General features: G+C 69.6%; 53 protein-coding genes and 1 pseudogene (1 of these 54 only partly in view). 48 read left to right on the top strand and 6 right to left on the bottom strand.

Translation table 11 applies throughout. The features are described from left to right. Window positions 1–743, top strand: partial view of an amidohydrolase family protein gene (locus tag B5M43_RS11235; RefSeq protein WP_055987590.1) — the 3' portion only. 268 nt of this gene lie to the left of the window's left edge; 743 of the gene's 1,011 nt are visible here — the last part of the coding sequence; its start codon lies off the left edge, out of view; it ends in the stop codon at window positions 741–743. After that, window positions 740–1,741 (top strand): ABC transporter substrate-binding protein, encoded by a 1,002-nt coding sequence (locus B5M43_RS11230; protein WP_134745455.1) that lies wholly within the window; start codon window positions 740–742, stop codon window positions 1,739–1,741. The genes B5M43_RS11235 and B5M43_RS11230 overlap by 4 nt, the downstream gene beginning before the upstream one ends. A gap of 74 nt (window positions 1,742–1,815) precedes the next feature. On the opposite strand, the gene B5M43_RS11225 is transcribed toward B5M43_RS11230, so the two are convergent. Then, window positions 1,816–3,087: an NAD(P)/FAD-dependent oxidoreductase gene (locus B5M43_RS11225; protein ID WP_200941022.1), complete on the bottom strand. Its 1,272-nt coding sequence runs from the start codon at window positions 3,085–3,087 to the stop codon at window positions 1,816–1,818. Between the two features lie 135 nt (window positions 3,088–3,222). Then, complete coding sequence (locus B5M43_RS15180; protein WP_134745456.1) at window positions 3,223–3,966, bottom strand: FadR/GntR family transcriptional regulator; 744 nt, start codon at window positions 3,964–3,966, stop codon at window positions 3,223–3,225. Between the two features lie 160 nt (window positions 3,967–4,126). Here B5M43_RS15180 and B5M43_RS11210 point away from each other — a divergent pair, with 160 nt between their 5' ends. The 9 genes from B5M43_RS11210 to B5M43_RS11170 all read left to right on the top strand — a co-directional run bounded on the left by B5M43_RS11210 (window position 4,127) and on the right by B5M43_RS11170 (window position 11,683). Further along, a complete protein-coding gene (locus tag B5M43_RS11210) occupies window positions 4,127–5,023 on the top strand; it encodes a LysR family transcriptional regulator (RefSeq protein WP_134745457.1) in 897 nt (298 codons plus the stop codon). A 230-nt stretch (window positions 5,024–5,253) separates the two neighbouring features. After that, window positions 5,254–6,339, top strand: coding sequence for an ABC transporter substrate-binding protein (locus tag B5M43_RS11205; RefSeq protein ID WP_134745458.1), 1,086 nt, complete (start codon window positions 5,254–5,256; stop codon window positions 6,337–6,339). Between the two features lie 57 nt (window positions 6,340–6,396). Continuing rightward, entirely contained in the window at window positions 6,397–7,854 is a 1,458-nt protein-coding gene (locus B5M43_RS11200; protein WP_134745459.1) for an aldehyde dehydrogenase family protein, read from the top strand. 21 nt (window positions 7,855–7,875) lie between these two features. Beyond that, a complete protein-coding gene (locus B5M43_RS11195; protein WP_205829469.1) occupies window positions 7,876–8,424 on the top strand; it encodes an SDR family NAD(P)-dependent oxidoreductase in 549 nt (182 codons plus the stop codon). Window positions 8,425–8,431: 7 nt separating this feature from the next. Beyond that, window positions 8,432–8,650, top strand: coding sequence for an SDR family oxidoreductase (locus B5M43_RS11190; RefSeq protein ID WP_230667988.1), 219 nt, complete (start codon window positions 8,432–8,434; stop codon window positions 8,648–8,650). Beyond that, window positions 8,650–9,549: a DUF6282 family protein gene (locus tag B5M43_RS11185; protein WP_134745460.1), complete on the top strand. Its 900-nt coding sequence runs from the start codon at window positions 8,650–8,652 to the stop codon at window positions 9,547–9,549. Before B5M43_RS11190 ends, B5M43_RS11185 begins: the two co-directional genes overlap by 1 nt. Before the next feature lie 30 nt (window positions 9,550–9,579). After that, window positions 9,580–10,689, top strand: coding sequence for an ABC transporter substrate-binding protein (locus tag B5M43_RS11180; RefSeq protein WP_082542859.1), 1,110 nt, complete (start codon window positions 9,580–9,582; stop codon window positions 10,687–10,689). 198 nt (window positions 10,690–10,887) lie between these two features. Continuing rightward, a complete protein-coding gene (locus B5M43_RS11175; RefSeq protein ID WP_134745461.1) occupies window positions 10,888–11,364 on the top strand; it encodes a hypothetical protein in 477 nt (158 codons plus the stop codon). A gap of 13 nt (window positions 11,365–11,377) precedes the next feature. Then, window positions 11,378–11,683, top strand: coding sequence for a hypothetical protein (locus B5M43_RS11170; RefSeq protein WP_134745462.1), 306 nt, complete (start codon window positions 11,378–11,380; stop codon window positions 11,681–11,683). 156 nt (window positions 11,684–11,839) lie between these two features. Here B5M43_RS11170 and B5M43_RS11165 read toward each other — a convergent pair whose 3' ends face one another. After that, window positions 11,840–12,334 carry a LysR family substrate-binding domain-containing protein gene (locus B5M43_RS11165; RefSeq protein ID WP_082542860.1) on the bottom strand — a complete coding sequence of 165 codons (495 nt, stop codon included), beginning with the start codon at window positions 12,332–12,334 and terminating at the stop codon, window positions 11,840–11,842. 236 nt (window positions 12,335–12,570) lie between these two features. Beyond that, a pseudogene (locus B5M43_RS15450) lies at window positions 12,571–12,741 on the bottom strand (LysR family transcriptional regulator); the annotation flags it as partial. Between the two features lie 232 nt (window positions 12,742–12,973). Here B5M43_RS15450 and B5M43_RS11160 point away from each other — a divergent pair. The 5 genes from B5M43_RS11160 to B5M43_RS11140 all read left to right on the top strand — a co-directional run bounded on the left by B5M43_RS11160 (window position 12,974) and on the right by B5M43_RS11140 (window position 17,978). Continuing rightward, a complete protein-coding gene (locus B5M43_RS11160; protein ID WP_055987610.1) occupies window positions 12,974–14,584 on the top strand; it encodes an ABC transporter substrate-binding protein in 1,611 nt (536 codons plus the stop codon). An 85-nt stretch (window positions 14,585–14,669) separates the two neighbouring features. Continuing rightward, window positions 14,670–15,653, top strand: coding sequence for an ABC transporter permease (locus tag B5M43_RS11155; RefSeq protein ID WP_200941023.1), 984 nt, complete (start codon window positions 14,670–14,672; stop codon window positions 15,651–15,653). A gap of 2 nt (window positions 15,654–15,655) precedes the next feature. Further along, the gene (locus B5M43_RS11150) at window positions 15,656–16,519 is read left to right on the top strand and encodes an ABC transporter permease (RefSeq protein ID WP_055988164.1); all 864 of its coding nucleotides are present in this window, start codon (window positions 15,656–15,658) and stop codon (window positions 16,517–16,519) included. Beyond that, window positions 16,516–17,367: an ATP-binding cassette domain-containing protein gene (locus tag B5M43_RS11145; RefSeq protein WP_055987613.1), complete on the top strand. Its 852-nt coding sequence runs from the start codon at window positions 16,516–16,518 to the stop codon at window positions 17,365–17,367. Before B5M43_RS11150 ends, B5M43_RS11145 begins: the two co-directional genes overlap by 4 nt. Next, window positions 17,364–17,978 carry an ABC transporter ATP-binding protein gene (locus B5M43_RS11140; RefSeq protein WP_055987615.1) on the top strand — a complete coding sequence of 205 codons (615 nt, stop codon included), beginning with the start codon at window positions 17,364–17,366 and terminating at the stop codon, window positions 17,976–17,978. Before B5M43_RS11145 ends, B5M43_RS11140 begins: the two co-directional genes overlap by 4 nt. Before the next feature lie 124 nt (window positions 17,979–18,102). Here the strand turns inward: B5M43_RS11140 and B5M43_RS11135 are convergent, their stop codons facing one another. Further along, window positions 18,103–18,603 (bottom strand): Fur family transcriptional regulator, encoded by a 501-nt coding sequence (locus B5M43_RS11135; protein ID WP_055987618.1) that lies wholly within the window; start codon window positions 18,601–18,603, stop codon window positions 18,103–18,105. Between the two features lie 271 nt (window positions 18,604–18,874). On the opposite strand from B5M43_RS11135, the gene B5M43_RS11130 reads away from it, so the two are divergent. The 23 genes from B5M43_RS11130 to B5M43_RS11020 all read left to right on the top strand — a co-directional run bounded on the left by B5M43_RS11130 (window position 18,875) and on the right by B5M43_RS11020 (window position 45,086). Further along, a complete protein-coding gene (locus B5M43_RS11130) occupies window positions 18,875–20,122 on the top strand; it encodes a cupin domain-containing protein (protein WP_134745463.1) in 1,248 nt (415 codons plus the stop codon). Continuing rightward, window positions 20,109–21,647 carry an ethanolamine ammonia-lyase reactivating factor EutA gene (locus B5M43_RS11125; protein ID WP_055987622.1) on the top strand — a complete coding sequence of 513 codons (1,539 nt, stop codon included), beginning with the start codon at window positions 20,109–20,111 and terminating at the stop codon, window positions 21,645–21,647. The genes B5M43_RS11130 and B5M43_RS11125 overlap by 14 nt, the downstream gene beginning before the upstream one ends. A gap of 70 nt (window positions 21,648–21,717) precedes the next feature. Next, window positions 21,718–22,815: an ABC transporter substrate-binding protein gene (locus tag B5M43_RS11120; RefSeq protein ID WP_134745464.1), complete on the top strand. Its 1,098-nt coding sequence runs from the start codon at window positions 21,718–21,720 to the stop codon at window positions 22,813–22,815. Window positions 22,816–22,926: 111 nt separating this feature from the next. Further along, window positions 22,927–23,796, top strand: a complete 870-nt coding sequence (locus B5M43_RS11115; protein WP_055987626.1) for a MoxR family ATPase — start codon at window positions 22,927–22,929, stop codon at window positions 23,794–23,796. 16 nt (window positions 23,797–23,812) lie between these two features. Then, window positions 23,813–25,192: a VWA domain-containing protein gene (locus tag B5M43_RS11110; protein WP_055987628.1), complete on the top strand. Its 1,380-nt coding sequence runs from the start codon at window positions 23,813–23,815 to the stop codon at window positions 25,190–25,192. A 112-nt stretch (window positions 25,193–25,304) separates the two neighbouring features. Further along, window positions 25,305–26,225, top strand: coding sequence for a hydantoinase/oxoprolinase N-terminal domain-containing protein (locus tag B5M43_RS11105; RefSeq protein WP_134745465.1), 921 nt, complete (start codon window positions 25,305–25,307; stop codon window positions 26,223–26,225). 69 nt (window positions 26,226–26,294) lie between these two features. Next, on the top strand, window positions 26,295–26,927 hold the full coding sequence (locus B5M43_RS11100) for a cysteine hydrolase family protein (RefSeq protein ID WP_055987632.1): 633 nt from the start codon (window positions 26,295–26,297) through the stop codon (window positions 26,925–26,927). Continuing rightward, window positions 26,924–27,586 carry an isochorismatase family protein gene (locus B5M43_RS11095; RefSeq protein WP_055987634.1) on the top strand — a complete coding sequence of 221 codons (663 nt, stop codon included), beginning with the start codon at window positions 26,924–26,926 and terminating at the stop codon, window positions 27,584–27,586. The genes B5M43_RS11100 and B5M43_RS11095 overlap by 4 nt, the downstream gene beginning before the upstream one ends. After that, a complete protein-coding gene (locus B5M43_RS11090) occupies window positions 27,583–28,179 on the top strand; it encodes a cysteine hydrolase family protein (protein ID WP_055987637.1) in 597 nt (198 codons plus the stop codon). The genes B5M43_RS11095 and B5M43_RS11090 overlap by 4 nt, the downstream gene beginning before the upstream one ends. Continuing rightward, window positions 28,176–29,264: an ABC transporter substrate-binding protein gene (locus tag B5M43_RS11085; RefSeq protein ID WP_134745466.1), complete on the top strand. Its 1,089-nt coding sequence runs from the start codon at window positions 28,176–28,178 to the stop codon at window positions 29,262–29,264. The genes B5M43_RS11090 and B5M43_RS11085 overlap by 4 nt, the downstream gene beginning before the upstream one ends. Before the next feature lie 121 nt (window positions 29,265–29,385). After that, on the top strand, window positions 29,386–30,384 hold the full coding sequence (locus B5M43_RS11080; protein ID WP_134745467.1) for a cupin domain-containing protein: 999 nt from the start codon (window positions 29,386–29,388) through the stop codon (window positions 30,382–30,384). Window positions 30,385–30,451: 67 nt separating this feature from the next. After that, complete coding sequence (locus B5M43_RS11075) at window positions 30,452–30,940, top strand: hypothetical protein (protein ID WP_134745468.1); 489 nt, start codon at window positions 30,452–30,454, stop codon at window positions 30,938–30,940. A gap of 98 nt (window positions 30,941–31,038) precedes the next feature. After that, window positions 31,039–32,274, top strand: a complete 1,236-nt coding sequence (locus tag B5M43_RS11070; RefSeq protein ID WP_082542862.1) for an MFS transporter — start codon at window positions 31,039–31,041, stop codon at window positions 32,272–32,274. A 135-nt stretch (window positions 32,275–32,409) separates the two neighbouring features. Beyond that, window positions 32,410–33,528: an ABC transporter substrate-binding protein gene (locus B5M43_RS11065; protein WP_134745469.1), complete on the top strand. Its 1,119-nt coding sequence runs from the start codon at window positions 32,410–32,412 to the stop codon at window positions 33,526–33,528. Continuing rightward, complete coding sequence (locus B5M43_RS11060) at window positions 33,525–35,330, top strand: iron ABC transporter permease (protein ID WP_205829470.1); 1,806 nt, start codon at window positions 33,525–33,527, stop codon at window positions 35,328–35,330. Before B5M43_RS11065 ends, B5M43_RS11060 begins: the two co-directional genes overlap by 4 nt. Window positions 35,331–35,356: 26 nt before the next feature. Continuing rightward, window positions 35,357–36,487 carry an ABC transporter ATP-binding protein gene (locus B5M43_RS11055; RefSeq protein WP_134745470.1) on the top strand — a complete coding sequence of 377 codons (1,131 nt, stop codon included), beginning with the start codon at window positions 35,357–35,359 and terminating at the stop codon, window positions 36,485–36,487. A gap of 10 nt (window positions 36,488–36,497) precedes the next feature. Beyond that, entirely contained in the window at window positions 36,498–37,724 is a 1,227-nt protein-coding gene (locus B5M43_RS11050) for an MFS transporter (RefSeq protein WP_055987654.1), read from the top strand. A gap of 44 nt (window positions 37,725–37,768) precedes the next feature. Further along, window positions 37,769–38,884 carry an ethanolamine ammonia lyase-activating protein gene (locus B5M43_RS11045; protein ID WP_055987656.1) on the top strand — a complete coding sequence of 372 codons (1,116 nt, stop codon included), beginning with the start codon at window positions 37,769–37,771 and terminating at the stop codon, window positions 38,882–38,884. An 11-nt stretch (window positions 38,885–38,895) separates the two neighbouring features. Further along, window positions 38,896–40,542 carry an ethanolamine ammonia-lyase reactivating factor EutA gene (locus B5M43_RS11040; protein WP_200941025.1) on the top strand — a complete coding sequence of 549 codons (1,647 nt, stop codon included), beginning with the start codon at window positions 38,896–38,898 and terminating at the stop codon, window positions 40,540–40,542. A gap of 7 nt (window positions 40,543–40,549) precedes the next feature. Then, on the top strand, window positions 40,550–41,707 hold the full coding sequence (locus B5M43_RS11035; protein ID WP_055987658.1) for an MFS transporter: 1,158 nt from the start codon (window positions 40,550–40,552) through the stop codon (window positions 41,705–41,707). 182 nt (window positions 41,708–41,889) lie between these two features. After that, window positions 41,890–43,425: a tripartite tricarboxylate transporter permease gene (locus B5M43_RS11030; RefSeq protein WP_134745471.1), complete on the top strand. Its 1,536-nt coding sequence runs from the start codon at window positions 41,890–41,892 to the stop codon at window positions 43,423–43,425. Further along, a complete protein-coding gene (locus B5M43_RS11025) occupies window positions 43,422–43,967 on the top strand; it encodes a tripartite tricarboxylate transporter TctB family protein (protein WP_167626761.1) in 546 nt (181 codons plus the stop codon). Before B5M43_RS11030 ends, B5M43_RS11025 begins: the two co-directional genes overlap by 4 nt. 60 nt (window positions 43,968–44,027) lie before the next feature. Next, window positions 44,028–45,086, top strand: a complete 1,059-nt coding sequence (locus tag B5M43_RS11020) for a tripartite tricarboxylate transporter substrate binding protein (RefSeq protein WP_134745473.1) — start codon at window positions 44,028–44,030, stop codon at window positions 45,084–45,086. A gap of 197 nt (window positions 45,087–45,283) precedes the next feature. On the opposite strand, the gene B5M43_RS11015 is transcribed toward B5M43_RS11020, so the two are convergent. Next, window positions 45,284–46,549: a glutamyl-tRNA reductase gene (locus B5M43_RS11015; RefSeq protein ID WP_055987664.1), complete on the bottom strand. Its 1,266-nt coding sequence runs from the start codon at window positions 46,547–46,549 to the stop codon at window positions 45,284–45,286. Window positions 46,550–46,689: 140 nt separating this feature from the next. Between B5M43_RS11015 and hemE the strand changes: the two genes are divergently transcribed. The 9 genes from hemE to B5M43_RS10970 all read left to right on the top strand — a co-directional run. Next, complete coding sequence (gene hemE, locus B5M43_RS11010; RefSeq protein ID WP_134745474.1) at window positions 46,690–47,760, top strand: uroporphyrinogen decarboxylase; 1,071 nt, start codon at window positions 46,690–46,692, stop codon at window positions 47,758–47,760. Next, entirely contained in the window at window positions 47,757–49,259 is a 1,503-nt protein-coding gene (locus B5M43_RS11005) for an NAD(P)/FAD-dependent oxidoreductase (RefSeq protein WP_134745475.1), read from the top strand. Before hemE ends, B5M43_RS11005 begins: the two co-directional genes overlap by 4 nt. A 230-nt stretch (window positions 49,260–49,489) precedes the next feature. Continuing rightward, window positions 49,490–50,701: an ROK family transcriptional regulator gene (locus B5M43_RS11000; protein ID WP_134745476.1), complete on the top strand. Its 1,212-nt coding sequence runs from the start codon at window positions 49,490–49,492 to the stop codon at window positions 50,699–50,701. Next, a complete protein-coding gene (locus B5M43_RS10995; RefSeq protein WP_205829471.1) occupies window positions 50,698–51,591 on the top strand; it encodes a carbohydrate ABC transporter permease in 894 nt (297 codons plus the stop codon). The genes B5M43_RS11000 and B5M43_RS10995 overlap by 4 nt, the downstream gene beginning before the upstream one ends. After that, window positions 51,584–52,399 (top strand): carbohydrate ABC transporter permease, encoded by an 816-nt coding sequence (locus B5M43_RS10990; protein WP_134745477.1) that lies wholly within the window; start codon window positions 51,584–51,586, stop codon window positions 52,397–52,399. The genes B5M43_RS10995 and B5M43_RS10990 overlap by 8 nt, the downstream gene beginning before the upstream one ends. Window positions 52,400–52,437: 38 nt before the next feature. Continuing rightward, entirely contained in the window at window positions 52,438–53,697 is a 1,260-nt protein-coding gene (locus B5M43_RS10985; protein ID WP_134745478.1) for a sugar ABC transporter substrate-binding protein, read from the top strand. Window positions 53,698–53,771: 74 nt separating this feature from the next. Then, window positions 53,772–54,920 carry a glycoside hydrolase family 15 protein gene (locus B5M43_RS10980; protein WP_134745479.1) on the top strand — a complete coding sequence of 383 codons (1,149 nt, stop codon included), beginning with the start codon at window positions 53,772–53,774 and terminating at the stop codon, window positions 54,918–54,920. Beyond that, window positions 54,917–57,163, top strand: a complete 2,247-nt coding sequence (locus B5M43_RS10975) for a TIM-barrel domain-containing protein (protein ID WP_134745480.1) — start codon at window positions 54,917–54,919, stop codon at window positions 57,161–57,163. Before B5M43_RS10980 ends, B5M43_RS10975 begins: the two co-directional genes overlap by 4 nt. Window positions 57,164–57,216: 53 nt before the next feature. After that, window positions 57,217–57,414, top strand: a 198-nt coding sequence (locus B5M43_RS10970; protein WP_230667981.1) for a transposase, incomplete at its 3' end; no start/stop codon positions are given.

The raw sequence follows: 57,414 nt of genomic DNA, 5'->3' as shown, positions 1-57,414 counted from the left end.
ACGACCTGATCTCGCGAGTCAGCTCGCTGTTCCCCGAGCACTTCGCGCCGGCCGCGCAGCTGCCCCAGACGCCCGAGGGCAATCTCGACGGCGCGATCGCCGAGCTGCGCCGCACGGTCACCGAGCTCGGCTTCGTCGCGGCCAACCTGAACCCGGATCCGTCGGGAACGTGGGCGGGCAAGCCGCTCACCGACGAGTCGTGGTTCCCGCTGTACGAGGCGGCCGAGGAGCTCGACGTGCCGTTCATGGTGCACGTCTCGACGGCGGACAACCCGAACTTCCACACGCTCGGCGCGCACTACCTGAACGCCGACACCAGCGTGTTCATGCAGCTGCTGCAGTCGGACCTGTTCCAGCGGTTCCCCGGTCTGCGCCTGGTGATCCCGCACGGCGGCGGGGCCGTTCCGTACCACTGGGGACGCTACCGCGGCCTGTCCGTGCGCAACGGCTGGCAGGATCCGTCCGAGCTGCTCGCGAACGTGTTCTTCGACACAGCCGTGTACCACCAGCCGGGCATCGACCTGCTGACCGAGGTCGTGCCGGCCGCGAACGTGCTGTTCGCCTCCGAGATGCTCGGCGCGGTGCGCGGAGCCGACCCCGAGACGGGCGTGGAGTGGGACGACACCCTCGTCTACCTGCGAAGCGCCGACCTGGACGAGGACGACTTCGATCGCATCACCCGCGCCAACGCGCTGCGGGTCTATCCGCGCCTTGCGGCGCGCCTGGAGGGCACGAGCGCATGAGCAGGATCCCGCTGACATTCGCGTGCGGCGACTACGACCGCACCCGGTCCATCGCGGAGGGCACGGTCCCCGTCGACGGCGTCGACCTCAACTATCTGCGCCTGCCCGTGGAGGAGACCTTCTTCCGCATGCTGCGGCACCGCGAGTTCGAGGTCGCCGAGATGTCGCTGTCGACGTACACGGCGACGCTCGACAGGGCCGGCGGCCTGGAGAACTCGCCGTTCGTGGCGATCCCGGTCTACACCTCGCGGGTCTTCCGTCACGGCGGCATCTTCATCAACACCGAGGCGGGCATCGAGCGGCCGTCCGACCTGGTCGGCAAGCGCATCGCCATGCCGGAGATGCAGCTCACGGCGGTGGTCTGGCAGCGCGGCATCCTCGCCGACCACTACGGCGTGCCGCTCGACTCGGCGACGTACTTCACGGGCGGCGAGGAGACCCCCGGCCGGATCGAGAAGGGCAAGGTCGACGTGCCCTTCGACGTCCGCCCGATCCCCGAGGACAAGACGATCTCGCGGATGCTTGCCGACGGCGAGCTCGACGCGCTGCTCGCGCCCCGCATCCCGAGCACGTTCGATCCGAAGGGCGGCACCGTCGCGCGCCTGTTCCCCGACGCGAAGGCGGCCGAGCAGGAGTACTTCGCCCAGACCGGGATCTTCCCGATCATGCACGTCGTCGTGATCCGCCGGGACGTCTACGAGCGAGCGCCGTGGGTGGCGCAGTCGCTGACGAAGGCGCTGAACATCGCCAAGAAGGAGGCGCACGCGCGCATCTACGACGCGTCGGCGCTGCAGCTGATGGACCCCTGGCTCATGGTGCACCTCGAGCAGGCGCGCACGCTGATGGGGGAGGACTTCTGGTCGTACGGGCTCGGCCCGTCCGACCGCAAGGTGCTCGAGACCTTCCTGCGCTATCACCACGAGCAGGGCCTGTCGCGCACGCTGCGCGCACCGGAGGAGATCTTCGCCCCCGAAGCGCTGGAGTCGTTCGTCATCTGACACCGCGGATCTGCCGCGCACACGCAGAGGGCCTGGAGCTTGCGCTCCAGGCCCTCTCAGCGTGAGTGCGGTGATCACGCCGGGGCGTGCGCGCTCAGGTGGGTCTTCAGCGGGATGTCGAGGTCGCCCGCGGCGTCGGCGGGGATGGTGCGGCCCATCTCGAGGACGCGGCGCACGGCCATGTAGTCGCGCGGCGAGTTCACCGCCTCGACCGAGACCAGCCGCCCGTCGCGGTAGTAGAGGGCGGAGAACTGCTCGGTGTCGGGGTCGCCGCGCAGCACGACCTGGTCGTACCCGATCGACAGGCCGGCCATCTGCAGCTTCAGGTCGGCCTGGTCGGACCAGAACCAGGGCAGCGGCGGCTCGACGGGCTCGCGGTCGAGCAGGGCCGCTGCGGCGGCCTTCGCCAGCGCGATCGCGTTGGGCACCGACTCGAGACGCACCTGGCCGTGGTCGGGGTGCGCCACGACGGCACAGTCGCCGGCAGCGACGACGCCGGGCAGGCGGGTGCGGCCCTGCTGATCGACCTCGATGCCACGGTCGGTGCCGATGCCCAGCTGCTGCGCGAGCTCGGTGTGCGGGATGAGTCCGATGCCCACGACGACGACGTCCGCATCGATGACACGACCGTCGGCCAGCTCGACGCCGCTCACGCGGCCCTCGCCGCGGAAGCCGGTCACGGCCGCGCCGGTTTCGATCTGCGTGCCGCGGCGGCGGTGCGCGGCGGCATAGAACGCCGACATCTCGGGCGCGACGACGCGGGCCATGAGCCGATCCAGCGCCTCGAGCACGGTGACCTTCTTGCCTTTGGCCGTCGAGGCCGCGGCGATCTCGAGGCCCACGAAGCCGCCGCCGACGACGACCACGTGCTCGGCCGCGTCGAGGTCGCGACGCAGGTTCGCGGCGTCGTCGACGTCGCGCAGGTAGTGGATGCCAGCGAGGTCGGATCCGGGCGCCTGCAGACGGCGCGGGTGGCCGCCTACGGTGAGGGCGAGCTTGTCGAAGGCAAGCGTCAGGCCGCTCTTCGTCCGGGCCTGGCCGGCGCCGTTGCCGCCCTCGACGAGCGTGATGGTCTCTATCCACTCGCCGCGCAGCACGTCGATGCCGTTGGCCTCGTAGAAGTCCTCCCCGCGCAGCGAGAGCTCGGTCTCGTCGGCCTTGCCGGAGAGATACGCCTTGGACAGGGGCGGGCGCTGGTAGGGGAGCCGGGGCTCGCCGCTGACGAGCGTGATCCTGCCGGCGTGATCCATCTCTCGGAGGCTGGTGGCGAGCTGCAGGCCCGCCTGGCCGGCCCCGACGATGAGGGTTCCGGCTGACAGCGGGCGCGCCGTTGCGTCGGTCATCATGGTCCTCCTTCTACGGTTAGACCATTAGACCACATTTACCGCATGCGCGCACCGGCGAAGTCTCCGCGGGGGCCGGTGGCCGCTCGCAGAGGGGCCGCGTCGGCGCCTTCGCGGCCGACGCGGCTCAGCGGACGCTCACTCGTCGCCCTCGAGCAGCCTGATGCGATCGGCTGTGCGCCCCAGGTGTTCGGTCATGATCGCGCTCGCGCGCTCGAGGTCGCGTGCCTCGACGGCGTCGATGATGTCGTCGTGCTCCTGGATGCCGCGCATGCCCATGACCGGGGCGGCCGCCTTCGCCTCCGTGAGCGAGGTGAGGATGGGGCCGTAGAAGCTGCGCATCAGCACCTCGACGGCGCCGTTGTGCGCGCACGCGGCGAGGCGTACGTGGAACGCGGCCGACATCTCCGTAGAGTACCGGCCCTCGTTCTCGAGATCCTTCGACTCGGCCACGATGGCGCGCAACGCCGCGATGTCGTCGTCGGTGGCGTACTTCATCACCAGGGGCAGGATCGCGACTTCGAAGGCCAGACGCGCCTCCGTCGCGGCCGTGCCCGTGATCGGCGAGAGTGAGAGAAGGTGCGCGAGGTTGTCGCCAACCAGCTCGGCGGAAGGGGAGGTGAGGAACGAGCCGCCCTGGGCGCCGACGCGCACCTCGACCAGGCCGTTGGCCTCGAGGATGCGCAGCGCCTCGCGCACTGTGACCCGGCTCACTCCGAACTGCTGGCACAGGTCCCGCTCGTTGGGCAGTCGATCCCCGGCCTTCAGCTCGCCATCGCGGATGAACTGCTTGATCTGATCGACGATGGCGTAGGACGTCCGCCCGACGTTGACCGGCGTGAACTTCGGTGTACTGCGGCGGTCGGGTGAGGTGGAAGACATGATCTCTTTCTGTGGCCCCACGACGCTCAGGATGTGATGGAGTGGGGTGCGCATGGGGCGGCGCTCGCGAAGTTCGCGAGACCGAGCACTTCGGCAAACATATATTATCGTTCTCTATCTCTGCGGCGCTCGTGGCGTTCCGGGTGGGGGAAATCGGCATATGGACCTGCGGCAGTTGCGGTACTTCACGGCGGTGGCGGAAACCTGCCATTTCGGGCAGGCGTCTGAACGGCTGCAGGTCTCGCAGTCGACGATCTCGCAGGCGATCCGGGCGCTCGAGGATGAGCTCGGCGCCACGCTGCTGGAGCGCACCACCCGCCTCGTCACCGTGACGACCGCCGGCGCGTTCCTCTATTCAGAGGCCGAGCAGATCTTCCGCCGGGTCGACGAGGCAGCGGTCGCGGTGAAGCGGCTCGCGGCCGGCAAGTCGGGATTCCTCCGGCTGGGGATGACGGGCATCGCCACGTACGCGTACCTCCCCCGCATCGCGCGCCTGCTGCGCGAGGAGCTGCACGGCGTGGTGCTGTCGGTGCGCGGCGACATGCTGACCCCCGACCAGTGCGACGCGCTGCGCTCCGGTGCGCTCGGGCTCGGGATCCTGCGTCCTCCGGTCGTCGGCGATGGAATAGAGACGCTGCCGTTCGTGAAGGAGCGTCTGCTGCTCGCGATGCCGGAGGCGCACCCGCTGGCGGACAAGCCGGATCTCACGCTGATCGATCTGCGTGACGAGTCGTGGGTCGCGTACGACGGCGACCACTCGCCCCTGAATGACGCCGCGAGCCACGCCTGCCTGCAGGCCGGCTTCACGCCGCGTCGGGCGCATTTCGGCCTGACGACCTCGGTGCTGCTCGGCCTCGTCGCGGCGGGCCTCGGCGTCACGCTCGTGCCCGAGGGCGCGCGCGCCCTGCCGCGTCAAGGGGTCCGCTTCCGGGAGGTGGACGGCGTCGGCGAGCTCGAGCAGGTGCTCGCCTTCCGTAAGGACGCGCGCGATCCGGTCGTCGACGCCGCGGTGTCTCTCCTGCAGGCGCGCTGGGCCGAGGAGCCGGTCGAGGCGTAGCGCCTGCCGAGCGGTGCCCGTCGCCCCCTGGGCCCGGCCCCCGGGTTCCCGCGCGCCTGCGCCTGAGTGGCTCCCGGCGTCCCCGGCGGGGACGCCGGGTTCGGCGCGTCCCTCCGCCGCCCACCCACCCTTTCATCGATATTCTGCTTGCAATAGCTTTGATTAAGTGTTAGCTGGCATCAATCGGCCCGCACTTCTCCGCGACGAAGCGGAGGGACGAGAGGGAAGTGATGATGCTTCGCAGAAACGTGACGTCGGTCTGTGCTCTGGTCCTCACCGCGTCGGCGCTCGCCGGCTGCAGCACGGCCAAGGCTGCCGAGGGGTCCGAGGAGATCGCCCTGGCATCTGGCGCCGACCGGCAGCAGATGCTCGAGGAGGGCGCCAAAGACGAGGGCAAGCTGATGTGGTACACCACCACGATCCCCGACCAGCTCGCCAACCCTCTCGCGGAGGCCTTCGAGCAGAAGTACCCCTTCGCCGACGTCGAGATCTACCGCGCCAACTCCACCGACGTCGCGTCGAAGGTCATCAAGGAGTACCAGGCCGGCAGCCACTTCGTGGACGTCGTCGACGGCACCGGCACGGCCACCATGCTCGAGAGCACCGACGCCATCCAGCCGTTCACGTCGCCGGAGCTCGATGCCTATCCCGACTCGGCGAAGGACCCCGAGGGGTTCTCGGCGCCGCAGCTGATGTACTTCATGGCCGTCGCGTACAACACCGACATGGTGTCGCCGGACGACGTGCCGCAGACCTATGAGGACCTGCTCGACCCGAAGTGGAAGGGGAGGATGTCCTGGAGCACGAGCCCGACCTCCGGCGGGCCGCTGTTCCTGGGCAACCTCATGGAGGCCTGGGGCGAGGACCGCGCGATGGACTACTTCGACGACCTCGCCGCGCAGCAGATGCAGAACGTCGACGCCTCCGGTCGCGCCGTGCTCGACCGCGTCATCAGCGGCCAGGTGCCGATCGGCGTGCAGCTGTTCAACGACCAGATCGTGGACGCGGCGTCCAAGGGCGCGCCCGTCGACTGGGCCCCGCTGAACCCCGTGACCGCGCAGTACTCCCGCGTCGCGCTGGCGAAGTACCCGCCGCACCCCCACACCGCGATGCTCTTCCTGGACTTCATCCTCTCCGAGGAAGGTCAGGAGATCATCCGCGACGGCAATGGCATTCCCGCGCATCCCGAGGTGGACGCGCTGACCCCCGAGCTCAAGCCCGAGCAGGGCGGCTTCGAAGCGCAGTTCACCGATCCGGAGCAGGTGATGAAGCAGACCAACGAGTGGGCGGACCTTTACGCGGAGAAGTTCATGTGACGTCCGCTTCGCGAATACCGCGGCACGGCAGTGAGAGCGATTCGAGCAAGGAGAGAGATGAGGATGGGTGACGACGTGAAGGTTCCCCTGCGCGGAATGCTGATCGACGGACAGCTGGTGGGGGCCTCGGACGGCGGCGTCCTGGATGCCGAGGACCCCACGACCGAGAAGGTGATCGGGCAGCTGCCCGACGCGACGGCCGATGACGTCGACCGTGCGGTCGCCGCCGCTCGCCGGGTCTCAGGGGAGTGGAGCGGCACGTCGTGGACCAAGCGCGCAGCGCTGCTGCGTCAGTTCGCCGACGTGCTGGACGCCAACCGCGACGAGCTGGCCGAGCTGGACGCGCGTGACGCGGGACTTCCGATCGCCAGTATGCGCTCCGACGTCACGAGCGCGGCGAACGAGATCCGCTACTTCGCGGGGATCGCCGGCGAGACGAAAGGCGAGACGATCCCGAGCGGTCCGGATCAGGTGACCTACACCGAGTTCGTGCCGTACCCGGTGGTCGCGCGCATCGTGCCGTTCAACCACCCGATCAAGTTCATCTCGGGCAAGGCCGCCGCCGCGCTCGCCGCGGGCGCGCCCGTGATCGCCAAGCCGGGCGAGCAGACCTCGCTGTCGGCGCTGCGGCTGGCGGAGCTCGTGAAGGACCTCTTCCCGGCCGGCGTGCTCAACATCATCACGGGGTCGGGCGGGAAGGCGGGCGCGGCTCTCTCGGCGCACCCCGACGTGCCGCGCGTCGCGTTCACCGGATCCGTCCCCACCGGGTCGCGGATCATGGAGGCCGGGTCGGCCGCGATCAAGCACATCAGCCTCGAGCTCGGCGGCAAGAACCCGATGGTGGTCTTCCCCGACGCCGACGCCGAGAAGGCGGCGGTCGCCTCGGTCGCGGCGATGAATTTCGCCCGCTCGATGGGACAGTCGTGCGGATCGACTTCCCGCGTGTTCGTGCACCGCGACATCAAGGACCGCTTCGTGGCGGCGCTCGTGAAGCGCCTGTCCGAGCTGAAGGTCGGCGACCCGATGCAGGACGACACGGACATGGGGCCGGTGGCGTTCCGCGGTCACTACGAGAAGGTGGTCCGCTACGTGCAGTCCGGCATCGATGAGGGCGCGACGCTCGCGTATGGCGGCAAGCGCCCCGAGGGGCTGGACACCGGCTACTTCATCCAGCCCACCGCGTTCACCGGCGTGACCATGGACATGACGATCGCGCAGGAGGAGATCTTCGGTCCCGTCGTGTCGGTTCTCGACTGGGACGACTACGACGAGCTGCTCGATCAGGTCAACCATTCCGAGCTGGGTCTCACCGGCAACATCTGGACGCGCGACATCTCGCAGGCGCTGCGCATGGCCCGGCACATCGACTCGGGTTACATCTCGATCAATGGCACCGGCAAGCGCCCGACCGGCGCGCCATTCGGCGGCTTCCGGCAGAGCGGCATCGGCAAGGAGAGCTCCGTCGACGAGCTGCTCAGCTACGGCCGCCAGAAGTCCGTGACCATCACCCTCTGATCCGATCCCCTAGGAGACACCATGAGCAACACCACGACCACGGAGCGCGGCGCCGTCATCATCACCGGCGCGGCGCACGGGATCGGCGCGGCGTATGCCGACCGGCTCTCGTCAGACGGCTACCCGATCGTGATCGCCGACCTCGACGAGGCCGGAGCCAAGGCGAAGGCCGAGGCCCTCATCGCCGGTGGTGGCCGCGCTCTCGCCGTGCGGGCCGACATCTCCAAGGAAGAGGACGTCCAGGCGCTCGTCGACGCTGCGGTCGCAGAGTTCGGCACTATCACGGGCCTCGTCAACAACGCCGCCGTCTTCTCGGTCGTGCCGATGTCGCGTGCGCCGTACGACGAGATCGGGCTCGACGAGTGGGACCTCATGATGCGCGTGAACCTGCGCGGCACATGGCAGATGTGCAAGGCCGTCGCCCCGCACATGGCCAAGAACGGCTACGGCAAGATCGTCAACATCTCGTCGGGCACCGCCCTGAAGGGATCGGCGAGCCGGATCCACTACGTCACGAGCAAGGCGGGGATCCTCGGCTTCACCAAGACGCTGGGCGCGCGAGGTCGGTGACGACGGCATCCGCGTCAACTGCATCGCGCCGGGGTCGACCCTCAGTGAGGAGAACGCGTCGGAGAAGGACATCGAGTACCGCAAGTCGCGCGTCGGCGACCGCGCGCTCGGCCGCGTGCAGATGCCCGAGGACCTCTCGGGCGCCGTCTCGTTCTTCATCTCGCCCGACAGCGACTTCGTCACCGGTCAGACCCTCGTGGTCGACGGCGGCTCGTGCATGCACTGATGGCTGCCGAGACCGTCTACGACCGCCTCGTGCGGGATGCCGTCGATCTGCACTGCCACATCGACGTCGAGTTCTCCCAGACGCTGTTCCGCAAGGCCGCATCGGAGTGGGAATGGCTGCCCGTGGCGGAGGACGCCGGCATGCGCGCCGTCGTGCTGAAGTCACACCTGTGGCCGACGACCACCGCGATCCCGTACATCCGGGAGCTGTACCAGGGGCCCGTCGAGGTCTACGGCAGCATCACGCTCAACAGCCACGTCGGCGGGCTCGACCCGTTCGCCGTCGAAGCGGCCGCGCACCTCGGCGCCAAGGCGGTGTTCATGCCGACCTGGAGCTCGAGGAACGACGCCGAGCGAGGCGGCTTCGGCAAGCGCCTCGGCGACGCGTTCGAGCACTTCGACCACCAGCGGCTGGGCGTGCTCAGCGTGCTCGACGAGGACGAGAGGCTCACCGACGTCGCGAGCGAGATCATTCGGCTCGTCGCTGAGAAGGACATGATGCTCAGCACGGGGCACCTGTCGTGGCGCGAGTCCCTCGCGATCGCCGAGGAGGCGCACCGGATCGGCTTCGACCGCGTGCTCTGCGGACATCCGCTGTCCGGATCCGTCGGCGCGCCGCACGATGCGGTGCGCGAGGCCGCGAAGCTCGGCGCGTACATCGAGTTCTGCTGGCCCACGATCTCGCCCGGTCGGCACGATCCGGCCGAGGTGGTCGGGCTCGTCGGTGAGATCGGCGCCGAGCGCGCCGTGTTCACGAGCGACTTCTTCGGAGGCAGCAACCCGTCGCCGTCGGCGCTGCTGCGGATGCTGCTGGGCGCGGTGTACGACGCGGGCCTCTCCGAAGACGCCGTCCGTCGGGCGGCGTCCGACAACCCCGCAGCGCTGCTGGGACTGACATAGCCGCACGGCTGCGGCATCAAAGGAGATGCGATGAAGAAGAGGATGCGGACCGGTGCAGCAGGCATGGCTGCGGCGGCGCTGCTGCTGACCGGTTGCGGCGGAGCAGGCGTGGCGGGAGTCGCCGGCGGCGAGGGCGGGGAGGAGGAGACGTCGGCCACCGCCGTGTACGACGAGATCAACGCTCTGAGCGGTCAGGAGCGCACCGACCGGCTGGTCGAGCTGGCGCAGGAGGAGGGCGAGCTCACGATCTACCACTCCAACACCGACCTCGGGGCGGTGATCGAGGCCTTCGAGGAGACCTACGACATCACCGTGGACGCCACCCGGGGCAACTCGGAGACGGTGCTGCAGAAGGTGATGAGCGAGAACAGCGCCGGCAGCCTGGGCGTCGACGTGCTGGAGAACCCGTTCAAGGAGAACGTGATCGCCAATCAGCAGGGACTGTTCTACGCCTATGAGAGCGAGTTCCGCGACGCTGTCGTCGACGAGGCCCGGATGGACGGCTGGACCGCCAACTACTTCAACGTCTTCGTCGTCGGCTGGAACGCCGACAACGTCGACGCGGAGGAGATCCCATCCGAGATCAAGGACTTCGCCGAGTCGACGTGGGACGGGCGCGTCGCGCTCGAGATGAACGACACCGACTGGTTCGCGGCCGTGTCGAAGCACTACCTCGACCAGGGCATGAGCGAGGCCGAGGTCGACGGGATGTGGGCCGGCATCGCCGAGAACGCGTCGGTCGAGAAGGGCCACAGCGCGATGGGCGACATGCTCGCGGCCGGCAAGCTGCAGATCGCCCTGTCGATCTACCAGCACACGCTCGACGGTGCCTCCGAGGAGCTCGGCGCACCTGTGCAGTGGAAGAGAGAGGGCGGCGGGCACGTCGGCCCCGTCGTGATCAGCCCGACCGGGGCTGGCGTCCTGAAGGCCGCCGAGCACCCGGCGGCGGCGATGCTGTTCATGGACTTCATGCTCGGTGAGCAGGGACAGCAGATCATGCACGACAACTTTCGTGTCGGATCCGTCCCGCGTGAGGACAGCTGGATCGCGGGAGTCGAGACGATCCCGATGCCGCTCGAGGTCGCGACCGAGGACTTCGAGTACTGGGACGACAAGTACCGCGAGCTCGTGGGCGGCTGAGCCGCGCCCCGGGGAGCGGACTGCCGCCCAGGTCGCTCATAGCCCGGCCTGAGATATCCGACGAAGGGAACAAGGAGGTCCCCATTGCTGAGACATCGTTTCGTATCCGGCGCGGCGTCGGTCGCCTTGATCGCAGCGACCGTCCTGGGTGCTCACACCCTCAGCGCGCAGAAGGCGCCGGCTCAGACCGTCGCCGGCATGGTCGCTGACGACGGCCCACCCGCGCCCACGTTCGTGCAGTTCTCGCCCAGTGCGGTGAAGGGCGCGCTCTACTACCCGGATGCGTCGGCGCACCCGGATCCTTCAGTCGCCGTCATCGCAATGCACCGCAACTCGAACTACATGTCGCACATCAGCACCGGGGAGCTGCCGGCGCGTGGCTTCGTGGTGCTGGGAATGAACCCCGTGTGCGACAACAACGAAGCAGCCTGCGCGCCGTGGGAAGACAACGCGCTGGCCGTCAAGCAGGGCATCGAGTACCTGCGTGACTTTCCTGGCATCCAGAAGGTCGTCCTTCTGGGGCACAGCGGTGGCGGACCCACCATGAAGCCGGACCGTTCGGATCCAGTTCGCGGGGACGGACATGAGCGCCCACATGTCGGTCTTCGCTCCCAGGACATACAAGAAGGGGCACCGTCACGGCCCCGGTCGCGCGATCCTGATCCCGAAGGGTGAGGGGTACTCGCTGATGTGGAAGGAGGGCGAGGAGAAGGTCGTAGTGCGCTGGCAGGAGGGGTCGATGTTCGTGCCCCCGAACCGGTGGTTCCACCAGCACTTCAACGTGGGCGCCGAACCTGCGCGGTATCTGGCCATTCACCCGCCGATTCAGCTCAATGGGTATACCGAGAAGGTCGTCAACAAAAATGATCAGGTCGAGTACGTCGACGAGGACCCGTCGATCAGAGCCATGTTCGAGAGCGAACTCGGGCAACGCGGGCTCAAGACGCTGATGCCTGACGAGGTGTACACGGATCCGGACTTCGCCTGGAGATGAGGCCGGATGATCTCTGGGAGATCGCGCGGCACCGGAGACCGCTCGCGACCCGATGGTGCTCCTTCACCTCGGTTCGCGGGTTGCCGCCACGTGGGCGGCGTGGCGGACTGACCCGGCGGTGCTCCTTCACCGCCGGGTCAGTCCCGTGAAGCCGGCTCAGGTCAGGAGCAGCTCATCTTCGCGGGCGGCGAGGTCGCTGAGCAGACGCACAGCGGGTTCGACGGCGGGGTTGGTGATGTCCGCCCGGTAGGCGAGGACGAGTTCCAGCGGGGGCGCGTCGGGGACCTCGCGGAGGGTGATGCCCCGCAGCGCGAAGGACTGTGCGCCACCGGGCACCATCGCGATCCCCATGCCGGCCGCGACCAATGCCATGATCACGGTCGTCTCCCAGCAGAGGTGCGCTCGCTTCGGCTCGAAGCCGGCGTCCCGGCACAGCCTGGTGGCGGCGGCATTGATGAGCGAATGCTTCGCTCGGTAGGCGATCCACGCCTCGTCCTTCAGGTCGCGCAATCTCAGGTTCGGCTGATGAGCCAGGGGATGAGCGGCCGGGAATGCCAGGAGCAGCGGCTCCTTGGCGAACGGGACCGTCGCGAGGTCCGAACCCACGGCGGGAGGGCGCAGGAGCCCGATGTCGAGCGCGCCCGTGCGCAGTGCTCACACTGCTGTGGCGTGAGCATCTCCACTCGGAATGACAGGTCGACCCCCGTGAGCGCCGTCCTGAGTGTCTGGGCCATCCGTGGGAGGTAGGCGAAGCCCGACGTCCCGGTGAACCCGAGACCCAGCTTGCCGGCCGCGCCCGTGGAGAATCGCCGGATCGCCAGCGTGGCCCCATGCAGCCTGCTCAGGATCTGCGCAGCCTCCTCCTGCAGCCAGAGTCCCGCCGGGGTCAGTGTGACCCGTCGAGTCGTGCGGTGGAAGAGCACCACGTTGAGCTCGGCCTCCAATTGGCGCATGGCCTGAGACAGCGCGGAGGGCGTCACGTGCAATGTCTGGGCGGCGTGCCCGAAGTGGCAGGTCTCTGCCAAGACCGAAAAATAGCGAAGCTGTCGTGAATCCATGCATTCTCCCCATCGCGACGCTGCGATCGACCTGGATCTCCGTTGGGTCCCGCTCCGGGTGCCCGGCCCTGGGCACGTGCCCTGGCGTAGATTCTGGCACGCGTGGCCCTGTTTTGGTCTGATGTTTAGTTTTTCGCTTGTCTTGCGACTGAATCGCGTCTAGCCTTCAGGAAGGCTCGAGCGAGACCCGTGCGCCCGCGGCCGATTCCATCCCGTCGTCGTGAGGAAATCCATGCGCAGACCAGCCCTCGCCGCGCTCGCGGTCACCGCCCTGATGGTCCTCGGCGTCACCGGTTGCGCCTCGGGCTCCGGGGGCGGCGCCACGGCCGAGCACGCGGGATCTGAGCTGCGCCTCGCCATCGGGGGCGAGCCTGAAGATGGCTTCGACCCCACGCTCGGCTGGGGCCGGTACGGATCTCCGCTGTTCCAGTCGACGCTGCTGAAGCTCGATGCCGGCATGAACATCGTGAGCGACCTCGCCACCGACTATGAGGTGAGCGAGGACGGGCTCACGTGGACGCTGCACCTGCGCGACGACGCCCACTTCTCCGACGGGACGCCGGTCACCGCCGACGACGTCGCCTACACCTTCCTCACCGCGAAGGAGAGTCCCGGCCTGACCTCCGTGGCGGGCCTCGCCGACGCCCAGGCCGTCGACGATCAGACGGTCGTGATGACGCTCGAGAAGCCGCAGAGCACCTTCGTCTACCGCCTCACGTCGCTCGGGATCGTGCCGAAGACCGCGCACGAGGCAGACGGCTACGCGCAGCACCCGATCGGATCGGGCCCGTTCACGCTCGTGCAATGGGACCAGGGTCAGCAGCTCATCGTGGAGCGCAACGAGAACTACTACGGCACCAAACCCGAGTTCGAGCGGATCGTGTTCGTCTTCACCGACGAGGACGGCACCCTCGCCTCGGCGCGCGCCGGCGAGCTCGACATGGCAGGCGTGTCCTCGTCGCTCGTCACCGGCGACATCGCGGGCATGAAGCTCGTGGACGTGCCCTCCATCGACAACCGCGGAGTGAGCCTGCCGACCGTGCCGGACGAGGGTAAGACGACCGACGCCGGTGCGCCGATCGGCAACGACGTCACCTCCGACCTCGCCGTGCGACGCGCCCTCAACATCGGTGCCGACCGCCAGAGCCTGGTCGACGGAGTGCTGAACGGATACGGATCGCCCGCGAGCGGCCCTGTGGACGGCGCGCCCTGGCACAACCCCGACTCGGCGATCGAGGACAACCGCCCGGACGAGGCCAGGGCCATGCTCGAGGAGGCCGGCTGGATCGATTCGGATGACGACGGGATCCGCGAGAAGGGCGGCATCACCGCGCGATTCGAGCTCCTCTACCCCGCGGGCGACTCGGTGCGCGAGGGCATCGCGCTCGCGTTCGCCGACCAGATCCGCCCGCTCGGCATCGACATCGAGGTCGTGAGCGCCACGTGGGACGAGATCTACCAGCGCCAGCACGCCGACGCGGTGCTGTTCGGCTGGGGCGCGCATGACCCGACCGAGATGTACAACCTCTACAGCGCGCATCTCGCGGGCATCGAGAGCTGGAACCCCGGCTTCTACGACAACCCCGCCGTACAGGCGCACCTCGATGCGGCAATGAGCAGCACTGACCCCGAGGCCGCCAACGAGGAGTGGAAGGCCGCCCAGCTCGACAGCGCGGGCAACGGCTTCACGGCCAAGGGCGACGCGGCCTGGGCGTGGCTGGTGAATGTCGACCACACCTATTACGTCAGCGAGTGCCTCGACCTCGGCACCCCGCAGACCGAGCCACACGGGCACGGCTGGCCGATCACGGCGGGCATCGAATCGTGGAAGTGGACGTGCTGACGCACGCCCGCGGCGAGAGGGCCGTCGCGGCATGAGCCGGATGGCGGCGGCACAGAATCCGGGCGTCCGGCCTGGGCGGATGCAGATGCCCTGGTTCGCATTCGCGGGGCGTCGTCTCGTCCGACTCGTGCTGCTGCTGGGGGCGGTCGCGGTCGCCTCCTTCAGCCTGATGATGGCGTCACCCGTCGACCCGGTGCAGGCCTACATCGGGGCCGAGACGGCGAAGATCGGGCCCGAGCAGCGCGCGCAGATCGCCGAGGCATGGGGCTTCGATCGCCCGCCCGTCGAGCGGTTCTTCGCCTGGCTCGGCCACGTCGTGCAGGGCGAACTCGGCACGTCGATCGTGTTCAATCAGCCCGTCGCGCAGGTGATCGGCGACCGCTTCGCTGTGAGCCTTGTGCTGCTGGGGGCCGCGTGGCTGCTCTCGGGGGTCCTGGGCTTCGCGATGGGTGTCGCGGCGGGCCTCAACCGCGGGCGCTGGATCGACCGCGTGCTCACCTGGTGGTCGTACACGCTCGCCTCGGCGCCGACCTTCTGGGTCGGTCTGCTGCTGCTGTACGTGTTCGCCGTCTGGCTGCAGGTCGCGCCCGCGTGCTGCGCGGCGCCGGTCGGGGTGCTCGCGGGCGACGTCACCGTGCTGCAGCGCCTGCAGCACCTGATCCTGCCCGCCCTGACACTCAGCCTCGTAGGCGTCGCGCCGATCGTGATGCATACCCGGCAGGCCGTGATCGAACTGCTCGGCAGCGAACACATCGCGTTCGCCCGCGCACAGGGTGAGCGCGGCTGGGGGCTGATCCGTCACCGGATTCTGCGGGGCGCGAGCGTGCCGGCGGTGATCCTGTCGTTCGCGTCGTTCGGCGAGCTGTTCGGCGGCGCCGTGCTCGCCGAGCAGGTGTTCGCGTATCCCGGTCTGGGACAGGCCACGACCACGGCCGCGCTGCGTCAGGACGTGCCGCTGCTCCTCGGGATCGCCCTGTTCACCACCGTGTTCGTCTTCGTCGGCAACCTGCTCGGAGACATCGCGCACCGCCTGATCGACCCGCGCGTGAAGCTGGTGGAGCCGCGATGACCATGACCGACACCCAGGCCGTCGCCGTCGCGCCTTCCGGACGTGGGCTGAGGGATCGCCGCTTCCGCGTGCTGCTTCACCTCTGCGTGGGCGTCATCGTCGTCGCGGCCGTGATCATCGCCAGCGGCTTCGCGCAGCAGGCCGCCGACACCACGCACCTCGACGCGGTCAACCAGGCGCCGTCGTGGGAGCACTGGTTCGGCACCGACCGGCTCGGCCGCGACATGCTCGCGCGCACGCTCGTCGGCCTGCGGCTGAGTCTCGTCGTCGGCACGACGGCCGCGCTGATGTCGAGCATCATCGCGTTGACCCTCGCGGCTGCCGCGGTCTCTCTCGGCCGGTCGGTCGCGACCGCGGTCGACTGGCTCGTCGACTTCGTCCTGGCTCTGCCGCACCTCGTGCTGCTGATCCTCATCGCGTTCGCGATGGGCGGCGGCACCCACGCCGTCATCCTCGCCGTCGGTCTCAGCCACTGGCCGACGCTCACCCGCGTGCTGCGCACGCAGGCCAAGCAGGTGATCGCGTCGGATTTCGTCTCGGTCTCGCGCGGGCTCGGCACGCCGCGGCTGACGGTGATCCGGCGCCACCTGGCGCCCCACCTGCTGCCCCACTTCCTGGTGGGCACCGTGCTCGTCTTCCCCCACGCCATCCTGCACGAGGCCGCGCTGTCGTTCCTCGGATTCGGGATCGACGCCACGCAGCCCGCCATCGGCAACATCCTCGCCGAGTCGATGACGCTGCTGTCGGCGGGCATGTGGTGGCTGGCCGTGCTGCCCGGCGTGTGCCTGCTGGCCATCGTCAAGCTGATCGACTCCACCGGCGAGAACCTCCGTTCCGTCACCGATCCGAGGAGCTACCACCTATGAGCGCTTCCCTCACCGACACCGCCGTCCTCGACGTCGAGCACCTGCAGATCTCGTTCAGTCAGTACGGCAGGGGCCTGCGGCGGCGCACCGTCACGCCCGTCGTCGACATGTCACTCGACGTCGGGGCGGGGGAGGTCGTCGCCGTGATCGGCGCGAGCGGGGCCGGCAAGAGCCTCGTCGGCCTCGCCGTGATGGGCCTGCTGCCGCTCAACGCACACGAGTCGGGATCCGTGCGATTCCGGGGGCGGGCGGTCGACGCGGGGGAGCGCCGTGCGCTCGCCGGCCGGCGGATGGCGCTGCTGCCGCAGTCGCCCGCGCACCTGGACCCGCTCATGCGTGTGGGCGCCCAGGTGGCGCGCGCCGCCCGTCTGGCGGGCCTGCCCGATCCGGATTCCGCCGCCCGGGCCGCCCTCGAGCGCCGGGGCCTGGCCGCGCGCGTCGACCGGCTCTTCCCGCACGAGCTCTCGGGCGGAATGGCCCGCCGCGTGCTGTTCGCGATGGCGACGCTGGGTGAGCCCGAGCTGATCTTCGCCGATGAGCCCACGCCGGGACTCGACCCGGCGAGCGCCGCCGAGGTGATCGACGACATCCGCTCGCTCGCTGACGCGGGATCCGCCGTGGTGCTCGTCAGCCACGACATCTCGATCGCCCTGCCGGTCGCGGACCGCGTCGTGGTCGTGCGCCGCGGGCGCACCATCGAGTCGGCGTCGCCCGAGCAGTTCTCCGGCGACGGATCGCGGCTGGCGCACCCGTACTCGCGCGAACTGTGGCGCGCTCTGCCGCAGCAGGACTTCGCGCTTCCCGGGCGTCGCTCCCTCGCGGGTGTCAGCCTCGGGCGCGCCGCATGACGGCACCGGCCGACGAGCCGCTGCGCGGCACCGACCTGTGGTTCGGCTACGACGGCGAGCAGGTGCTGCGCGGCGCGAGCATCGCGATCGAACCGGGTGAGGTCGTCGCGCTGTGGGGGCCGAGCGGCTGCGGCAAGAGCACGCTCGGCAAGGTGCTCGCCGGCTGGCACAAGCCCGACCGCGGCGAGGTCAGCGGGCCACCCGCCACCGGACGCGCGCGCCCGACGCAGCTCGTGCTGCAGCACTCGGGGCGCGCGATGAACCCGCGATGGAAGATCCGCGAGGTGCTCGCCGAGGGCGGGTCCGACCTCGACGAGGTGCTGCGCACCCGGCTGGTGCGATCCGAATGGCTCGACGCGTTCTCGCACGAGTTGAGCGGCGGCCAGCTGCAGCGCGTGAACCTGGCGCGCGCGCTGCTGGCGAAGCCTCGCCACGTGATCGCAGACGAGATCACCGCGAGCCTCGATCCGATCACGCAGGCGCAGATCTGGCAGATCCTGCTCGACGGCGTGCGCCGCGACGGAATCGGCGTGCTGGCGATCTCGCACGACCGGGCCCTGCTGGACCGCGTAGCCGACCGGATCGTGGCGATGGACGACATCAACGCCTGACCCCGAGGTCGCCGGCGCCCGCCGTGCGTTCGGCGGCGCGCGATCCGCAGCGAGTGTGACCTCTGAACCGCATGCTGTGACTCCAGGTTCGCAGTCCGCCGCCGGCTCTGCGTTCGGCACGGCGTCATCTCGACGCGGCACACGCCGCGCAGATGCCCACCAGCACGGAGGCGCGCAGATTCACCCGGAACGCGGTCTCGTCGGCCACATGATCGCGGGCCTCACGAAACGCCTCGCGGGGGAGCGCCTCGACGCGGCCGCACTGCTGGCATCGCGCGTGGAGGTGGTCGTGTCGGGCAGCGACGACGGCCAGGTGATAGCCCGTGCCCTCGTCCATGCGCGATGCGGAGACGAGGCCCAGCGCAGCGAGCTTGTCGAGCGTGCGGAACACCGTCGCCCGGTGGACGTCGGGGAGCGCACCTCCGACCTGCTCCGCAGTGAGGTGTGCGTGTTCGGCCGCGAGCACGCGCAGCACGGCGACGCGGGGCGACGTGATCCTCTCGCCCATGCCTCGCAGCGCCTCGAGGGCCGCCGCCAGCGCGCCGTCTGCGTTCTGGCTGTGCAGTTCGGAATGGCCCACGACATCGACGGATGAGGCCTCCGCGCCGGGATAGTCCCGTGTCATGGCACCAGCCGCTCCGGGGAATCTTCGCGGGCAGGGTCCATGCGGCGCACGGGCCCGTGATCGACAGGCGGGAGCCGAGGAGGGAGGAACCGATCGCGCATCACACCACCCAGCCTTTCAGAACCTCCGACGTCTGGGACCGGCGGCGACCGGTCGCCGTATGCTTGCAAAGGGTATAACGTTCATATTGAGCGACGTTGCTCCGACAGCTTCGACTGCAGAGACGCAGCGCCACTCCATCGACGTCCCCGTGCCGCTTGGAGGCTGAATCATGTCCGACGACGAGAAGAAGATCGCCTGGCAGGAGCCGGCGGGTCAGCAGACGCGCGCCGGCTTCGGTGATTTCACCAAGAAGCCCACGCCCTACGACCTCTTCATGGAGTCCGAGGGCATCCCCGTCTTCCGTGGCCTGGGCGTGCGCACCGTCGCGGACCTGCCTCGCGAGGACTGGGCTCGCAAGGGCGGTCGCGGGAGCTACATCCAGACCTACGGAACCGAGACCAAGTGGGGTCACTTCGTGGTCGAGGTGCCGGCCGGCGGCGCGCTCAACCCCGAGAAGCACATGTTCGAGGAGATCTACCTCGTCGTGGAGGGGCGCGGCACCGTCGAGGTGTGGCAGGAGGGTGACGTCAACAAGCACACCTTCGAGTGGCAGAAGGGGTCGATGTTCTCGATCCCGATCAACGCGTGGTTCCGCATCGTCAACGCCACCTCGAAGCCGGCTCTCCTGATGGGCGGCAACACCGCGCCGAACGTGCTGAACCAGCTGAACAACGTCGAGGCCGTCTACAACAACCCGTTCGTGTTCCGCGACCGTTTCAGCGGCGCAGACGACTTCTACGCCTACAACGAGGAGATCGAGGCCGACCCGGTGCGAGGTCTCGCCATGCGCCGCACCAACTTCATCCCCGACGCGGTCAACTGCGATCTGCCGCTCGACAACCGCCGCTCGCCCGGCTACCGCCGCGTCGAGCCGTACATGACCAGGAACCAGTTCTACTTCTGGATCGGTCAGCACGAGAACGGCCGCTACTCGAAGGCGCATGCGCACACCTCGGCCGCCATCCTGATCTGCCTCAAGGGCAAGGGATACACCTACACGTGGCCCGAGCACCTCGGCCCCACCCCGTGGCTCGACGGCAACGGCGACCAGGTGCAGCGCCTCGACTACGAGCCCTTCGGCTTCATCACCGCGGCACCGGGCGGGCAGCGCTGGTACCACCAGCACTTCTCGGTCTCCAAGGACCCGTTCCGCCTCACAGCGTGGTTCGGCCCGCACAACCCGGGTCGCGACCCCGGCGCGCCGGGATCGAAGCACACGGACTACACCGCCCGCGAGCTGCACGAGGGTGGCACCGCGATCGCCTACTGGCAGGAGGATCCGCACATCCGCGCCGAGTACGAGGCGCAGCTGGCGGAGAACGGCGTCGAGTCGCGCATGAAGGACGAGTGGTTCGAGCAACCCGCCGATGTCGAGTGGGACGTGCGGAGCCGGCGGATGGCCGATGGGATTCAGTGACCCCTCGGCGCTGACGCCCCTCGACCACGAGGGGGGCAGGTTCTTCTCCGGATCCGGTTCGATGGTCGAGGAGGAGGACGAGATCCGTCTCGTCAGCGTGGGCGTGGACATCGGATCCTCCACGACGCACATGGTGCTCTCGCGGATCGTGCTCGAGCGCCGCGACAACCGCTACATCGTCACGCGACGCGAGGTGACGCACGAGTCGGAGGTGCTTCTGACGCCGTACAGCGATCCGGAGACACTGGATCGCGACGCGCTCGCGGCCTTCTTCGAGCGCCAGTACGCTGCGGCGGGCGTCACCCCCGACGAGATCGACACCGGCGCGCTGATCATGACCGGCGTGGCCGTGCGCCGCACCAACTCGCGGATCATCGCCGACGTCTTCAGCGAACTCGCCGGTCGCTTCGTGTCGGTGAGCGCCGGCGACGCCCTCGAGACGCAGCTGTCGGCCTACGGATCGGGCGCGGTGGATCGCTCGAGGGATCAGGGTCGGACGATGAACGTCGACATCGGCGGCGGCACGTCGAAGATCGCCCTCTGCGAGTCCGGCGAGGTGATCGCGCTGACTGCCATCGACGTCGGCGCGCGCATCGTGGCCTTCGACGCCGAAGGGCGCGTCGTGCGCGTCGAGGAGGCCGCACGTCGGCTGGCGGACGAGGTCGGCCTCGGGCTCGCGCTCGGCGAGGTCCCCGAGGCGGGCGGGCTCAGTCGTCTCGTCGAGCGCATGGCCGACCACGTGTTCGCAGCCATGCAGCCCGGCGTCACCGCTCCCGAGACCGCCGCCCTGCTGCGCCTCGATCCGCTGCCGGCCGGCGCCCTGCCCGACACGTTCTCGTTCTCGGGTGGCGTCGCCGAGTACGTATACGGCCGTGACAGTGTGGATCACGGTGACCTCGGCCCGCGCCTGGCGGCCGCGATCCGTGCGCGCGTCGACGGCTGGGACCCGCGGCTGGAGGCGGCGGAGCAGGGGATCCGCGCGACTGTGGTCGGCGCCTCGCAGTACACCGTGCAGGTGAGCGGCACCACGATCTTCGTGGAGCCGACATCGCTGCTGCCCGTGCGCAACGTGCCGGTGCTCATGCCGCACCTGCCGCTCGACGCCGAGGAGCTCGACGCCCTCGCCATCGCCGGAGCCGTGCGGGCCGGCCTGACGCACTTCGCCGAAATGCCCCAGGATCAGCCCATCGCGCTGTGCTACCGCTGGCGAGGACTGGCCACCTTCGGCCGCCTCGATGCGTTCTGTCGCGGCGTGGTCGCGGGCATGGCGGACCATCTCGCGGCCGGTCAGCCGCTGGTGCTCGTCGGCGACGGCGACGTGGGCGGTCTGGTCGGCATCCACATCAACGAGGAGCTCGACGCTCCGCGCCCTGTGATCTCGATCGACGGTCTCGACCTTCAGGCGTTCGACTTCATCGATGTCGGCGAGCTGCTGCCCGCCACGGGCGCTGTGCCGGTGGTGATCAAGTCACTGGTGTTCCCGACGTCGGCGGCGCTCGGCCGAGAGGCCATGGCGACCGTCTGACTCGATCATCCGACACCTGTCGGATGATCGTCCCTCTCACACTGCAATCACACTCATCAAGGGAGATGACATGCGAAAGCCCATCCTGGGTCTGGTCGGCGCGGCAGCGCTCGCCCTCGTCCTCACCGGTTGCGGAGGTGCCGGCGTCGCCGCCGGCGCGGCCGCGGGCGGTTCAGAGAAGACGGCGGCAACGGCCATCTACGACGAGATCAACGCTCTCGAAGGTCAGGAGCGTCACGACCGTCTCGTGGAACTGGCTGAGGAGGAAGGCCGGCTCAACCTCTACACGTCGAACACCGACATGGACTCGATCGTCGAGGCGTTCGAGGCGGAGTACGACATCGACGTGCAGCCGACGCGAGGCAACTCGGAGACGGTGCTGCAGAAGCTGGTCGCCGAAGGCAAGTCGGGACAGACCAGCGTCGACCTCGTCGAGACGAATTCGGGTGAGCTGAACATCCTGCACCAGCAGGGCTTCTTCTACGAGTACGAGAGCGAGTACCGCGATGCGGTACGCGAGGAGGGTCAGATGGACGGCTGGACCGCCGACCGCTTCAACGCCTTCGTCGTCGGCTGGAACACCGACTCGGTCGACCCGGCCGAGCTCCCCGCGGAGATCAAGGACTTCGCCGACCCGAAGTGGAAAGGTCTCATCACCCTCGAGATCGGCGACGTCGACTGGTACGCCGCCGTCACCCAATACTACCTCGACCAGGGGATGAGCCAGGAGGAGGTCGACGCGATGTGGGAGGGCATCGCGGCCAACGCCTCCGTCGAGAAGGGCCACAGCGCGATGGGCGACCTGCTTGCCGCCGGCAAGCTGAAGATCACGCTCTCGATCTACCAGCACACCATCGACGGCGCGGCCGCCGAGGACGGCGCCCCCGTCGCGTGGCAGGATGGCGACAAGCATGTCACCCCGGTCGTCATCCGCCCGAACGGCGCCGGCCTGATGGCCGGTGCGCAGCACCCCGCGGCCGCGATGCTGTTCATGGACTTCCTGCTGACCAAGGGCCAGGAGGCGATCGTGTCGGACTACCGCGTCGGCTCGGTCGAGTCGGCCGAGGACTCGCTCGCGGGCATCGAGACGATCTCGGTTCCGGAGGATGAGATGCTGGACAACCTCGAGTACTGGGACGAGAAGTACCGCGCGCTGGTGGGGGGCTGACCCGCGCTCAGCGTTCGCGGCCACGAACGGGCAAGACGCCGGCCGCGTGCGTCGGCCGGCGTCTCGCGGCATCCGGCTCGTCGATGAGGTCTCCGTCTGGAAGGTGCAGTTATGACACGGACGTCATGGTTCCGCTCTGCGGAGCACGTGGTCGACGCGCTGGGCGCGGCCGGCTATCTCGCCGACGAGGTGGCGGCCACCACGGTCTTCCTCGCCGATGCGCTCGGCAAGCCGGTGCTCGTCGAGGGCCCGGCGGGCGTCGGCAAGACCGAGCTCGCCAAGGCGATCGCTCGCGCCGCCGGCGCCGAGCTGATCCGCCTGCAGTGCTACGAGGGGCTCGATGAGGCCCGCGCCCTGTACGAGTGGAACTACAAGAAGCAGCTGCTGCGCATCCAGGCCGCGGGGGAGCAGTCCTGGGACGCGACGCAGGACGACATCTTCAGCGAGAGCTTCCTGCTCGAGCGTCCGCTGCTCTCGGCCATCCGACGTGAGGGCCCGACCGTGCTGCTGATCGACGAGGTCGACAAGACCGACGTCGAGGTCGAGGGCCTGCTGCTCGAGGTGCTCGGCGACTTCCAGGTCACGGTGCCCGAGCTCGGCACCATCACGGCGGTGCAGCGACCGCTCGTGGTGCTCACATCCAACGCGGCGCGCGAGCTGTCGGAGGCGCTCAAGCGCCGCTGTCTCTACCTGCACCTCGGCTACCCGGGCCCGCAGCGCGAGCGGGAGATCCTGCTGAGCCACGTTCCCGAGATCGGCGAGCGGCTGGCCGAGCAGGTGGTCGATGCGGTCGCGCGCCTGCGGCAGCTCGAGCTGCGCAAGGCTCCATCGATCGCCGAGTCGGTCGACTGGGCGCGCACGCTGATCGCCCTCGAGCTCGACACGCTCGACGAGGACGCCATCATGCAGACGCTCGGCGCGGTGCTCAAGCACGTGTCGGATCAGGATCGTGCGCGCCGCGAACTCGTGACGTCGCGCTGATGAAGCGATCGCGCTGATGGCTCTCCTCGAGCGGCACCTCGAATTCGTCGACGCATTGCGCAGGGCCGGCGTGCCGGTCTCGATGACCGAGGATCTCGACGCGATCGCGGCGCTCTCGCTCGTGTCGCTTCGCGACCGCGACACGGTACGCGAGGCCTACGCCGCGACCATCGTGAAGCGGCAGCTGCAGCGGCCGACGTTCGACGCGCTCTTCGACATCTACTTCCCGCGCCGCGTCGGCGACGGCGCTCGCGGCATGCCGACGCCGGAGGGCGAGCTCGACACGCCCGTGGGCGACAACCTCGACGTGCTCGAGACCATGCGCCGCCGCATCGAGCGGGCGCTGCGCGACTCGGACCTCGATGATCAGCTGCTGCGGCAGCTCGCGGCCGACGCGGTGGGTCGCTTCGGGAGCGACCCGAACCGTGCGGATGGGGCGCCCAGCTGGTCGATGTACGAGACGCTGCAGCGCCTCGACGTGCAGGGGGTCGTGAACCGCCTGATCGAGCGGCTGCTCAGCGAGGGCACGGACGCCTCGGTTGCCGACACGCTCGCGCAACGGCGCATGTCACGGTTCATCCAGGCGGTCAGCGACGACATCGACCGCCGCCGGAACGAGCGGCAGTCGTCCGAGCGGCGGGCGACCGAGACCGTGCGGCCGGTGCTCGACAGGCTGGCCTTCTCGGCGGCGCGTCATGCCGACCTGGTGGCGATGCGACGCGAGATCCAGCCGCTCGCGCGCCGCCTGGCGACCCGGCTCGCGCGCGAGAGACGCGCGCTCGGCGGTGGCCCGCTGCACTTCCGGCGCACGATCCGCGCCGCGATGGGGACGGGTGGCGTGCCCTTGACGACCCACCACCGGCCGAAGCGCCCGCACCGCACGGATCTCGTGGTGCTGTGCGACATCAGCGGGTCGGTCGCCGACTTCGCGCACTTCACGCTGATGTTCGTGTTCGCCCTGCGCGAGGTGTTCCATGGTCTGCGCGCTTTCACCTTCGTCGACGGGATCGCCGAGGTGACCGACCGGTTCCGCCCCGGCGCCGACGCGGCGGAGGTGATGGCCGAACTCGCCGGCAGCACCCGGGAGGCGCTGCTTGCTGGGCGCAGCGACTACGGGAAGGTGTTCGAGCGCTTCGTGGCCGAGCACGCCGACGCCCTCGGGGCGAAGACGACGCTGCTCGTGCTGGGGGACGCGCGGTCGAACTACTCGGCGCTCGGCGAGGAGGCCGTCGAAGCGATGGTCGGCAAGGTCAAGCACGCATTCTGGCTCAACCCGGAGCCGCGGCAGGACTGGGGGATCGGCGACTCGGCCGCGCATCAGTACGCGCAACTCATCGAGATGGTCGAGTGCCGCAACCTCGAGCAGCTGGGTGCGTTCGTGCACGATCTCCTGTGAAGGACTCATCTGCCTTGTCGATAGATCGTAGCAGCACGTTCGAGAAAAATACTTGACCGAGGCCTGACCATCCTATTGACTGACCACAGTCAACGATGATGGAAGGTGGCCGATGCCGAACTACCGCCTGACAGTCGATACCGGGGGCACGTTCTCCGACTTCGTGCTGTTGAACGAGGAGACCGGCGAGCACCGCGTGCTGAAGGTGCCTTCGACACCGGACGACCCAGGGCGGGCCATCCTCGACGGCTTGGACGTGCTGGCGAAGGACGGCGTGAAGGCCAGCGACATCGTCTTCTTCTGCCACGGCACGACGGTCGCGACCAACGCGCTGCTGGAGGAGAAGGGGGCGACGGTCGGCCTGGTGGTGACCAAGGGCTTCCGCGGCATCTACGAGACGCAGGAGCAGAGCCGCCCCTACGGGCCGGCGGTCTTCGACCTGAAGTACAGCAGGCCGCCCCTGCTGGCGCCGGGCCGCCGCACGGCCGAGGTGACCGAGCGCATCGGCGCGGAGTACGAGGGCATGCTCTCGATGGAGATCAACGAGGTCGACTGGTTCATGGCCCTGTACGAGCACTATCTCGAGCAGGGCATGAGCGAGGACGAGGTGATGGAGATCTTCAAGGGCATCGCCGCCAACTCGGTCATGGTCGACGGTCACGCCACGCAGATGGACCAGCTCGCGGCCGGGCAGTACGCGGTCGCGATGTCGACGTACGACTACCAGACCGCAGGCATCGCGGCGACGGGCGCTCCGCTCGATTACGAGCCGCTCGTCGAGCCCGTGGTGCAGCGGCCGAACGGCGTCGCGCTGCTGAACAGCGCGCCCCACCCCGCGGCTGCCTACCTCTTCTACATGTGGATCCTCACGGATGGACAGGAGGTGCTCCGCGAGGCGGGCCTGCGATCGTCGCTCGAGGCGGAGGCGGACGACGGCCTGCAGGGTGTCGAGACCCTGTTCGTCGACCCCAGCGAGCTCGTGGAGCAGTACGACCACTACGAGCAGCTGTACGCCGAGGTCACCGGACGGTGATCGACGCAGGACGGAGGCGGGCTCCGCGCACCGCGCGCCCGGCTCCGTCCTGAGGCAGAGAGAGAGAACATGCAACGACCCGCAGTGCCGCCCACGACCTACGACCCGCAGCGCACGGGCCTGATCGTCTTCGACATGCTCGAGGCGTACCGCGCGCCGATCGAAGCGGCCGGAACCCAGAAGACCACCGCGCGGCTGATCGCGGCCTGCCGCACGGTCGGCGTGCCCATCTTCTACGCGCGCGCCGACCACCGCATCGACGGCGCCGACTTCGCGCGCAGCATCGCCGACACCGACGCCTCCTTCCGCCCGTGGACGACGGAGCACCCGGCGAAGCATCACCCGCCGTACGACAGCGGATCAGTGCAGTACCAGGTGCTTGCCGAGCTCGCGCCGCAGCCGGGCGACTACGACGTGCCCAAGCACCGCTGGAATGCATTCCACGGCACGCACCTCGAGCTGTCGCTGCGCAGTCGCGACATCGACACGATCCTGCTCGTCGGCGGATCCACGCACGTCGGCATCGCGTCCACCGCGTACTCGGCGCGCGACAAGGACTTCCAGGTGACCGTCGTCGAGGACTGCTGCCACGGCTACGAGGAGCAGCGCGAGTTCTTCATGCGCAAGGTGTTCCCGCGCATGGTGAACGTGCGCACGCTCGACCAGGTGATCGCAGGGCTCGGCATCGAGGAGGGCTCATGAAGCGCTGGCTCGAGAACGTGCCGGAGGACGAACGCGCGAAGATGCGCGCGAGCGCGATGGAGCTCGGTGGGAAGACCGCGCTCATCGTCGTCGACGTCACGTTCGGCTTCACCGGATCGGAGGGCCTCTCGCAGGAGGAGGCGAGCAGGGAGTACTCGACCGCGGCGGGTCCGCGCGCGTGGGAGGCGATGCCGACCATCGCCCGTCTGATCGAGCTGGCCCGCAGCAAGGGGGCGCGGGTCGTCTACACGCGCTCGAGCGCGAACGACCAGCAGTTCGCCGGCAACGCGACCAAGAAGGAGCGCACGGGCACCAAGCTGACGGCGGACTTCGGCGACTTCCCCGACGCCATCGCCCCTCTCGAGAGCGAGTGGGTGCTCGAGAAGTCGAAGGCGAGCGCGTTCTTCCAGACCCCGCTGTCGGTCTACCTCGTGCGCGAGGGGATCGAGTCGGTCATCGTGTGCGGCGTGTCGACCTCCGGGTGCGTCCGCGCGACGACGGTCGACGCGTGCTCGAACGGCTACCGCACGTTCGTGGTCGACGACGCGTGCTTCGACCGATCCTGGTTCGCGCACTGCAACAACCTGTTCGACATGAGCATGAAGTACGCCGACGTGATGTCGCTCGACGACCTCGTGGAGAAGTGGAACGCGACATGAGGCCCGCCCTCCTGGTCGTCGACGTCACGTATGGCTTCACCGGGGCCGAGTCGCCCGGTGACACCGGGGTGGGCGCCTGGGAGGCGATGCCGACGATCGCCTCGGCCATCGGCCTCTTCCGCGACCGAGGGCTGCCGGTGGTGTTCACCCGCGCCGACACGGACGGTCAGCGATTCACCGGCCGCGCGAGCGCGCGGCGCGGACCCGGGCGCACCACGGTGCCGGACGACTTCGGCGACTTCCCGGCGGCGATCGCGCCGCGCGACGATGAGTGGGTGCTCGCGAAGACGCGCGCGAGCCCGTTCGTCGCCACGCCGCTGCCCGTCTACCTGACGCGGGAGCGGATCGACACCGTCGTGATCTGCGGCGGGCTCACGTCCGCGTGCATCCGCGCGACGGCCACCGACGCGACCTCGAGCGGTCGCGATGCGATCGTGATCGCGGATGCGTGCTTCGACCGTGCGCGGCCGGCGCACGACGGCACGCTTGAGACCCTCGGCGCCACGTACGCCGAGGTGCTCACGCTCGACACCCTGGCCAGCACGGTGCTGGCGCAGAAGCCTCTGCAGGCGACATCGAAGGAGACACCATGAACAAGCGGATGCCGGCGGTCGCCAGCGGCCTGGCGACCATCACGATCCTGCTCGCGGGCTGCGGCGGAGCACCCACCGTGCAGGCCGGGGCTGAGGTCGACACCGAGGCGGCCGTGTTCGACGAGATCGCGGGCCTGACGGGTCAGGAGCGCACCGACCGGCTCGTGGAGCTCGCCGAGGAGGAGGGGGCGCTGACCATCTACACCTCGAACACCGACGTGGATCCGATGATCGCGGCGTTCGAGGAGGCGTACGACATCGAGGTCGAGGCGACCCGCGCCAACTCCGAGACCGTGCTGCAGAAGATCATGTCGGAGAATGCCGCAGGCAGCCTGAACGTCGATGTCGTCGACAACAACTTCAACGAGAACAACGTGATGGCCCAGGCCGGCCTGTTCGCCGACTACGAGAGCGAGTACCGCGACGCCGTGCCCGAGGAGGGCCGCTTCGACGGCTGGACATCGACCTACGTCAACGCGTTCGTCGTGGGGTGGAACACGGACAACATCGACGGCTCGACGCTGCCGGACGATCTCGCCGGGTTCGCTGATCCGAAGTGGAAGGGCAAGATCGCGTTCGAGATCGGCGACGTCGACTGGTACGCGGCCGTGTCGCGGTACTACCTCGATCAGGGCCTGAGCGAGGCGGAGGTCGACGAGATGTGGGCCGCGCTCGCCGCGAACGGCACGTTCGAGAAGGGGCACAGCGCGATGGGCGACATGCTCGCGTCGGGCAAGATCGACATCGCCCTGTCCATCTACCAGCACAACGTCGACGGGACCGCCGCCGACCAGGGCGCCCCGGTCGCATGGAAGCACGGCGAGAAGGTCGTGGCTCCGGTCGTGACCCGTCCGAACGGGGCGGGGATCCTCGCGTCGGCAGAGCACCCCGCGGCCGCGATCCTGTTCATGGACTGGATGCTGTCGGATGGGCAGGACCTGTGGCCCGACGTGCACCGGATCGGATCCGTGCCGCGCGACGACAGCCCGATCGCCGGCATGGAGACCGTCGCGGTGCCGCTGGAGGAGATGACGGAGAACTACGAGTTCTGGGACGACAAGTACCGCGACCTCGTCGGCGGCTGATCCGTGGAGATTTCTTCGCCGCCCCCCGGGCCTTTAGGCTATTGTTTAGACCGTTCCCCCTCATAGGCGAGGTGCTGTGGCTCCTGCCAGGTGAGGTCCTCTCCCCAATTGGAGGAAATAGATGGCAAAGAAGTTGCGCACCTTCGTTCGCGGCCTGGATTCCGCAACGTACGGTCTGAATGAGTTCCGCCAGCAGCAGCTCTCGTACAACCGCGTGCGAAACGACGAGTACGTCACCGACGACGCCAAGGTCGGTCACTCCGGTGACAGTGAGAAGTCGCGGACCTGGTGGCGCATCGGGCCCGGTGACGAGGAGTTCCTGACCCAGACGATCCACGTCCACTTCGTCGAGCTGCCGCCGCAGTCCTCCAACCACGGGCATGGCCACCAGAACGAGGCGGCCTTCTACATCCTCGAGGGCAAGGGCTACGAGATCCACGACGACCAGCGCTACGACTGGAAGAAGGACGACCTCGTCTACGTGCACACCGACTCGGTGCACCGTCACTTCAACCCGTACGACGAGAAGGCCGTCGCGCTGGTCGTCAAGGCGAAGAGCACCTGGATGTTCATGGGCCTGATCCAGCAGGGTCGCTCGGGCCCCATCGACCGCCCGGAGGAGTTCGGCGAGCGCGAGGAGTGGGGCCGCATCTGGACGCCCGGCGTGCTCGACCGCAAGAAGGTCGTCGGCGTCGAGGACACGACCTGGGAGGTCACGCCACTCGGCAACCAGCGCATCATCGCCTCGAAGGAGAAGACGGACGGCCGCATCTTCTCGACCGACTCGTACGAGCTGCAGATCGACGCGGGCTCGCGCTCGGGCAAGTACTGGAAGATGGCCGACGAGGTCTTCTACGCACTCAAGGGCAGCGGTCATTTCCTGATGTGGGAGGTCGAAGCCGAGATCGCGGAGAAGTACTACGCGCGCATCGCGCTCGAGCCGAAGCGCTTCGACTTCGTCCAGGGTGACACGATCTACGTGCCCCAGAACCACGTGGTGCAGATCTTCGCCGGCGATGGTGAGGAGGTGCGTCTCTTCCAGTCGGAGAACCGCATCTTCAAGCACCTCGGCTACGACAACATCCACTTCTTCGAGGACGCCCCGAACTACAAGGGATGATCGCGTCGATCGCCACGATCTGACCCGCATGTGTCACCCCCGGTCGTCGTCTCGGCGCCGGGGGTACATGGCCCTCTCCACCTACTGGCTGGAGCAGGGGAAGACGCAGGAGGAGGTCGACGCGCTCTTCGCCGACATCGCCGACGGCGGAGTGGTGTACGACGGTCATATCGCGATGGTGGACCGGCACCAGTCGGGCGCGTTCGACCTCGCCGCGTCGAACTGCACCTATATCGTCGAGCAGCAGAAGCGGGCGGGTGCCCCGCTCGAGTACGCACCGCTGGTCGAGCCGGTCTTCGCGCGTCCCAACGGCGTCGGGCTGATCGCGCAGGCCGAGCACCCGGCGGCCGCCACGCTGTTCGCCGACTGGATGCTCGAGGAGGGGCAGGTGCTCCTGGCGGAGAAGGGCTTGACCACGGCGATCGTGCCCGATGGTGCGGACGACCCGCTGCAGCATGTCGATGTCCGGTATGTCGATGACGGCGAACTCCTCGAGAACGGCCCGGAGTGGGAGGGATCCTACGAGGAGCTCCTCAAGAACGCGGGCGCGCAGTGATCACGCGAGACAGCAGCGCCCGATGACCGGTGTCATTCCGGCTACGGCGCACGTGTGCCGGCGGTGACGTGCGCCCGCCCGTGACCGGAGGAGCCCGGATGAGACGACCGACGTGGCCGAGAGCGCTGCGCGCGATGAACCACCGCAACTACCGGCTGTTCATCACCGGCCACGCTGTCAGCACGATCGGCACCTGGATGCAGCGGGTCGCCCAGGACTGGCTGGTGCTCGAACTGAGCGGATCGGCGGTCGATGTCGGGATCGCGGCGGCCCTGCAGTTCCTGCCGGTGCTCTTCCTCGGGCTGTGGGGCGGCGCCGTCGTCGACCGCCTCGACCGGCGCAAGCTCATCATGCTGACCCAGGTCATCAGCATGATCCTCGCGGGTGGGCTCGCCGTGGTCGTGCTGGTCGGCGCCGTGCAGCTGTGGGTGGTGTTCGCCTTCTCGCTGGCGCTCGGCTTCGTCACGGTCTTCGACAACCCCGCGCGACACGCGTTCGTGGCCGAGGTGACCAGGCCGCAGGACTACGTCAACGCGCAGGCGCTCGCTTCGACGGTGCACAACGTCGGGCGGCTCGTGGGGCCGGCCATCGCCGGCGTGCTGATCGCGTTCGCCGGCAGTGGCTGGGCCTTCGCGGTCAACGCGCTGTCGTTCGTCCCCGTGCTGTGGGGGCTCGCGCTCATCCGGCTGGACGTCGTGGGGGGCGGCAAGGGCGAGCGCAAGCGCGGGAGCGTGCTCGAGGGTCTCGCCTACGTGTTCTCGCATCCCGAGCTGCGCGCGTGCATGATCCTGATCGCCGTCGTGGCGCTGTTCGGGCAGAACTTCCGGGCGGTCCTGCCCATCCTGGCGAGTGAGACCTTCCACGGCGACGCCCAGACGTACGGCTGGCTGACGTCGGCGCTCGGGGTCGGCGCCGTCATCGGCGCCCTGATCACAGCCGCCACCGAGCGCGTGACCGGCTGGCGCCTGCTGCTGGCGGGCTTCGGCTTCGCCCTGACGAACGCGATGATCGCCGTCTCGCCGTGGCTGTGGCTGGCGATGTCGACCGTGCTGCTCATGGGCGTCACGAACCTGATGTTCAATACGCTGTCCAAGACCCTGCTGCAGTTGCGCACGGAGCCGACGATGCACGGTCGGGTGATGGCGCTGCATGGTCTCGTCTTCCTCGGGACCACGCCGATCGGCATGCCTCTGCTCGGCTGGGTGTGTGATCAGTGGGGCCCGCAGGCGGGCCTGTGGGTGGCCTCGCTGACGGCACTCGTCGCCGCCGTCGCGGTGACGCCGATGCTGCATCGACTTCGGGGCGGTCATAATCCTCCGCCGCCCGGAATGTGAAGAGTTTTCGCTATGCGCATTCTCGCAACCGTCGTTATCCAAACTTCATGGACGGGGGATGCAAAAGTGTGATTACATGATGTTCTAATGGTCGGACCATCGGCCAGATCTCGTAGACCCTCAAGGAGGAGGATCATGATGAAACTGACGCGCACGGGCGCTGTCGCCATCGCCGCATTCACGACTTCGGTCGTTCTCGCGGGCTGTGGTGGCGCCGGCACGGCCTCGGCCGGCGCCGCGGGCGCCGGCGAGCCGACCGAAGCCGAAGCGTTCTACGAGGAGATGGCGGCCCTCTCCGGCACTGAGCGCCGCGAAGCCCTCGTCGAGGCGGCCGAGGAGGAGGGCCAGCTGGCCCTCTACACCTCGATGACCTCCGACATCACCGCAGCGGTCGAAGAGGAGTTCGAGAAGGCCTTCGACATCAAGATCGAGGTCTACCGCGCGGGATCGAGTGACGTGCTCACGAAGATCGCCCAGGAGGTCAAGGGCAACTCGGCCAGCGCGGACGTCGTCGAGACCAACGCGCTCGAACTGCTCGCGCTGAACCAGATGGGCGTGCTCGCCGAGTACGCCGGCGAGCGGCGCGACATGGTCGGCGAGGAGGGCCAGTACGAGACCTGGACCGCGACGCGCTACAACGTCTTCTCCCCGAGCTGGAACACCGACTTGGTGAGTGCAGACGAGGCGCCCAAGAGCTGGGAGGAGCTGGCCGATCCGAAGTGGGACGGACGCCTCGCGCTCGAGCTCGAGGACTACGACTGGTTCATGGCACTCCACCAGTACTGGGAGGAGCAGGGCAAGTCGCAGGAGGAGATCGACCAGCTGTTCGGCGACATCCGCGACGGTGCCGAGGTCCAGAAGGGCCACACGGCGATGGCCGACCAGCACCAGGCGGGAGCCTTCGATGTCGCCGCCTCGAACTACACCTACATCGTCGAGCAGAAGAAGCGCGACGGTGCGCCGCTGGACTACCTGCCGCTGGTCGACCCGGTGTTCGCCCGCGCGAACGGCTTCGGACTGCTCAAGAGCGCCGCGCACCCGGCCGCCGCGATGCTGTTCGCCGACTGGCTGCTCGAGGAGGGCCAGCAGCTCATGTTCGATCGTGGTCTGATCGTGGCCATCGTGCCGGAGGGTGCCGACGACCCGATGGCCGACGTCGAGGTGCGCTACGTCGACAACATCGAACTCGCCGAGAACAGCGACAAGTGGGATGAGGCCTATCAGGAGCTCCTCCAGGGCGGAGGTGGGCAGTGACCGCCACCCTCGAGGTGATATCACGCACGAAGAAGCGTCTGCCGCGCGGATTCAAGGCCCCGGCCACGGGACCGATCCGCAATGACGAGGAGCCCGGTACCGGCTTCGTCGCCCTCGTCGGGCGCCTGATGACGCCGAAGACCCTGATCCTCGCAGTCGTCGCGCTGGTCATCTTCTGGTTCGGCGTCGTGCCGCTGTGGTTCATGGCCAGCAGCGCGTTCAGCGACCCGCTGACCGGTGAGTTCATCGGCCTCGAGGGATTCATCGAGGCGTACGCCGACACCAAGCTGTTCCAGATGCTCGGCCACTCGCTGTGGTTCGCCGCGGCGTCGTCGGTGCTCGCGGTCGTGGTCGGCACGACACTCGCGTACCTGCTGGTACGCACGGACGTGCCGTTCAAGTCGCTCTTCTTCGCCTCGTCGATCATCCCGCTCGTGATCCCCGGCATCCTGTACACCGTCGCGTGGATCTTCCTGGCCGACAAGGAGATCGGCCTGCTGAACCACTACCTCGGTGGCGCGGGCCTGTTCGACATCAACACTGTGTGGGGCATGGCCTGGGTCGAGGGCCTGCATCTGTCACCCATCGTGTTCCTGCTGATGGTGGCGGCGTTCCGCGCCATGGACCCCTCGCTCGAGGAGTCGGCGACGATGTCGGGCGCGAGCCGCGCCACGGTCATCCGCAAGATCACCCTGCCGCTCGTGCTGCCGGCCCTGGTCGGCGCGATCGTCATCATGATCGTCCGCGCGCTGGAGAGCTTCGAGGTGCCCGCCCTGCTCGGTGTGCCGGCGAATATCTACGTGTTCACCAGCCAGATCTACTTCGAGCTCCGCGGCTGGCCGCCGGGAACCGACACCGCGTCGGCTCTCGCCTTCGGCCTCCTCGCGATCGCCCTGATCGGCGTGACGTTCTCGAATCTCATCTCGCGCAACGCGAAGAAGTTCCAGACGATCACCGGCAAGGCGTTCCGCCCGCGTCCGATCGAGCTCGGCAAGTGGCGTCCGCTCGCGGGAACGGTGATCCTCGCCTACTTCCTGGTGACGGTCATCCTGCCCATGGCGGTGCTGCTGTTCAACTCGTTCCTGCCGTACCCGCAGACGCCCTCGGCTGAGGCATTCGCGTCGATGACGTTCCAGAACTACCTCGACGTGTTCGAGATCCCGGCGGCCCCGCGCGCGCTGACCAACTCGCTGATCCTGGGCCTCAGCGCCGCGACCGCCTGCATGGCGTTCATGGCCGTCGCGTCCTGGATCACGGTGCGCACCAAGCTCCCGGGCCGTCAGCTGATCGACGCGTTCACGTTCGTGCCGATGGTGATCCCGGGCCTGATCATGGGTGTCGCACTGCTGAGCACCTACCTCTGGCTGGACGCCAATGTCGGCACCGCCTTCTACGGCACGCTGTGGCTGCTCGGCATCGCGTACTTCACCCGCTACATGCCTTACGGCATGCGGTACGCGGTGACGTCGCAACAGCAGATCGGCGCCGAGCTCGAGGAATCCGCGCTGATGAGCGGCGCTTCGTGGTGGCAGACCTTCCGCCGCGTGCTCCTGCCGCTGCTGATGCCGGGTCTGCTCTCGGGCTGGATCTACATCCTGGTGGTCTCCTTCCGCGAGCTGTCGAGCTCGATCCTGCTGTACAAGTCCGGCACCGAGGTGCTCGGTCTGCTCATCTGGGAGCAGTGGGAGAACGGCTCGTCGGTCATCGTCGCCGCCATCGGTGTGCTCATGGTGCTGGCGCTGATCGTCATGGTGTCCATCGCTTACAAGCTCGGGGCCAAAGTCGGCATCCAGCAGGACTGAAAGAAACTTCGAAAGGTAATCACCCCATGTTGGAAATCGCGAACCTCATCAAGAGCTTTCCTGGTGAGAAGCCCAAGGGGCACAAGGGTGCGCCGCCGAAGGTCCTCGCCATCAACGATGTGAACCTCCAGGTCGAGCGGGGGGAGATGTTCACGCTGCTGGGGCCCTCCGGCTGCGGCAAGACGACCACGCTGCGTTCGATCGCGGGTCTCGAGGCTCCGGACAGCGGCAAGATCACCGTCGGCGGAAGGACGTTCTTCCACGCGGGAGACGGCGTGTCGACCGTGAACGTGGCCGCCAACCAGCGCGGCCTGGGCATGGTGTTCCAGTCGTACGCGATCTGGCCGCACATGACCGTGTTCGACAACGTCGCCTTCCCGCTGCAGGTCATGCCGCGCAACACGCGACCCAGCAAGAAGGAGATCAAGGCCCGCGTCATGCGGGTGCTGGAGACCCTCGAGCTGGCGCACTACGCGGACCGTCAGGCCACCAAGCTGTCCGGCGGCCAGCAGCAGCGCCTCGCGCTGGGCCGCGGCATCATCATCGAGCCGGAACTGCTGCTGCTCGACGAGCCGCTGTCGAACCTCGATGCGAAGCTGCGCGAGTCGCTGCGCTTCGAGCTCAAGCGCCTGCAGCGCGAACTCGGCATCACGTCGATCTACGTCACGCACGACCAGGTCGAGGCGCTGTCGCTGTCGAGCAACATCGCCGTCATGAAGAACGGCGCGGTGCAGCAGGTGGGTAAGCCGCGCGACATCTACGAGCGGCCGCGCAACCACTTCGTGGCCGACTTCATCGGCACCTCGAACTTCATCGAGGCGAAGGTGATCGAGAGCTCGAACGGGGAGTACCGGCTCGAGACGGCGGCGGGCGTGCTGAAGGTCAGCAGCGGCGCGTCGGTGCCCACCGGCACGAAGGTGGTGGCCTCGATCCGGCCGGAGGCGATGGACCTGTCGACCCAGCCGATCGCCAGCGAGAACGTCTGGCAGGGACGGGTCGTGGCACGCGCCTTCCTCGGCGACGCCGTCGACCACGTCGTCGCCGTGGGTGAGACCGAGGTGCGCGTCCGCACGGCGGCCTCCGTGTCCCTGGAGCAGGGCACCGAGGTCTACGTCCACCTCAAGGCCGAGAGCATCTCGCTCGTCCCGGCCGACTGAGGACGCGAAGGTGGCACTGCCTGAGATCCTGAAGAACCGCGGCTTCACCTTCTATTGGGGCGGTGTCATCCTCTCTGAGATCGGCACCCGCGGGACCATTGCGGCCATTCTGTTCCACGTCTATGCGCTGACGGGTTCGTTTGTCCACACGGGTCTCGTGGGTGCCGCTCAGGCGGTGGCCATCCTCGTTCTCTCGCCGCTCGGAGGGGTGTACGCGGACCGGCTCGACCGTAAACGGCTGCTGCAGGCGACGCAGTTCGTGGCGATGCTGGTGGCCCTCGCGCTCACCATCGCGACCGTGGCCGGTGTCGTCACGATCTGGGCGATCTACGCCGCGGTGCTGCTCACGACGGCGGCCGCGACGTTCGACGCCCCGGTGCGCCAGGCCATCATCCCCGCGATGGTGCCGCGCGAGCAGCTGCCGCAGGCGTTCGCGCTGATCAACCCGTCGCGAGAGCTGGCGGTGCTGGTCGGTCCGGGCCTCGGCGGCGTGCTGATCGCGATCGGCGGGCCGCAGCTGATGTACGGCTTCGACGCCCTGTCGTACCTCGCCATGGTGCTGGCGCTGTTCTACATCAAGGTGCCGCACCTGCCGGGTGCGCCGAAGCACGAGTCGATCTTCCGGCAGATCCGCGAAGGCGCCTCGTACATCCGCCGGCGGGGCGTGATCTGGATGCTGATGTCGCTCGACCTGTCGGCGACCATCTTCAGCGCGTATCGCGTGCTGCTGCCCGCCATCGCGACGGACGTGCTGCACGTCGGCGGCGTCGGGTACGGGGTGCTCGCGGCGGCTCCCTCGGCGGGAGCGCTGCTGGCGTCGTACACGATCTTCCGGCTCGTCACGCGCAGCAGGAAGCTCGGCAGGATCCTGCTCGCGACGACCATGCTGTACGGCGGCGCGGCGATCCTGCTCGCACACGCGGGGCTGTTCTGGGTGGCGCTGCCCGCGTGCCTGCTGCTCGGCGCTCTCGATGCGGTCACCACGACGATCCGCCACGCGGCGGTGCAGCTCGAGACTCCGGATGCCGTCCGCGGTCGCGTGACCTCGCTGTATCAGATGGCCTCTCGCGGCGGCCCCGCCGTGGGCGACGCGGTGATGGGCAAGCTCGCCGCCATGGTCGGCCCCGCGGTCGCCCTGACGCTCGGAGGCATTCTGACGGCCGTGTATGCGGCTGCCTTCCTGCCGCGCGCGAATGCCGTGCGCGAGTACGCCGGAGCGAAGGCAACAGCGCACTAGACATCACGACTTCCTCCACCCGACAGAAGAAGAAAGGAACGCAAATGGCCAAGGATGCGCTCGTATCTCCTGAGCTTGCGAACAAGTTCAAGACGGAGAAGGACAGCCCGTATGTCCGCTGGGTCGCCGCGGAAGGGCTGGACATCATCGCCGCCCACTACGTCGAGGACCTGAAGACCGTCGAGCTGAAGCCGTGGGACCGCCGCGGTGGCCGCGGGGTGTTCATCAACCACGAGGCGTCCCGCACCTCGAACGACTGCTACGTCGCCGAGATCCCGGCGGGCGGCTCGCTCGCTCCGCAGCGTCAGCTCTTCGAGGAGCAGATCCTCGTGCTGTCGGGCCACGGTTCGACGACCGTCTGGAACGACAAGGGCAAGAAGATCACGTTCGAGTGGGGCCCCAACTCGATCTTCGCGATCCCGCTGAACACGAACTTCCAGCACTTCAACGCCTCGGGCTCGGAGCCTGCGCGGTTCGTCTCGTCGACGAACGGCCCGCCGATCATCAACATGTTCGACGACCCCGAGTTCGTGTTCAACACGCCGTACGACTTCCCGTCGCGCTTCAACGGAGAGCCCGACTACTTCGACAACAAGGACGAGCAGGATGGTCTGCTGCTCAAGACGAACTTCGTCTGGGACTCGGTGGGCCTGCCCCTGATCTCGGCGAAAGAGCGCGGCGCGGGCGGCGGTCACATCCGCTTCACGATGGCGCGCGGTTCGCAGAACAGCCACATCTCGCAGTTCCCGCCGGCGACCTACAAGAAGGGTCACCGTCACGGACCGGGTGCGCACGTCATCATCCTCTCGGGTGAGGGCTACTCGCTGATGTGGCCGGAGGGCGAGGAGCCCCGGCGCTACGACTGGCACGCCGGCTCCATGATCGTTCCGCCGAACATGTGGTATCACCAGCACTTCAACACCGGTTCGGAGCCGGCCCGCTACCTCGCGTTCAAGCACGAGGTCGTGTCGATCCGCAACGCGCAGGGCGTGCCGAAGGCGTGGATCTCGCAGCGCATCGGCGGGGACCAGATCGACTACGCGGACGAGTCGCAGATCGTGCGCGACACCTTCGCGACCGAGCTCGCGAAGATCGGCCTGAAGCCGCAGATGGACGCGGTCTACGAGGCCGAGCTCGCCGACCTGCCGCCCAAGCAGTAAGGAAGCCCCCGGTGCACGCCCACGCTGACACCATTCACACCCACGCCCCCTACGACGTCGCGGCGCTGAGCCCCAACGGGCTCGACGCCGCCGGCATCTACCGAGGGAACGATCACGGCCATGACCACGATCACCACGGTGATCACGATCATGATCACGATCACGCGCTCGACGCCCGGGAGCTGGCGGCGGCCTTCGCCGACAACCCGATCTGGCAGCGCGACAACGTGGAGATGGTCAGCGTGGGCGTGGACATCGGGTCCGCAGGAACGCAGATCGTGTTCTCGCGCCTGGTCCTGCGCCGACGCGGCGAGGACCTCACGTCGCGCTACATCGTGGTCGAGCGCGAAACGCTGCACCGCTCGCCGCTGCATCTGACGCCCTTCGCCGCCGACCTCACGATCGACGCCGAGGCGCTCGGCGGCCTGCTCGACCGCGCCTACGACGACGCGAAGCTGGACCCCGCGGCGGTGGACACCGGCGTGGTCATCCTCACCGGCGAGGCACTGCGTCGCGAGAACTCCGAGGCGATCGCCACGGTCATCGCGGAGCGCGCCGGCGACCTCGTCACGGCGACCGCCGGTCATCACATGGAGGCCATGCTCGCCGCCTACGGCTCGGGTGCCGTGCGCGTCTCGAACGCGGCGGGTTCGCGCATCCTCAACATCGACATCGGCGGCGGCACCACCAAGCTCAGCCTCATCGAGGCGGGCGAGGTGAAGACCACCGCGGCCCTGCACGTCGGCGGCCGCCTGCTCGCCCACGAAGACGGGCACATCGTCCGACTGGAGCCCGCGGGCCGCAAGCATGCCGAGGACGCCCACCGCTCGCTCGAGCTGTTCGGCTCGGTCGCCGAAGAGGACCTTGACGCCATCGCCGCGCGCATGGCCGAGGCCGTGTTCGAGCTCCTCGACGGCGCCGGCGATGACGAGCTCTGGCTCACCGATCCGCTGGTCGTGGACTTCGCCACGATCGACGGCGTCGTCTTCTCGGGTGGCGTGGGCGAGTACGTCTATCGCAACGAGACGCGCGACTTCGGCGACCTGGGGCTCCGCCTCGGACACGCCCTGCGCGACATCGTCGACGGCCGCACGCTGCCGCTGCTCGAAGCGGCGGAGCGCATCCGCGCCACCGTGCTGGGCGCGTCGGAGTACAGCGTCCAGCTCTCGGGCATCAGCACCCACCGCGAGGACGCCGATCTCCTCCTCCCGCGCCGCAATCTCCAGGTGATCGCGCCGAGGTACGACCTCCCCGAGGACGCGTTCGGCGACGTCGACGCCGAGGCGATCGCCACGGCGATCCGCGAGCGCCTCGCCGCGTTCGGCGTCGAGCGCGATGACGAGATCGCCGTCGCGCTCGACTTCCGGGGCGCCCCGGCATACCCCCGCGTGCGCGCCCTCGCGGACGGCGTCCGCGCCGGACTCGCCGAGCGCATCGACGTGGGTCGCCCGACGTTCCTCGTGCTGCACGCCGACGTGGGGCTGAGCCTCGGACGCATCCTCCGCACCGAGCTCGGCGTGACGAGCGGTCTGCTCGTGCTCGACGGCCTGTTCCTGCGCGACTTCGACTACGTCGACCTCGGTCGGCTGCGTCAGCCATCCGGCACCGTCCCCGTCACGATCAAGTCGCTGATCTTCGGCGATCGGATGATCGACTGAACGCGGCGTGACCGAGCGCGGGGCGTTCAGCTGGGACAAGCAGGACTGGCTGTCCGAGGGGTCGATCTTCCTCTTCTCGGTGTCGGTCGGCATGGCCACGGTGCTCGTCCCGCTGGTCGCGGACGACGCCGGCTACTCGCTCGCCGCGATCGGCTTCTTCGTGGCCGTGTCGGCCGTGTTCCAGCTGCTCGCCCGCATGGGGATGGGCGTGCTGATAGACCGGTTCGCCACCAAGACGCTGATCGTGGTGGCGCTGGTGATGATGCTCGTCTCATGCGCCATGCTCGCCACGAGCAGCGTGCTGTGGGTCTTCCTGGTCTCGCAGGTGCTGCATGGCGCCGCGCGCGCGTACTTCTTCACCGGATCGCAGATCCACGTGGTGCGCAACACCAACCGGAAGCCCGTCAAGTCGGTCGCGCTGATGAATGTGACCAACGGAGCCGGCATGCTCGCGGGCCCGATCCTCGCGGGTGTGATCGGCGAGTTCTCCCTGCAGGCGGCGATGTGGGTCGCGGCGATCGCGGCCGGCATCGGCGTGCCCGCGAGCATGGTGTTGGCGCACCACGCGCCGTTCCCGCGTCCGCCGCTGGATCCGGACGCCGAGCCCGAGAGGCCTGTCTGGATGCGTCCGGGCGTCGTGGCCGCGGGCCTGATGGGCGTCACGGCCGGAACCTGGCGCGGCATCCTGAGCTCGTACGTGCCGGTTCTGCTGACCGCGGCCGGGCACTCGCTCGCCCTCACCGGCATCCTCGGCACCGTCGCGAACCTCGCCGCCCTCATCGGCTCGTCGGTCGCGCACCAGGTGCGCCGGCTGGGCGTGCGCCGTTCGGCGGTGACCGCCACCATGATCACGGTCGTGAGCCTCGTCATGCTCACCTTCGTCACCCAGTCGATCTGGCTCGCGGCGACCTTCCTGTTCCTGTCGGGCATCGGCGCCGGTCTGCTGCAGACCTTCCAGCCGACCCTCGCCGCGGAGGCCGTCGGCCCCGAGGACCAGGGGCGCTCGATCGCCGCGGCCGGCACCTACCGTGCGGCGGCCCTGCTGCTCGCCCCGATGGGCATCGGCGCCCTGGTGCTGATACTGCCCAGTGCGGGTCTTGCGACGGCCGTCATCGCGGTGCTGGTCGGTCTGCCGAGCGTGCTGGTGAGGCCGGGGAGGTCCTGATCACCGTATCGTCGTGCGGGGCTGCCTACGGCGGCGAGCAGCTGTTGGTGAGACCATTAGACCTCGAGTAGAGTGGTGCGAAGCACTGCACCGCGGCACCCGAAGTCCGGCGCAGGAACGGGCGCCTGAGGGCACGGACTTCGACGTCTCGCACCCCGAACAACGACGTTTGAGAGGACCTCATGATCGAAGCCATCGGCAGCGGGCTCGCCCAGCTGCTCCAATGGGAGACGCTCGGCCTGATGGTCGTCGGCATTCTCGTCGGCTTCCTGGTCGGCGTGCTGCCCGGCCTCGGCGGAGCGGTCGCGATCGCCCTTCTCCTTCCGTTCACCTTCGTCATGGAGCCCGTCCAGGGCCTCGCATTCCTGCTCTCGATGTGGATCGTCACGACCACGTCCGGTGACATCACGTCGGTGCTGTTCGGCATCCCCGGGGAGGCGACCTCCGCCGCGGCGGTGCTGGACGGCTACCCCATGACGAAGAGGGGCCAGGGCGGCCGCGCGCTCGCCATGGTGCTGATGAGCTCCGCCGTCGGCATCGTGTTCGGTGCCGTGGTGCTCGGCCTGTTCGTCACGATCATCCGCCCGCTTGTCCTCCTGATCGGCCCGCCCGAGTTCTTCATGCTGGCGCTGGTCGGTCTGTCGTTCGTGGTGTCGCTCGCGGGCAAGAGCCCCGGAAAGGGCCTCATCATGGTGGCCCTGGGCCTGCTCGTGTCGTACATCGGCATCGACCCGACGTATGGCGTGGCCCGCTTCGACTTCGGCCAACTGTACCTGTGGTCGGGTATCGCGCTCGTCCCCGTCGTCGTGGGCCTGTTCGGTGGAGCCGAGGTGCTGCAGCTGATGTTGTCGCGCTCGTCGATCGCCGCGCCCTCCCTGGGCGGCGCCAAGCTCTCCGGCGTCCGCGCCGGTCTCGCGGTGCCGTTCAGGCACTGGTGGCTCATGATCCGCACGTCGGCCATCGGCGTCGCGGTGGGTCTGCTGCCGGGCCTCGGCGGCACGGTGGCGCAGTGGATCGCGTACGGCCACGCCCGCCAGACGTCGAAGGACCCCGAGAAGTTCGGCAAGGGCGCGGACGACGGCCTCATCGCCGCCGGTGCGGTCGGCGTCGCGAAGGACGCCGGATCGCTCATCCCCACCATCGCGTTCGGCATCCCCTCGGGCGCCGCGACTGCGGTCCTGCTGGGCGGCTTCCTGATCCTCGGCATCAACCCCGGAAAGGAGATGCTCGAGGACAAGCTCGACGTCACCTTCTCGATGGCTTGGACCGTGATCATCGCCGGCCTGCTCGGCATCGTCCTCGCGCTGCTGCTGGCCCGTCCGCTCGCGGCCCTGACGAAGATCAACGGCGCCGTCATGACGCCGGTGCTGCTCCTGTTCCTCATCGTCGGCGCCTACACCGCCAGCAGCAATTGGGGCGACCTGTTCGTCATGCTCGGCTCGGCCGCGCTCGGCGTGGTCTGCCTCCGCTGGGACTGGCCGCGCGTGCCGTTCCTGCTCGCGCTGGTGCTCGGGCCGCTCATCGAGCAGTACCTGAACCTCTCGCTGACCATCTTCGGCGCCGAGTGGCTCGTCCGTCCGGGCGTGCTCATCCTCGCCGTCGTCGTCCTCGGCGTCGTCGGCTTCGGCATCCGCTTCGCCCGCAAGCAGGGCGAGTCGGACGCGGCTCCTGTCGGTGTCGGCACCCGTGTCATCCGCACCCTGGGGAAGAAGAAGTGACCATCGTCGACAAGAAGGCGCTCAGGCCCGACCTCATCATCGCGGGCATCCTCCTCCTCGTCTTCGCGGGGTTCCTCGCGGCGAGCTTCATGTACCCGGCCGATGCGGTGCTGCTGCCGCGGCTGGTGTCGATCGTCGGCATCCTCGGCACCGCCTGGACCGTCGTGCGCAGCCTCATCAAGATGCGCACGGCCCCGGAGGTCGCGGAGGAGTCCACGGCCGTCGAGGACGAGCTCGTCGCGCTGAAGCACCAGGCGGAGGAGGCGGACCCGGACAACCCCGAGGAGGCCTTCGCGACCGCCTCGCGCAAGGACTGGCTGACGGCCCTCGGCTTCGCCGCGGGATTCCTCATCGTGATGTGGCTGGCGGGCATCTTCGTCGCCACGGCCGTCTTCTCCTTCGCCTACCTGTCCTGGGTGGGCAGGAAGAAGTGGTACTTCGCGCTGATCTACGCGGTCGTGCTGACCGGTGCCCTGTACACCCTGACGCGCATCGTCACGCTCATCCTGACGCCGGTCGGCGTCCTCCTCCCCGGCGGTTGATCCGAGCCGTCGGCATCCCACCTACGTAGTCGACACTTCACCAAGGAAGGTCCCTGTCACATGACTCTCAAGCGGTTCACCTGGACCCGCATCGCCGCGAGCTCGCTCGCGATCGGCGCACTCGCTCTCGCCGGCTGCTCGGCGCCCGGCCAGCAGGGAGCCGCCGCTCCCACCGGCGACGGCGCGGATGCCTGCGCGGCGTTCGAGGGCAAGACCGTCGAACTGGTCATCCCCTACTCGCCGGGCGGTGGCTACGACACCCTCGCGCGCACGGTCCTCCCGGGCCTCGAGAACGCGCTCGGCGCCGAGGTCGTCCCGATCAACAAGCCGGGCGCCGGCGGCCTGCTCGCCATCAACGAGCTGTCCAAGGCCACGCCCGACGGCTCGCAGATCGCGATCGTGAACGGCACGGGCGCCGCCTCGGCGATCCTGGCCGAGGCCGAGGGCCCCACGTTCGACTTCGACGGCCTGAGCTACGTCGGCCGCATCGCGATCGACGACCCGGTGGTCGCGACCGCGACCTCGGGCGATTTCAAGACCTGGGACGACGTGCTGGCCAGCGACGGCTTCACGTTCGGTTCGACCGGCCGCGGCTCGTCGGACTACATCCTCGCGCAGACGCTCATCGAGGTCTTCGACCTGAAGAACGCCGAGGTCGTCACGGGCTTCGGCGGCCAGTCCGAGACCGAGCTCGCGCTCATCCAGGGCAACGTCGACGCGATCGCCGGCCCGCTGGACAGCCGTCGCGCCAGCATCGAGAGCGGCGAGTCGCACGCAGTGCTCGCGTTCGCGGACGAGGCTCCGGCCGAGTCGCCCGACGCCGCCACGCTCAGCGAGCTCGACCTCACCGACGAGCAGACGGCGATCCTCGACGGCATCAAGCTCATCACCGAGTTCGGTCGTCCGCTGGTCGCGCCGCCGGGCATGGACGAGGGCACCCTCGGCTGCCTCCAGGACGCGCTCGCCGCGGCGGTCGAGGACCCCGAGGTGGTCGAGATGGCCGAGAAGGCCAAGCTCGGCATCGACTTCCTCTCGGGCGAGGACATGAAGGACGAGGTCGTGCCGACGCTCCAGGAGCTGCCGCAGAGCGTGATCGACATCCTCAAGGCGTCGTACTGACGGACCTCTGACGACCCCCTCCGGCGCGAGCGAGGCTCGCCCCGGAGGGGGTCGTCATATGCGCTGTTCGCTCGGCATCACGGGCCGCGGGACGAGCGATCCGCTCGCCCGCGAGGGTCCGTCGTCCTCCTCCCTCGTTCGCCGAGCGAGCCGAAACGGCGCGGGAACCCCGTGTGTCAGGGCGTGTGGAGCGCGCGTCAGGACAGAGCGACGGCGCCCGTGACCGGGCACGCCGCCGCGGCTTGGGCCTGCTGCCCACCCGCCGCTGCCGCGGCGGGACGCGCGTCGATGCCGAAGAGCGTCTCGATCGCTGCGAAGACCTCGTCGGCGCGGCCCTGCATCGCGTAGTCGGCCGCGCGGACCGTCGGCGTGTGCAGCAGCGTGCCCACCAGGTGGCGCAGGGCCGCCTCGGACTCGGGGTGGCGCGCGATCTCGGCCTCGAGCAGGCCGAACACCTTCTCGCGCAACGCCACCACCGCCGGCTGGGCGGCGCGGCTGCGGCTGACGTCGACGAAGCGCGCGGCGGCGTCCTTGACCATGGCGCGCGCGGTGTCGGTGGCCTGCAGCTCCTCGAGCGGCGCGTGCAGGCGGATCGTCTCGAGGTCGAGCAGGGTCACGCCGCGGATCTCGCCCACCGCCGGGTCGACGTTGCGGGGCATGCCGAGGTCGATCACGAACAGCGGCTTGGCGAGACCCTCGATCGTCGCGGGGGTGACGACGGGCTCGTCCGCGTTCGTGCACGTGATGACGATGTCGCTCGCGACCGCCGTCTCGACGAGATTCGCGCGCGTGGCGTGGGCGATGCCGTACTTGGCGCCGAACTTCGCGCCGCGCCCCGAGGGGGAGTAGACCGTGATGTCCGTGACGCCGCGGTCGCGCAGCGCCGCGATGGTGGCCGCCGCGTACATGCCCGTGCCGACCAGCAGCACCTTCTGCGTCGTCCAGTCGGCGAGGCGGCTGTCGGTGAGCTCGAGGGCAAGCCGCACCAGCGAGCGGCCGGCTCGGCCGAGCGCCGTGGCGTTCTTGATGGCCTTCTGGGTCTCGGTCGCTCGCTGGAACATCCGCTCCAGGTCGCTGGTCGTCGTGCCGTGGTGGCGTGCGTCGGTCAGAGCGCGGCGCACCTGGCCGCCGATCTCGCCCTCGCCGATCACGACCGACTCGAGGCCCGCGGCCACCGCGAACAGGTGCTCGGCTGCCTTGGCCTCGGTCTTGACCGTGTACGCGCCCGCGAACTCCTCTGGGCTCAGGCCCGAGGCCGTGCGCATCGCCTCGGCGATCAGCTCGGCGCTGTCGTCGCGGTCCGTCTCGACGTACGCCTCGATGCGGTTGCAGGTCGAGAGCACCACGACGCCGTCCACGACGGGGGCGATCAGGGGTGCGATCTTGTCGGCGCCGGGTGCGGAGAGCTGCTCGAGGACGTCGAACGGCGCGGTCTTATGACTCGCGGTGACACAGAGCAGCACGCATCGATTCTACGCCGCGTCGAAGCCGGGGACTGAGCGCTCGCTGGATCCGGGCCCGGGATGTCTCGATGTCGAGAGAACGGGCGTCTCCGGGAGCGCGGCCCAGCGGATCCCGAACTTCCACGCGGCAGGATGGAGGCATGTCCCACGCCGACGCGCCCGAGCCGCGCGCCCCGCTGTCCTCGTCCGCCCTGCTGAGGGCCCTGGCCGGCGACCGTCCCGAGACCGCCCCGGTCTGGTTCATGCGCCAGGCCGGCCGCTCGCTCCCCGAGTACCGCGAGCTGCGCGTCGGCACCCGGATGCTCGACGCGTGCCTGACGCCGGACCTCGCGGCGGAGATCACGCTGCAGCCCGTGCGCCGTCACGGCGTGGACGCGGCCGTGTTCTTCAGCGACATCGTCGTGCCGCTGCGCCTGGCCGGCGTCGAGGTCGAGATCGAGCCGGGGCGCGGGCCCGTCTTCGCGTCCCCCGTCCGCACGGCGGTCGACGTGGCCCGCATCACCGCCATCGCGCCGGCCGATGTCGCGGCGGCGGCCGAGCCGGTGCGCGAGGCGGTGCGCCTCACGGTCGCCGAGCTCGACCGGACCGGCACGCCCCTGATCGGCTTCGCGGGCGCGCCCTTCACGCTCGCGGCGTACCTGGTCGAGGGCGGCCCGTCGAAGGAGCACCTGCGCGCCCGCGCCATGATGCAGTCCGACCCGGGGTCCTGGAACCGCCTCGCGGGCTGGCTGTCCGAGGTGTCCCGTGCGTTCCTGCAGGCCCAGATCGAGGCCGGCGCCGCGGCCGTGCAGCTGTTCGACTCGTGGGCCGGTTCGCTCGCGCCCGCCGTGTACCGCTCGCTCGTCGCGCCGCAGTCGCGGGCGGCCGTGACGGATCTGCCGGTGCCGGTGATCCACTTCGGCGTCGGCACCGGGCCCTTCCTGGCGGACATGCGTCTGGACGGCGCGGCCGCCGCGGTCGGCGTCGACTGGCGCCAGCCGCTCGACGAGGCCGCCGCCCTGGTCGGCCCCGACACCACGCTGCAGGGCAACATCGACCCCGCGCTGCTCGGCGCCCCGTGGGAGGTGCTCGAGGCGCACGTGCGTGACGTGGTCGAGCGCGGCCGCGCGGCGCGCGCGCACATCGTGAACCTGGGCCACGGCGTGCCGCCCGAGGCCGACCCGGCCGTCCTGACGCGCGTCGTCGAGCTGGTCCACTCCATCCGGTCATGACCGACCTGGACGGCCTGTACCGGCACGCGCACGCCACGCGCGTCGTCGTGATCGGCGGCGGGATCGGCGGTCTGGTCGCCGCGCGCGAGTTCGCCAAGGTCGGCATGGTCGTCACGGTGCTGGAGGCGGGCGATCGCCTCGGCGGCGCGATCCGCGGCGGCGAGGTCGCCGGTCTGGAGCTCGATCTCGGCGCCGAGAGCTTCGCGACCCGCGGCGGCCATGTCCGCGCTCTGGTCGACGAGCTCGGCCTGGGCGACGCGGTCGTCGAGCCCGACCGGGCCGGCGCCTGGGTCGCGGGACTCCCGGGCGGCAGGGCCGAGCCCCTCCCCAAGGGCGGCGTGCTCGGCATCCCCGCCAACCCGTTCGCGGAGGACGTCCGCCGCGTGATCGGATGGGGCGGCGCGTGGCGCGCGTACCTCGACCGCCTGCGCCCGCCGCTCACGATCGGGCACGAGCACAGCCTCGGCCGGCTGGTCGAGTCGCGCCTCGGCTCCGCCGTGCTCGACCGGCTCGTCGCGCCCGTCACCACGGGCGTGTACTCGGCCCGGCCGCACGACATCGACGTGGACGCCGCCGCCCCGGGCCTGAACGCGGCGCTGACGCGCGCCGGATCGCTCACGGGAGCGGTCGCGGAGCTCACGGCCGCGCGTCAGGGCAAGGCGCCCGGGTCGGCCGTGCTCGGGCTCGCGGGCGGCATGGGCCGCCTCGTCGCGGCGCTCGAGTCCGAGCTCGCGTCGGCGGGCGTCGAGATCCGCACGGGGGCGCCGGTGGCCTCGCTCGAGCGCAGCGCCGGCGGCTGGCTGGTCGGCCTCGCGCGGGATGCCGCGCCCTCCGGGACGCCGCTCGCGGCGCCCGCGGCTGACGGTGCGGCGGAGCCCGACGGCGAGCGCGGCCTGTTCGCGGACGTCGTGCTCGTGGCGACCGAGGAGGCCGCGGCGCGTCGCCTGCTGGCCCCGCACGTCGACGGCCTGGCCGCCGAGGCTCCGCTGCCCGGTCCCGTGGTCGACATCGTGACGCTCGTGCTGGATGCGCCCGAGCTCGACGCCGCGCCGCGCGGCACCGGGGTGCTCACCGTGCCCGGCTCGTCGCGCGCCAAGGCCCTCACGCACGTCACCGCCAAGTGGGCGTGGGTGCGCGAGCGCGCGGCCGGGCGGCACGTCGTGCGCGTCTCGTTCGGCACGCAGGACGAGGCCCCGGCCACGTCGCGCCTGGATCAGGGCGAGGTCGCCGAGCTGGCGCTCGCCGAGGCCGCCGGGCTGCTGGGCCTGCCGCTGCGGCGGCGGCAGCTGCTCGGCGCGCGCCTCGAGCGCTTCGCCCAGTCGCAGCCCGCCTCGCGCGTCGGCCATCGCGACGAGACCGAGCGCACCCGCGCGCTCCTGGCATCCACCCCGGGCATCGGCGCCGTCGGCGCCTGGCTCGCCGGAACCGGCCTGGCGCAGGTGGTGCCCGACGCGATCGCCGAGGCCGATCGCGTGCGCCGCGCCGCCCTCTTCGGCTGATCCGCGCGGCCCCGTCCGCGACATCACACGCGCCCGCGCCACGTCACATCCGCGCCGCGACGTCACACCCATCCGGATGTGACCTCGCCGGACCCGTGTGATCTCGAGGCCGCGCTGCGCAACGCACGTCCGGACGATAGTTCAGGGGTTTACAAAGTCGTGACCTTTCGCGGTTGACGACATCCGGCCTGCGCGCGTACGGTTTCTTCAGTCCTGAACAAAGGGGTTCCATGGCAGTCTCCACCGGCCGCGCCGACGTCACGCGCTCCGCCGTCCTCGCGCACCTGGGCGCGCAGGGCCCGACGTCTCGAGCCGACCTCGCCCGGGCGCTCTCGGTCTCGCCCGCGCTCATCACGCAGATCACCCGGCAGCTGCTCGACGACGCGCTCATCACGGAGCTGACCCACAGCCCCTCGCAGGGCGGCCGCCCTGCGCGGCTGCTCGGGCTCGCGGCCGACGCCGGCCACGCGATCGGCGTGAAGGTCGTGAGCGACCACGTGACGCTCGTCGAGGTCGGCATCGACGGTGCGGTCGTCCGCTCGGCCACCGAGCCGTTCGATGCGGCCGCCGACGGCTCCCTCGCGCGGCTGGCCGAGGTGCTGCGCGCCTTCATCGCGCGCGGGGCGGGGCGCACGCTGCTCGGCGTCGGCGTCGGAGTGCCGGGCAGCGTGGACGATCAGGCCGCGGGAACCGTCGACTCGACGCAGCTCGACTGGCAGCGCGCGCCCCTCGGCGAGGTGCTCCGGGACGAGCTCGGCCTGCCCGTGCTGGTCGAGAACAACGTCAACGCGCTCGCCATGGCCGAGGTCCTGCACGGCAAGGCGCGCGGACACGAAGATGCGCTCGTGGTCACGATCGGCACCGGCGTGGGCGCCGGGATCATCGCCGACGGGTCCGTGATGCGCGGACGCGGCGGCGGCGCCGGAGAGCTCGGTCACGTCCCCGTCGAGGAGGGCGGGCCGCTGTGCCAGTGCGGCGCCCACGGCTGCCTCGAGGCCCTCATCGCCCGCGCGGCGCTCATCGACCAGGCGCGCGCGGCCGGAGTCATCCCCGCCGGCGCGGGCATCGACGCCCTGCGCGACGCTGCGGACCGCGGCGACACCGCCGCCCAGGCGATCTTCTCGCGAGCCGGCCACCTGCTGGGCCGCACGCTCGCCGGCGTGGTCAACCTGCTCGATCCCGAGCTGCTGATCCTGCTGGGGGAGGGGCTCGACGCCTGGCCGCACTGGTCGTTCGGATTCGAGCCCGCGTTCCGCGCCGGCCTCATGCCGCGCAACCGCGGCATCCTCGTGTCGATCGAGACCTGGCAGGACGACCGCTGGGCCCAGGGCGCCGCGGCGCTTGTGCTCGCGACCCCGTTCGATGCGCACGGGCGGTCGGGGGAACAGGGTCGGCTGGTGCGTGAGCGCCTGGCGGCGGCGGATCCCGGGGCGTCCTCGTGACCGCCGTCGCGGCCCGGCGGCGGGAGCGCCGTCGCCTCGCGACCGCGCTGGCGTTCCTTGTGCCCAGCGCCGTCCCGCTCGTCCTGTTCACGCTGTACCCGATGGCCGGCGCGCTGTGGGTCAGCCTGCACGAGTGGAACCTGCTCGCCCCGATGGAGTGGGTCGGGCTCGGCAACTACGCCGCGCTGGTGCAGGACGCGCAGACGCTCCGCGCCTTCGGCAACACGCTGCTCTACCTGGCCGGCTACCTGCCGCTCGTCTACGTCGGCGGGCTCGCGCTCGCTCTCGCGCTGAACCAGCGCCTGCCCGGCCGAAACCTCCTGCGCGGCGTGTACTTCCTGCCCGTGGTCACGAGCTGGATCGTCGTCGCCCTCGTCTGGCGGTGGCTGCTGAACCCGTCGGTCGGCATCGTCAACACGGCGCTCGGCTGGCTCGGCATCCCCGGTCCCGGCTGGTGGATGGACCCCTCGTGGTCGATGGCGTCGATCATCCTCGCGTCGGCGTGGAAGGACCTCGGCTTCGTCATGATCATCCTGCTCGCGGGCCTGCAGGCCATCCCGCAGGAGATGTACGAGGCCGCCACGGTCGACGGGGCCGGCCGCTGGCGGCGCCTGGTCAGCGTGACGCTGCCGCTCCTGTCGCCGTCCACGTTCTTCGTGGTCGTGATCTCCCTGATCAACGGCTTCCAGGTGTTCGATCAGGTCTACGCCATGACGGGCGGCGGCCCCGCGGGCTCGAGCACGGTCGTGGTGCAGCAGATCTACGACCTGACCTTCCGCTACGGCGCGGCCGGAGAGGCCTCGGCGCTGTCATGGCTCCTGTTCCTGCTCGTGCTCGGCGTCACCGTCGTGCAGATCATCGGCCAGCGGAGGTGGGTCGTCTATGCGTGAGCGCACCTCGAGGGGGTTCCTCCTCGTCGTCGTCATCCTCGGCGCGGCGGCCATGTTCTTCCCGTTCCTGTGGACCCTGTCCACGTCGCTCTCGAGCGGCGCCGGACTGGACGCGACGCCGCGGCTCATCCCCGACGACCCGTCGTTCGACGCCTACGCCGAGCTCTTCTCCGGCACGCCGTTCGCCCGGGTCATCCTGAACTCGCTGGGCCTCGCGGTCGCCACGACCGCGCTGCAGCTCGTCACCAGCTCGCTGGCGGCCTACGCCTTCAGCCGGCTGCCGTTCCGCGGCAGCGGGGTGGTGTTCGCGGTCTACCTCGCGACGATGATGGTGCCGATCCAGGTGCTGATCGTGCCGCTGTTCGTGCAGATGCGCGATCTGGGCCTGGTCGACACGTACCTCGGCGTCCTCCTGCCCGGCGTGGCCAGCGCGTTCGGCGTGTTCCTGCTCCGCCAGGCGATGAACGCCGTGCCGCGCGAGCTCGACGAGGCCGCCACGCTCGACGGCGCCGGCCACTTCCGGATCTTCGCCACGATCGTGCTGCCGCTGATCGGCCCCGCGCTCGCGACGCTCGCGGTCTTCGCCTTCATGAGCAGCTGGAACGGCTTCCTGTGGCCGCTCGTGATCCTGCGATCCGAGGAGCTCCACACGCTGCCCCTCGCCCTCGCCGGCCTGCAGGGCCAGTACACGACCCGCTGGGACGTGATGATGGCCGGCTCCGTCGTGAGCATCCTCCCCATGCTCGCCCTCTACCTGTTCGCCCAGAAGTACGTCATCCAGGGCGTCGCCAGCTCCGGCATCAAGTGACCCGACCTTCACCCCACCCGTATCAAAGGAGATATGACATGTCCCGCATCACCCGCCCCCTCGCGCTCGGCGTCGCCGCGGCGCTCGGCTTCGCCCTCGCCGGCTGCAGCGGCGGCGCAGGCGCCGGCAGCGGCGGCCAGGCCGGCTCCGAGCCCGTCACCATCACGTACACGAACTTCATCTCGAACGGCGGCAACGAGGAGAACCTCGCCGCGATCGTCGAGGCGTTCGAGGCCGAGAACGAGGACATCACCGTCGAGGTGACGACCCTGCCCTACGCCGACTACTTCACGGCCCTCCAGACCGATCTCGCCGGCGGCACGGTCTCCGACGTGTTCGACATCGAGTACGCGAACTTCGCCGCCTACCAGGAGAGCGGCGTGCTGGCGCCGCTCGACGTCGACACCTCCGCCTATCAGCAGTCGCTCGCCGAGGCGTACTCGGCCGACGGCACGCAGTACGCGCTGCCTAGCTCGTTCTCGAACGTCGTCCTCTACTACAACGCCGACCTGTTCGACGCGGCCGGCGTGGAGCACCCCACCGCCGACTGGACGTGGGACGACGAGCGCGCGGCCGCCGAGAAGCTGACCGACGCCGCGGCCGGCGTGTGGGGCGACTACCAGCCGATCAGCTACCACGAGTTCTACAAGGCCGTCGCGCAGGCGGGCGGCGACTTCCTGAGCGCCGACGGCACCAGCGTCGCGTTCAACTCGCCCGAAGGCATCGCGGCCGCGGAGTGGCTGATCGGCAAGAGCGGCACCACGATGCCGACCGCCGAGCAGGGCGCCGGGACGCCGGACTTCGACACCAACCTGTTCAAGGAGGGCAAGCTCGCGATGTGGCACACCGGCATCTGGATGTTCGGAGCGCTCGCCGACGTCGACTTCGCCTGGGACATCGCCGTCGAGCCCGGCGACGCGCAGAAGGCCAGCGCCATGTTCTCCAACGCGGTCGGGGTCTCGGCCGGCTCGGAGAACGTCGAGGCGGCGACGAAGTTCGCGCAGTTCCTGACCAGCTCGCAGACCATGGTCGACATCCGCCTGGACGCCGGATGGGAGCTGCCCCCGATCGCCGACGAGACCCAGCTGAGCGCGTACCTCGAGAAGGGCGCCCCGGCCAACCGCCAGGCGGTGTTCGACTCGCTCGAGGCGGTCGCGCTCGCGCCGTCCGTGGGAGACGCGCAGGCCGAGATGCAGGACATCGTGTCCGAGGAGCTGACCGAGGCGGCCGCCGGCCGCAAGTCGGCCGCCGAGGCGCTCGCCTCCGCCGAGGAGCGCGTGAACGCCCTGCTGGGCTGACCCGCTCGAGCCGAGCGGTGGGCGGGCTCGCGCCCGCCCACCGCCTCCCATGCCCCACGTCACGGAACAGGAACATGACCGCATCCCTCGCCGGCCCCGAGTTCGAGGCCCTGCTCGCGCGATCGCGCGACCTCATCCGATCCCTGCAGGACGCCGGCGGGGCGTACCCCGCCAGCCCGACCTTCTCGGCCTATCGCGGCTACAGCTGGTTCCGCGACGGCGCGTTCATCGCGGACGCGATGTCGGCCGTGGGCGAGCCCGCGTCGGCCGAGGCGTTCTTCGACTGGTGCGCCCGCGTGATCCTGCGGCACCGCGTGCGGGTGGAGGCGATCATCGAGGCCGAGCGGGCGGGCGCGCCGCTCGCGGACGAGCTGATGCTGCCCACGCGCTTCACGTTCTCGGGCGACGTCGGCACCGACGACTGGTGGGACTTCCAGCTCGACGGCTACGGCACGTGGATGTGGGCCGCCGCGGCGCACGCGCAGAGGCACGGCTCGGACGTCGAGCGCTGGCGGGACGCGGCCGAGCTGACGGTCGATTACCTGATCGGGTCGTGGCAGCGGCCCTGCTACGACTGGTGGGAGGAGCACTCGGAGCACGTGCATCCGTCGACCCTCGGATGCATCGTGGCGGGCCTCGAGAGCGCCGCCGACAGCGGGATGGTCCTCGGCTCGCGCGCGGCGGCCGCCCGGGCCGCGGCCGCCGAGATCCGCGCGCTCCTCACGGAGCGCGGCGTGGCCGACGGCCACCTCGTGAAGTGGATCGGCAGCGTCGAGGTCGACGGCAGCCTGAGCGCGCTCGTCGCGCCGCTCGGCGTGATCGAGCCGGGCAGCGACCTCGCCCGCGGCACGGTCGCCGAGGTCGCCTCGCAGCTGTGCGTCGACGGCGGCGTGTACCGCTTCCGCGAGGACACCTACTTCGGCGGCGGACGCTGGCCGCTGCTGTCGTGCTTCCTGGGGCTCGCACAGCTCGCGAACGGCGATCGGGACTCCGCGGAGCGGCTGCTCGCGTGGGCGGCCTCGACCGAGACGCCCGAGGGCCACATCCCCGAGCAGGTCGACGGACCGCTGCTGGACGCGTCGCACAGGCAGGCCTGGATCGACCGCTGGGGTCCGCCTGCGACCCCGCTGCTGTGGAGCCACGCCATGGTGCTGCGCCTCGCCGCCGAGCTCGGGCTCGCCGGCGGCACGGGCAGCGACGTCCACGAGGAGGTCGCGGCATGATCCGCCATCGTCCGCACGGCTCGGGTCACCCGTACTCCGACGACACCGAGCAGCGCAGTCCCGTCCACCCCGTCGCCGCGGAGCCCCTCCGCCTGGGCGTGCGCACGTCGGGCCCCGTGACCGGCGTCGCGCTCGAGTACGCGGTGGACGGCGCCGCGGTCGAGCCGGTCGCGCTCGCCCCGGTTCTGCGATCGTCGCGCGGCCAGGCCGTGGACGGCGGCCACCTCGCCTCGGCGCAGGCCCGCAAGGCGCGACAGGCCGGCGGGTGGCAGACCGAGATCGTCGCGCCGGATGCCGGATCGCGCCTGCGGTACCGCTTCCGGGCCGCCCGCGAGGACGGCACAGAGCAGCGCACGCGATGGTTCGAGACGCGCGTCGCGTCGTGGCGGGCCGCGGGACCCGAGGTCCTGGGCGTCGAGGGCGACGCCGTGCCGGTGATCCCCGGTTCGATCGAGGTGCTGTCCGACGGCGAGCGCGTGCGTCGCGTCCGCTTCGCGCTTCCGCTGGCCGAGGGCGAGCACGTCGCGGGCTTCGGCGAGCGCTACGACGCGCTCGACCAGCGCGGCGCGGCGCTCGACTCCGTGGTGTTCGAGCAGTACAAGAGCCAGGGCGCGCATCGCCGCACGTACCTTCCGATGCCGTTCGCGCACGTCGTGGGCGGGGCCGGATGGGGCTTCCACGTGCGGACCTCCCGGCGCGTGTCGTTCGACGTCGGAGCGGAGCGCGCCGACCGCGTCGTGATCGAGGCGGAGGTCGACGCGCCCGCCGGCGCCGAGCGCGCCGTCGAGGTCGCCCTCTACTCGGGATCCCCCGCCGTCGTGCTCGACCGGTTCCTCGCCGAGGTGGGGCGCCCGGCCGAGCTTCCCGACTGGGTGTTCGGGCTGTGGGCGAGCGGCAACGAGTGGAACACCCAGGCCGAGGTGCTGCGGCAGATGGAGCTGCACCGCGAGCACCGCATCCCGGTGCGCAACGTCGTGATCGAGGCGTGGAGCGACGAGTCGAGCTTCACGATCTTCCGCGACGCGCGGTACGCGGTGCGCGAGGACGGCGGCCCGATGCGGCTGTCCGACTTCACGTTCCCCGCCGACGGGGCGTGGCCCGATCCGAAGGGCATGGTCGATGCGCTGCACGAGGAGGGCGTGCGCGTGCACCTCTGGCAGATCCCGCTGATCAAGATGCGCCCGCATCCGGTGGGCCAGGCCGCGGCCGACGCGCGCGCGGCCCGCGAGGCCGGCGTGCTGATCCGCGAGGAGACGCCCGACGGCGGCCTGCGCCCGTACCGCAACCGCGGCTGGTGGTTCCCGCTGTCGCTCATGCCCGACCTGACCGACGAGCGCGCGGCGCGGTGGTGGACCGAGAAGCGGCGCTATCTCGTCGAGGAGGTGGGCGTCGACGGCTTCAAGACCGACGGCGGCGAGCACGCGTGGGGCGCCGAGCTGGCCTATCTCGACGGGCGGCGCGGCGACGAGGCGAACAACACGTTCCCGACCGCGTACGCCGCGGCCTACGGACGGCTCCTCGAGTCGGCCGGCAAGGCACCCGTGACGTTCAGCCGGGCGGGGTTCACCGGGTCCCAGGCGCACGGCGCCTTCTGGGCCGGCGACGAGAACTCCACCTGGGAGGCGTTCCGCTGGTCGATGCTGGCGGGGCTGTCCGCCGCCGCGAGCGGGATCGTGTACTGGGGATGGGACATCGCGGGCTTCTCGGGTCCGATCCCGGACGCCGAGCTGTACGTGCGCGCCATGGCCGCGAGCGTCTTCGTGCCGATCATGCAGTACCACTCGGAGTTCAACCACCACCGCCTGCCGTCGAACGACCGCACCCCGTGGAACATCGCCGAGCGCACGGGCGACGCCGCCGTGATCGACGAGGTGCGGGAGCTCGTGGAGCTGCGCGAGCGGCTCGTCCCGTACCTTGCGGAGTCGGCTCGCGCGACCATCCGGACGTCCCGGCCGCTCATGCGCCCGCTCTTCTTCGACCACCCCGACGACGAGCGCGTGTGGGCGCACCCGATCCAGTGGCTGCTCGGGGACGACGTGCTCGTGGCTCCCGTGCTCGAGCCCGGTGCCGTGACCTGGGAGGTGTACCTGCCGCAGGGCGAGTGGATCGACGCGCGCACCGGGGCGGCGGTGACCGGCGGCGCGCCCCACCTCGCGGACGTCGCCGCCCGCGCGACGGTGCCGGTGTTCGTGCGCGAGCCGGCGTGGGAGCGGCTGCGGGAGGTGTTCCGGCCCCGGGACTGAGGCCTAGGGCGTGTCTGACAAAGGTTGGGGGCTGCGGCTGAGAGTCTCGAGGGGTGTCGCGGTTTCAGATGCTCTCTGATGCTCAGTGGTCGTTGATCGAGGGGATGCTGCCGCGTCCCACGGGCCGGCCGGGGCGGAAGTTCTCCGACGCTCGAACGATGGTGGAGGGGATCGTGTACCGGTATCGGACGGGGATCGCGTGGCGGGATCTGCCGGCGGTGTTCGGGCCGTGGCAGACGGTGTGGACCTGG

Origin of the sequence: Microbacterium sp. MEC084 (genome assembly GCF_004514465.2) — a bacterium.
Taxonomy (GTDB): Bacteria; Actinomycetota; Actinomycetes; order Actinomycetales; family Microbacteriaceae; genus Microbacterium.
Note: the sequence above shows the minus strand (reverse complement) of the source record. Positions and strands in the feature narration are given on the sequence as shown.

Coding starts and splice junctions, on each gene's coding strand:
- B5M43_RS11075 (WP_134745468.1), top strand. CDS start 30,452: ATGGCCCTCTCCACCTACTGGCTGGAGCAGGGGAAGACGCAGGAGGAG.
- B5M43_RS15180 (WP_134745456.1), bottom strand. CDS start 3,966: ATGTCTTCCACCTCACCCGACCGCCGCAGTACACCGAAGTTCACGCCG.
- B5M43_RS11005 (WP_134745475.1), top strand. CDS start 47,757: ATGACCGACCTGGACGGCCTGTACCGGCACGCGCACGCCACGCGCGTC.
- B5M43_RS11125 (WP_055987622.1), top strand. CDS start 20,109: ATGGGATTCAGTGACCCCTCGGCGCTGACGCCCCTCGACCACGAGGGG.
- B5M43_RS10990 (WP_134745477.1), top strand. CDS start 51,584: ATGCGTGAGCGCACCTCGAGGGGGTTCCTCCTCGTCGTCGTCATCCTC.
- B5M43_RS11155 (WP_200941023.1), top strand. CDS start 14,670: ATGCCCTGGTTCGCATTCGCGGGGCGTCGTCTCGTCCGACTCGTGCTG.
- B5M43_RS11200 (WP_134745459.1), top strand. CDS start 6,397: ATGAGGATGGGTGACGACGTGAAGGTTCCCCTGCGCGGAATGCTGATC.
- B5M43_RS11090 (WP_055987637.1), top strand. CDS start 27,583: ATGAGGCCCGCCCTCCTGGTCGTCGACGTCACGTATGGCTTCACCGGG.
- B5M43_RS11065 (WP_134745469.1), top strand. CDS start 32,410: ATGATGAAACTGACGCGCACGGGCGCTGTCGCCATCGCCGCATTCACG.
- B5M43_RS11140 (WP_055987615.1), top strand. CDS start 17,364: ATGACGGCACCGGCCGACGAGCCGCTGCGCGGCACCGACCTGTGGTTC.
- hemE (WP_134745474.1), top strand. CDS start 46,690: ATGTCCCACGCCGACGCGCCCGAGCCGCGCGCCCCGCTGTCCTCGTCC.
- B5M43_RS11055 (WP_134745470.1), top strand. CDS start 35,357: ATGTTGGAAATCGCGAACCTCATCAAGAGCTTTCCTGGTGAGAAGCCC.
- B5M43_RS11120 (WP_134745464.1), top strand. CDS start 21,718: ATGCGAAAGCCCATCCTGGGTCTGGTCGGCGCGGCAGCGCTCGCCCTC.
- B5M43_RS11205 (WP_134745458.1), top strand. CDS start 5,254: ATGATGCTTCGCAGAAACGTGACGTCGGTCTGTGCTCTGGTCCTCACC.
- B5M43_RS11230 (WP_134745455.1), top strand. CDS start 740: ATGAGCAGGATCCCGCTGACATTCGCGTGCGGCGACTACGACCGCACC.
- B5M43_RS11210 (WP_134745457.1), top strand. CDS start 4,127: ATGGACCTGCGGCAGTTGCGGTACTTCACGGCGGTGGCGGAAACCTGC.
- B5M43_RS11195 (WP_205829469.1), top strand. CDS start 7,876: ATGAGCAACACCACGACCACGGAGCGCGGCGCCGTCATCATCACCGGC.
- B5M43_RS10985 (WP_134745478.1), top strand. CDS start 52,438: ATGTCCCGCATCACCCGCCCCCTCGCGCTCGGCGTCGCCGCGGCGCTC.
- B5M43_RS11110 (WP_055987628.1), top strand. CDS start 23,813: ATGGCTCTCCTCGAGCGGCACCTCGAATTCGTCGACGCATTGCGCAGG.
- B5M43_RS11080 (WP_134745467.1), top strand. CDS start 29,386: ATGGCAAAGAAGTTGCGCACCTTCGTTCGCGGCCTGGATTCCGCAACG.
- B5M43_RS11185 (WP_134745460.1), top strand. CDS start 8,650: ATGGCTGCCGAGACCGTCTACGACCGCCTCGTGCGGGATGCCGTCGAT.
- B5M43_RS11225 (WP_200941022.1), bottom strand. CDS start 3,087: ATGATGACCGACGCAACGGCGCGCCCGCTGTCAGCCGGAACCCTCATC.
- B5M43_RS11095 (WP_055987634.1), top strand. CDS start 26,924: ATGAAGCGCTGGCTCGAGAACGTGCCGGAGGACGAACGCGCGAAGATG.
- B5M43_RS11100 (WP_055987632.1), top strand. CDS start 26,295: ATGCAACGACCCGCAGTGCCGCCCACGACCTACGACCCGCAGCGCACG.
- B5M43_RS11160 (WP_055987610.1), top strand. CDS start 12,974: ATGCGCAGACCAGCCCTCGCCGCGCTCGCGGTCACCGCCCTGATGGTC.
- B5M43_RS11180 (WP_082542859.1), top strand. CDS start 9,580: ATGAAGAAGAGGATGCGGACCGGTGCAGCAGGCATGGCTGCGGCGGCG.
- B5M43_RS11130 (WP_134745463.1), top strand. CDS start 18,875: ATGTCCGACGACGAGAAGAAGATCGCCTGGCAGGAGCCGGCGGGTCAG.
- B5M43_RS11020 (WP_134745473.1), top strand. CDS start 44,028: ATGACTCTCAAGCGGTTCACCTGGACCCGCATCGCCGCGAGCTCGCTC.
- B5M43_RS11030 (WP_134745471.1), top strand. CDS start 41,890: ATGATCGAAGCCATCGGCAGCGGGCTCGCCCAGCTGCTCCAATGGGAG.
- B5M43_RS11000 (WP_134745476.1), top strand. CDS start 49,490: ATGGCAGTCTCCACCGGCCGCGCCGACGTCACGCGCTCCGCCGTCCTC.
- B5M43_RS11170 (WP_134745462.1), top strand. CDS start 11,378: ATGTGGAAGGAGGGCGAGGAGAAGGTCGTAGTGCGCTGGCAGGAGGGG.
- B5M43_RS11115 (WP_055987626.1), top strand. CDS start 22,927: ATGACACGGACGTCATGGTTCCGCTCTGCGGAGCACGTGGTCGACGCG.
- B5M43_RS11145 (WP_055987613.1), top strand. CDS start 16,516: ATGAGCGCTTCCCTCACCGACACCGCCGTCCTCGACGTCGAGCACCTG.
- B5M43_RS11085 (WP_134745466.1), top strand. CDS start 28,176: ATGAACAAGCGGATGCCGGCGGTCGCCAGCGGCCTGGCGACCATCACG.
- B5M43_RS10980 (WP_134745479.1), top strand. CDS start 53,772: ATGACCGCATCCCTCGCCGGCCCCGAGTTCGAGGCCCTGCTCGCGCGA.
- B5M43_RS11105 (WP_134745465.1), top strand. CDS start 25,305: ATGCCGAACTACCGCCTGACAGTCGATACCGGGGGCACGTTCTCCGAC.
- B5M43_RS11045 (WP_055987656.1), top strand. CDS start 37,769: ATGGCCAAGGATGCGCTCGTATCTCCTGAGCTTGCGAACAAGTTCAAG.
- B5M43_RS10975 (WP_134745480.1), top strand. CDS start 54,917: ATGATCCGCCATCGTCCGCACGGCTCGGGTCACCCGTACTCCGACGAC.
- B5M43_RS11150 (WP_055988164.1), top strand. CDS start 15,656: ATGACCGACACCCAGGCCGTCGCCGTCGCGCCTTCCGGACGTGGGCTG.
- B5M43_RS11135 (WP_055987618.1), bottom strand. CDS start 18,603: ATGACACGGGACTATCCCGGCGCGGAGGCCTCATCCGTCGATGTCGTG.
- B5M43_RS11070 (WP_082542862.1), top strand. CDS start 31,039: ATGAGACGACCGACGTGGCCGAGAGCGCTGCGCGCGATGAACCACCGC.
- B5M43_RS11175 (WP_134745461.1), top strand. CDS start 10,888: ATGGTCGCTGACGACGGCCCACCCGCGCCCACGTTCGTGCAGTTCTCG.